Raw genomic sequence first — 57671 nt, 5'->3', positions numbered from 1 at the left:
ATAGTACAATTTCTTCAAGATAATTATTCAAAATTTCTCTTGTTACAGTAATATCCAACTCTTTGTCCTCTTTAAACCCAAAAGGAAGAAAACCGGATTTTAGGTTTTTAAACGAAATAATTCCAACTTCGATAGGTAAACCAGCCGCTTCGTTTTCAAACATAAACGCATAAGCGAGGACCTGAATGATTTTATCGTTTTTAAGATCTTGTGTCAAACCGTTCCATGACTTAAGCACAACATTCGTTTTCTCTACTTTTCCTGTCTTATAATCGATGATTCTAATTTTTCCGTTGCGTAGTTCAATTCTATCGACATTTCCTTTAATTAAGACCGGAAATGGCAAATTAGGATGAATGAGTTCACGCTCGTATGTTTTTTCTAAAGCTATAATTTTAATAGCATCTCCATTTTTGACAGACTCTAATTCCATTTTCAAGAAATTAGAAACATTACGTTTTGCCACTTCAAAAGCCAAAAGATTACGCCCTTTTTTAATTTCGCCTTCTTTATAAATTACTTTAAATTGCCTCAGAACTTCATCATCCAACAATTTAAAACAATTTTGAATATCAGTTTCCGAAATAAATTTTCCAACAAAAGGATCATACAATGCTTTTAAAGTTTCATGAATGATTGTCCCCAGTGTATTTAAAGCTATATTCTCTTCTACTTCTTCAACCTCCCGAATACGTAGAATCTTTTGAAAATAAAACTCAAACGGGTTTCGAATATAACTCGTCAAAGCTGAAGGCGAAAAGCCTGCAATTGCAATTTCCCTTAAGCGTTCCATTACAGCATCAGATTTCGGAACCAGCATTGGCTCATATGCGGTTGTCGGCAAAACAGGATTGTAAATATCAAAAGTAAGATTGTGCTTCGACTGCTTCTCAACTTCTAACTGCGTAATAAAACGACTTCGTTCACCGGCATCCAATCCATCATTTTCGGTATTATAAATGAGATAAATATTCTTGGCTCTTTGCAGTAAATGATAAAAGTGATAGGTATAAATAGCATCTTTTTCTTTAAAAGTTGGCAAACCTAATTCTCTTTTGACATCATAAGGAATAAAGGAATTTTGAGATTTTCCGGCAGGAAACTTTCCTTCGTTCATAGAAGTTACAATTACGGTATCAAAATCCAGAACACGACTTTCAAGCACTCCCATTATTTGTAATCCATGAAGTGGCTCCCCTTCAAAAGAAACCTCTGCAACGTCAATAATTTGCTTATAAATAGCATGCAAAGTATCAATATTATCAATATGCTTATGCTGTGAATAATAATTAATCAACTTATTAATTACTTTAAAAACAGCAAAAACAAAAGCTTTTGCAATTTTCTCCTCTTCATTATCATTACTGAAATTCTCTTTTATCAAAAGCAAAAGTGCCGATACATTTTCGAGCACAGCAATTGATCCATTTTCCCATTTCTGAAACAGCAAACTAAATAATTGTGATGGATTTGAATTGAGTTCTATAATTCGGTTATGAGTAATAAAAGTATAATTATTCTCTTTTATAATTCTCACTAAGCTTCTCGCATTCGCATAAGGTTCTACTAAGGGATGCGTTAAAATATCAAGCACATCTTTATAATAAAAAACATAACTGTCACCTTTTCGGGAAAGTGCATTGGTATGCATTTTGAATAATTTTGCAATCAATATTTGAGACGGATTATTCTTCCCGGAATATCCCATAGTAATATTCAAACTTCCCACAGATGAGGGTAATGAATACAAGACCGGCATTAATAAGTTTTCTTCGCCAAGCACTATAGCAACTTTATCAAGAGATGTGGTGGGATTTTCATTGATTATATTTTCAATAATACTTCCTGCTAATTTGGCCTGACCAATAGTTTTAGGAGTTCCTATAACCTGAATATTTTTTGACTGAGAAAAATCATCTACAATCCATTCAAAAATATTTGTTTTATAATGTTTCCAACTTTCTTTAAAACGTCGAACAAAAAGTCCCGCATCATGATAAGGATCATTGAGAAACGTTTGATCAACATCCCAATAAATTTTAGCCTGATCAAGTGCTAAAAGATGTTGTACGATTTTTTCTTCAGCAGCATTTAAAGCATTAAAACCTGCAAAAATAAAAGTTCTATTTGAAACAGTATTCGAAAAGTGATTTAGATTATTCACTGCTTCTCTATAAATCAAACCTTGATATCCTATTGATTTATTCAGTAAATGATGGTAGAGTGAATTATAATACAAGGGCAAAAGTTTCCAGAAATCAATATAATTTTCCAGAAGTTTGGTTTTATTTTCAACTTCAATTCCCCATTTTTTGATATCTTCTATATCATTCAAATAAGACAAAACATGAGTTGGATCTAATAAATAGCGATCAATTTCATTAAAATCCTGTAAAAGTGTTTTAGCCCAATTCGCAAACAACTCAAAGGATTGCTGATGTTGTTTTTCAGTTACAGAAAGGTAAACTTCATAAAACTCAAATAAAAGTTCTATCGAGTCTACAGAACGTATTGATGCAACATCTTGTACAAAATCTTCAATACTAACAATTTCAGGAGAAAGAATTGTATTCTTGGTTTCATTTTTTAAAGCTTCAATCAAAAAAACCTTGGCTCTTTTATTAGGCAAAACAATAGTCGTCTCAGCAAGTTTACCCGAATAATCCTGAATTACAACGGTTGCTATTTTTCCGAGAAAAGAAGTATTTATCATTTGATAAAAATAAAAAAAGCCATTCAATTAAGAATGGCTTTTTAGTTTTTATTTAGAAAGTAAATTAGATTTTACCTTGGTATTTAGAACCAATGTGTCTAATTTCTGTTCTTCTGTTTTGTGCTTTACCTGCAGCAGTTTTATTACTTGCAACTGGTTGAGAAGATCCAAATCCTTTAGCAACTAAGTTTTCTGGATTAACACCTCTTTGGATTAATGCATTCATAACAGCGTCAGCTCTTTCTTGAGAAAGTTTGTCGTTGATTTTAGCAGAACCTGTACTATCTGTGTGTCCTTCAATAGAGAATTTCGCGTTTGGATAGTTTTTAAGGATTTCTTTAATAGCATCTAATCTAGCTTGAGTTTCTTTGTCTCCAGTTTTGAAAGTAGCTTTTCCTGTGTTAAAGTAAACTGCTCTAGCTTGAACTTTAAGATCTTCTAAAGCTTCAGAAGTAACTTCAGGACAACCTCTATTGCTAGCAGGACCGTAAACTGTAGGACAATCATCATCTTTATCAGCTACACCATCTTTGTCAGCGTCTAAGAAAGGACAACCACCATTTTCTTTAGGACCAGCAACTGTAGGACATTTGTCATCTTTGTCTGGAACACCATCTCCGTCAGTATCAGGACATCCGTTGAATTGTTTTGGACCAGCAACATCTGGACAAGCATCATCTTTATCAGCAATTCCGTCTCCGTCTCTGTCTGGACAACCGTTTAATGCAGCTAAACCAAATTCAGTTGGACAAGCATCACTAGCGTCAACGATTCCGTCTCCGTCAGTATCAGGACATCCGTTGAATTGTTTTAAACCAGCAACGTCTGGACAAGCATCATCTTTATCGTAGATTCCGTCTCCGTCAGTATCTTTACCTCCGAATTTGAAAACTAGACCAGCAGTGTGTTGAAAGTGAGACACAGCATCTGGAGTTCCAGGAGTAGTAGCAGTTCCATTAGGTTCTTGTCTATCACCACTAACCGCCCATTTGTATCTTGTAGCAAGCTCAAGACCAATAGCATCAGTAAACCAGAAAGTTATTCCAGCACCTGGATTAACTGTTCCAAAACTACTATCGCCAAAGAAAGTATAACCTCCACCAACAGATAACGAAGGATCGATTACTTTAGATTTGATTAATTCCTGGAAGCTATATTTAATAGTAGCATCAATTCCATAATACATCAAATCACCAGGATTAGTTACAACGTTACCTCTTGAATCATGCCCTGGAGCAGTTGGAAGAAAAGTAACATATTTATCAATTTTGTTTACAGAACCTTGTAAACCAATAGAGAAACCACTACCTACGTATCTAGACACACCAATGTAAGATAAAGAAGGAAGAATATTCCAGTTGTCTTTTGCAGCGAATGGCTGAGAAAAGTGTTGATCAAAGAAACCACTTCCTGCACCAGAACTGGTTCTAGTGTCAACGGCATTAACTCCAAAAGAGATAGCCCATGGATTGTTACTGTCTTGTGCGTGAGAACTTAAACCCATCACCATCATCACAGCAACTAAAAGTTTGTTAAGATGTTTCATACTTAATTTTTTTTAATTACAATTTAGTTAATTACAAGCAAAAGTAACACCAAATTTTTTAAATACAAAATGAAATGTTAAAAAAAACCTACAAAAATTCCTTCAAGTGGAAATTATATAACTTTTAACATCTGTCCGACAACTATAAATGCCTCTATAGCTCTATCTAAGTGCTCTTTGGTATGTGCAGCCGACAATTGAACCCTAATTCTCGCTTTTTCTTTTGGCACGACCGGAAAGAAGAATCCGATTACATAAATACCTTGTTTTAAAAGCTCATCAGCCATTTTCTGCGACAATTTAGCATCATATAACATCACCGGAACGATTGCCGAATCTCCGTCAATTATATCAAAACCGGCTTTTTTCATTCCTTCCTTAAAATAATTCGTATTCCACTCTAATTTATCACGTAGGGAAGTGTCTTTTTCTAATAATTCGAAGACTTTTATCGAAGCCCCCACAATAGCCGGCGCCAACGAATTCGAAAACAAATATGGTCTTGAACGCTGACGTAATAATTCTATAATTTCTTTTTTGGCCGTTGTATAACCTCCCATTGCTCCACCAAGTGCTTTACCCAGGGTACCGGTTATAATATCAACTCTACCCATAACACCTTTTGCCTCAAGCGTACCTTTACCAGTTGCACCAATGAATCCGGCAGCATGACACTCATCCACCATAACCATTGCATCGTACTTATCTGCCAAATCACAAATTTTATCTAAAGGAGCAACAACACCATCCATTGAGAAGACTCCATCAGTAACAATTAATTTAAAACGAGCTCCCGCTTCATTTGCTCTAATCAATTGCTGCTCTAAATCTTCCATATTGCTATTTTCATAACGATAACGAGCTGCTTTACACAAACGTACGCCATCGATAATCGAAGCATGATTTAAACTATCTGAAATAATTGCATCATTTTCTCCCAATAAAGGCTCAAAAACACCACCATTTGCATCAAATGCTGCCGCATACAGAATTGTATCTTCCGTACCATAAAAATCAGCAATCTTTTTCTCTAAAGTTTTATGAATGTCCTGAGTTCCACAAATAAAACGCACTGATGACATTCCGAAACCATGAGTATCCATAGCGTCTTTTGCGGCCTGGACCACTTCAGGATGCGATGAAAGCCCTAAATAGTTGTTCGCACAAAAATTCAATACTTTTTCTCCGGTCGAAATAGTAATTTCAGCATCTTGTGCAGAAGTTATTATTCGTTCTTTTTTAAAAATTCCGTTTTCCTCAATAGTTTGCAACTCACTTTGCAAATGTTCTTTTATTTTACCGTACATTTTTATTTATTTAAAATGTTAAAAATTAACAACTCAACACTTTCAAAAGCCAAATTATCATTTAACACCTGATTAATTTCTTCACAAATTTACTACATCGATTTCTGTTCCTATGTACACCAAAGCTTTTTTTAACACTTTGTATCCTAAATCTTCAATAGCTTCCTGATATTCCTGGATTTGCCGTGCATATTTTGAATTTATAACACCCGTTTTATAATCCAACAGATAAGCTTCTTTATCTGGAGTTAAAACAATCCTGTCCGGTTTCAAAATCCGTCCTTCTTTCTGAACGATTGTCTGCTCATTTAAAATAACATAATTCCCATCAAAACAAATCCTTAATTCCGGATGATTTACAATTTCCTGAAGCGATTTCAAAACCATATCTATCTGATCAACCGTAATCAAACCATTTTCGATCGCTTTGGTAATTGCCAAATCAACATCTGATTTATCTTTAATAAAAGCCAAAATCTCGTGAATTATATTCCCGTATGCTATCGCTTCCTGCTGATGCGTTCCCCACATTAAGGCTTCACGCTGCGCTATTCTGATGTTTTTTGGATTTAAAACCTCTGAAACAACCGGTATTATTTTTACCAAATCAACTGATTTCGTTGGTGGCGAAAGTTTAGCTTTATTTCCAAATTCATATTCCGGTTTCTCAGGATCAAAAACACCTTGATGAACAAGATATTTAATAAAAAAAGAAGCCATATTATTTGGAAAATCACCATCTTTTCTCTCTTTTAAGGATTGCGATATAACATACAATTGCTCTTCTGCGCGTGTTAATGCAACATACAGAACATTAATATTATCCAGCAATTCTTCTTGTTTTTTCAAATTAAAAAGAGCCGAGGCACTTTCACCAAAACCCTCAACCACGCTACTATTATCAATCAAAGCTTTAGGAACACCCAAATCAGCATCTTCTGTATCGAGCCACAATTTATCTTTTGGTTTTCGATTATAATCTTCTTCCGCAAAAGGCATAATTACAACCGGAAATTCTAATCCTTTCGATTTATGGATGGTCATAATTCGAACTGCATTATTTCCTTCCGGAAAGGGAATACTAAATTTATCCCCATTTTTATCCCAATAGCTAAGAAAGTCAGCAATTCCAGCCTGATTTCTAATATCGCGTTCTAAAACAATATCCAGAAAAAATTGCACGTAAGCATTTCCTTCTGAAAAGGGAACAAATTTTGAAATGATAATTTCTACGGCTTCGTAGAGCGATTTTTTTCGAATGTTTTCAAAAGAAAGTGCCACATCGAAGGTTAAAAGCCATTTTTCAAAATCAATTTCAGCCTTTTGTGCCATTCCCTGTGCAATAAAATCATGCACCGGCATTTCGATTGCTTTGTTCGAAGCCAAAAAATGCAGAAAATTAGCTTTTGATTCTAAATCGACACTATTGTTTAAATACTTCAACAAATGCACAATCAATCGAACTTCAGTAGAACTTTGAATCATCAATGTTTCTGAAGAGAGTAGCGGAATATTTTGTTCTGTCAAATAATTTGCCACCGCAATTCCCTGACCTCTTTTTCGAGTCAGAATTACGATATCTTTATATTCAAAGCCTTCACGAACTACTTTCTGAATTGTATTTAAAGTTGCCAGAACATACAAATCTGATTTTTCTATCATTTCTTCTTCATCGGCAAAATCACTTTTTTCAATTATCGGAAGAAAAGAAATATTGACATAACCTCCTTTTTTGGAATTTGAGTTTTGAAAACTATGATTTTCATACAAATCTTTGTAATCTTCATTTGAAAATTCAGTGGAAATCAATTTAAAAAAAGCATTATTAAAATCAATTACCTCACTGTAACTCCTATAATTTGTATCAAGGTGTTTTATTACTTTATCCGGGTTATTAAACGGATTTGCCTCTTTACTCAATTCTATAAACTGTTCTGCTTTCCCGCCTCTCCAACGATAAATAGACTGTTTAGGATCACCGACTATCATCAAAGTTCCTTTATTCCCCAAATCATCCATACCGGAAAGCGAATTATCAATTAACGGAATCAGATTTTGCCATTGCATTTCTGAAGTATCCTGAAATTCATCAATAAAAAAATGACGGTATTTTTCACCCAGACGCTCATAAATAAATGGAGCCGGCTGATTCTGGATCTCGCGATGAATGATGGCGTTAAATTCAGAAATTGACAAAATGTTTTGTTCGGATTGTATTTTCGCCAGCTCATTACTAACTGTATTCAGAAGAGAAAGCGGGGTGATGTTTTTTAGAAATGCTTTATAAAAATCTCTTTTTTCAAAATTCTTATAAATCTTCTCCAAAATCAGAAGCAGGTCCGGAATTATATTTTCGATTAATGCTTTGTCTTTGGCCGTTTTATTAATCGCTATATCATCGAATTCATGAAAAGTTTTATTTCGGGGATTAAATTTTCCGTCACGAATACTTTCCAAATGGTTTGGAAAAGTCCCTCTGGAAAACGACTTTAAATCGATCCCATTTTTATCAATTAAAGAAAGCGTTTCAATAGCAAAATTTTCATTTTCGGTTTCTAACTCTTTACAAAGAGCCAACATCTTCTTTTTTATTGCTACAAACTCCTCAATAGACGTATCTTGAAAATGAGAAATCTCATTTCGATTATTTTCATTCAAAACCAACCTTCCTGTTTCCAGAATTTCTCGTGAAATATCCCAACTTTTATCATCGTCGGTTTTTTCCATCGTAAAATCAATCAGTAATTTCGTCAAAGTTTCATCCTGTCCAGCTTGTGCAATAATTGCATCAACAGCTTCTATCAATAAATTCTCTGTATCTAAAGTGACCTCAAAAGTCATGGGTAAATTTAAATCATGCGCAAAAGCACGAATTACTTTGTGTGTAAACTTATCAATTGTCGAAATATCAAAAGCAGCATAATTATGAATAAGATGCTTAATTATGTTTTGAGATTTTATTTTTATTTTAATGATCGAAAGTCCCGTATCACGAGATAAATCTTCCATTAGATCGATTGCTTTCCCGGAAGGTTCTTCTTTGGCAAATTCAGATAAACTCCCCACAATTCGGCTTTTCATTTCATGAACAGCTTTATTGGTAAAAGTTATTGCCAGAATATTTCGATAAGCATCATTTTTAGCAGAAGAAAGAATAATTTTGAGATATTCCTTCACCAAAGTATAGGTCTTGCCCGAACCTGCAGATGCATCATAGATAGAAAAAGATGGACTTTGCATAAGTTCTGTTTTATAATGCAAAAATAGAACTTCTAAAAATACTATTAATTACAAAACCTAAAAATTCCGTAATACAAAATCAGATTTAGTGTTTTGGAAATGCTCTTTTATTAAAAAACAACAAAATCCCAACTCCTGTAGAAATCGCCATATCGGCAACATTAAAAATAGCATTAAAAAAAGAAACCTCTTCTCCTCCCCAAACAGGAAACCAAGTAGGCAAAGTACCTCTCCAGATTGGGAAATAAAACATATCTACTACTAAACCATGAAACCATGTACCGTAAGGTTCCGGTGAAAAAAGGGTCGCCAGATTACCATGACTGTCATCAAAAATAACTCCGTAAAAAACAGAATCGATTATATTTCCTGCTGCACCGGCAAAAATTAACGCGATTGCAACAATCAAATAAGCAGAATGACGCTTCTTAATCGAATCAGATAACCAATATGCAATTCCGAATACAGCAAAAATTCTAAAAATTGTCAAAATTAATTTTCCGTATTGTCCCGGTATTTTTGTTCCCCAGGCCATCCCTTCATTCTCTATAAAATGAATTCTGAACCAGTCAAAAACCACAACTTCATCGCCTAAAACAAAATTTGTTTTTACATAGATTTTTGAAAGCTGATCAACAATTAAAACTAAGAATATAAGAAAATACGCTTTGGGTAATGACATTTTATTAAATTTTGATGGGGCAAAAGTAACAATTTAATCAAAAAAAACGCTCCTAATGGAGCGTTAATTCTTTTCTCACACAAACAGAAACGTATTACACTACTTTTATTTCCTTCCTGTAAGGTTTATTTTTTACCATTTAACTCTTTTGGTGCCTTTGGAGTATCACTAAAAAATTCAGAAATAGACTTAAGAATACCTTTTCCTTCTTTTCCGGCAGCTGCTTTTTTAGCTTCAGCTTTTTTTACATCAGTTTTAAACTTAATACGAATTTTTTCAAAATCCCTCATTCTGCTTTCCACATCAGAGTTTACATCTTTGAATTTCAACACTTTAGCCATTTGTGTAAGTTTTTTATGTTAAATAAATGAATTATTAATGTTTTGGTATTACAATAATACATAATTTAATTTATATTTGTTAGTAAAAATTAACACTTGTTTAGATCAAAAGCTATGATTTCATATCAATAAGCATCAAAAAGAATTAATTTTAACATTTTCTCCCAAATCCTACAAATATGAACGAAATAACATCTACTCTTAATGACTTTCTTGTCAACACCAAATCTACTGCTGCATTAATTCTAAACGGAAAAGGAAAACTGATTACATCATTACAATTAGATTATGCAGATAGTGTTGCGGCAATGAGTGCTGCAATCCTCTCAATGAGTGAAAAATTCTTAATAGATTTAGAAAAAGGATCCCTAAAACAACTCTTCTTAAAAACTTCAGAAGGAGTTGTCATTGGAAATAAAATAAGTGGCGCAAACTTTATAATAGCATTTTCAAAAGACGGGAGCAATCTTGGCTTATTGATGCGATCAACTGATGAAGTCGCTACAGAGTTGAGCAAAAATTCCCTATTAAAATAACATAAATCTATTAACCCTACAAACCCACTAAATTATGAGCAACGATTTTTTAAATGTGTTTTTGAATGAAATGAAAACCAACGTAAATGGTTTTATAGCTGTGGCTGTAACCGAAATTGAGTCAGGATTAAGTTTTGGAAATTTAACAATCGACCCTTCTTTTGATCCGGAACTTGCAGCAGCTTATAACCTGGAGGTTGTAAAAGCCAAACTAAGTGCAGTAAAGGCTTTAAATTTAAATCAGGACATCGAGGATATTTTGATCACGCTTTCGAATCAAATTCATATCATCGATATTTCTCCGAACAAAAAATTCATGATCTATCTTGCCGCAGACTCTAATAAAGCAAATTTAGGAATGACCAGAGCCGTTCTAAGAAAACACAAATTAGAACTAGAGAAAAACTTAGCTTAGTTTTTAATTTATTTTTTAATTAGAGCTACCCCAGAATGAGATAGTTCTAATTAAAAAATATTTTTTTTATGCTCCAAATCAATTACTTTTTCTTTCTTACAAAAAATTGCAACCTTAATTTAATTACACTTCTGTAATTATAATTAAATTCTCTCAAAACTCCTGCCTTCACTTATCCCCTATTGTCATCAAACATTAAACAAAAAAAAACGCCCCTAAAAGGAGCGCCTATTTAATTCAATATTTGTTTATCGTTGCAAGTTCTTAGCTTCGATACTCATTGTAGCATGAGGAACGATTTTTAGCCTTTCTTTGCCAATTAATTTACCCGTTACTTTACAAATACCATATGTTTTATTTTCAACACGGAATAATGCGTTTTTCAGATCACGTATAAACTTTTCCTGTCTGATAGCCAACTGAGAGTTTGCTTCTTTAGACATTGTTTCACTTCCTTCTTCAAATGCTTTAAAAGTTGGAGAAGTATCATCTGTTCCGTTATTCAAATCATTCATATAAGCACTTTTTATTAAATCCAGATCGGCTTGTGCTTTTTGTATTTTATTTTGAATTATTTCTTTAAACTCCGCTAAATCAGCATCAGAGTATCTTGTAATTTCATCTATCATTTTATATTTATTTTGAAATTAATATCATTGTTTTAATATCATCAAATTCAATTTCTGTGCCGTTTTCTAATGCATCCACAAAAACCAATTCATCTGTTAGTGTCTCAGACTTAATATAGTCTTTATTTTTCAGAATTGCTTCTTCTAAAATACCGCTTCTTTTTATTTGAACTTTAATTTTATCGGTAACTTCAAATCCAGAATCTTTACGGATATTTTGAATTCTGTTTACCAGTTCTCTTGCGACACCTTCGTTTTTCAATTCTTCAGAGATTGTAATATCAAGCGCAACTGTTATTCCGTTTGAATTTGCAACCAACCAGCCTTCAATATCCTGAGATGTTATTTCGACATCTTCTAGTGATAAAGTTACATTATTTCCAGCAATAACAATATCTAACGTCCCCTGCTTATCCAATTGACTAATCTGATCCGCCGAAAAAGACTGTATCTCTTTGGAAATCAAACCCATATCCTTTCCGAAACGTGGCCCTAATGCTTTAAAATTAGGTTTAATTTGTTTTACTAATATGCCAGAATCATCATCTAAAAGTATGATTTCTTTAACGTTTACTTCTGCTTTTACAAGCTCGGAAATAGCCTGAATTTCAGCTCTCTGATTTTCGTCAAGTACCGGAATCATTACCTTTTGTAACGGTTGACGCACCTTAATCATCTCTTTTTTACGAAGTGATAAAACCAAAGATGAGATGGTTTGTGCCTTCTGCATTTTGCTTTCTAACGTTTTATTAACAAAGTTTTCGACAAATTTTGGAAACTGAGCCAAGTGAACACTGGCATATTGCTCAGTTCCGGTCGAAATTGTTAAATCGCGGTATAATTTATCCATGAAAAAAGGAGCGATCGGAGCACTTAATTTACTGATCGTTAGCAAACAAGTATAAAGTGTTTGATAAGCTGCAATTTTATCGTGAGCATATTCTCCTTTCCAGAAACGACGACGACATAAACGAACGTACCAGTTACTCAAGTTTTCCTGAACGAAATCAGAAATAGCTCTTGCTGCTTTTGTTGGCTCATAATCTTCATAACATTCATCAACGAATTTTATTAAAGTATGCAATTCAGATATGATCCACTGATCAATTTCCGGTCTTTCGTTTAACGGAATTTCAGCCTCTTCATATTTAAAACCATCAATATTGGCATATAACGAAAAGAAAGAATAAGTGTTGTATAATGTACCGAAGAATTTACGGCGAACCTCAGCAATTCCTTCAAGATCAAATTTCAAGTTGTCCCAAGGATTTGCATTCATGATCATATACCAGCGTGTAGCATCAGGACCATATTCTTCAATAGTTTTAAAGGGGTCTATAGTATTCCCTTTACTCTTAGACATTTTTATTCCGTCTTTATCTAAAACCAAACCATTAGAAACTACGTTTTTATACGCCACTTTATCAAAAACCAAAGTTCCGATAGCGTGTAGTGTATAAAACCATCCACGAGTCTGATCAACACCTTCAGCGATGAAATTCGCAGGAAAATCTTTGTTCTCATCGATTTTATCTTTATTCTCAAAAGGATAATGCCATTGTGCATAAGGCATTGCACCTGAATCAAACCAAACATCAATTAAATCACTTTCGCGTTTCATTGGTTGTCCTGAAGCCGAAACCAATGTAATTTGATCAACCACATTTTTATGCAGGTCGATTAAATCATAATTTGAATCAGCCATATTTCCGATTTCAAAACCTTTGAATGGATTTTCTTTTTGAAAACCTGCTTCGATAGATTTTTCGATCGCATTGTACAATTCTTCTACAGAACCAATAAGAACTTCTTCTTTTTTATCTTCAGTTCTCCAAATTGGCAACGGAATACCCCAATATCTAGAACGAGATAAATTCCAGTCGTTGGCGTTTTTCAGCCAATTTCCAAAACGTCCCTCACCAGTAGACTTAGGCTTCCAATTGATAGTTTCGTTCAGGTCGAACATTCTATCTTTTACATCAGTTACTTTAATGAACCAGGAGTCTAGCGGATAATATAATAACGGTTCATCAGTTCTCCAGCTGTGTGGATAACTATGTACGTATTTTTCTACCTTAAAGGCCTTATTTTCTTCTTTTAATCGAATAGCAATTTCTACATCTACAGAACGTTCCGGAGCTTGTCCTTCATCGTAATATTCGTTTTTAACGTATTTACCGGCAAGTTCACCTAAATGCGAAGTGAATTTTCCTTGTAAGTCCACCAATGGAACTGCTGTTCCGCTTTCATCTAATACCAACATTGGCGGCACTTCCGGTTTTGCTTCTTTTGCTACTTTAGCATCATCAGCACCAAAAGTTGGAGCGGTGTGTACAACTCCTGTTCCATCCTCAGTAGTAACGAAATCTCCAGCAATTACCCTAAATGCATTTTCGGCATTTTGGTATGGTAATACGTAAGGTAATAATTGTTCGTAACGAATCTCTACTAAATCAATACCTTTTGCTTCTGCTAAGATTTTGTACGGAAGTTTTTTATCTCCTTCTTTTACAGTATCAAAATCAGCATCGTCTTCACTTGCAAAAAATCCTTTTCCGAATTGTTTTCCAACTAAATTCTTAGCCAAAACAACATTTACAGGGTCAAAAGTATATTGATTGAATGTTTTTACTAAAACATAATCGATTTTTGGACCAACTGTCAAAGCAGTATTCGATGGCAATGTCCAGGGAGTAGTCGTCCAGGCTAAGATGTGAATATCACCAAAACCTTGTAAAAAGCTTGGCAAAGTTTCCGGTAAAGTTTTAAACTGCGCTACAATTGTAGTATCTGTAACATCTCTGTACGCTCCAGGTTGATTTACTTCGTGAGAAGACAATCCTGTTCCTGCTTTTGGAGAATAAGGCTGAATTGTATATCCTTTGTATAACAAACCTTTATCGTAGATTTGTTTCAAAAGCCACCAAACAGACTCCATATATTTTGGTTTGTAAGTCACATACGGATCTTCCATATCTACCCAATATCCCATTTTTTCAGTCAAATCATTCCATACGTCAGTATAACGCATTACGGTTTTTTTACACGCTTCGTTATATTCTTCGATAGAAATTGTTTTACCAATATCTTCTTTTGTAATTCCTAGTTCTTTTTCGGTACCTAATTCTACAGGCAATCCGTGCGTATCCCAACCGGCTTTTCTTTTTACCTGAAAACCTTTTTGAGTTTTATATCTGCAAAAAATATCTTTAATCGCACGTGCCATCACGTGATGAATTCCCGGTAAACCATTTGCTGAAGGCGGACCTTCAAAAAACACGAAAGGTTCAGCACCTTCGCGAGTAGTTACACTCTTTTCAAATATATTTTCTTCCTTCCAAAAATCAAGTACTTCTGACGCTACTGTTGGCAAGTCAAGTCCTTTGTATTCAGTAAATTTTGTGCTCATTTTATCCTTTTCTTAATCGAGGTGCGAAAGTAAGGAATTTTGGATTATTGACCATCAATTTCTTTAAATTTCACAAACTTTTGTTGAGATAATAGATACAAAAACAAAAGAATTGATTAGTTTCCGGTACTAAACTCAAAAAATCGAGTCAATAAACCAAAAACCAATCAATTCTAATTATTCTTTTTCATTAAAGTAAAAGACTATTTAAATCCTCCGAAATAGACTTCTTTCATAAAAATTCTATTACCAAAAACAGGATTCACCTCTACTTTTTCGCGCACTTCCTGATAAAGTGTTTCACCATTAAAATCTTCAATCTCATAATTAATCTTATGCGGAATTTTTCCGGAATTTAAGGTTGCAACCGGACGATAATCCCCAAAAAGTTTTCTTTCGAAAAAACTCTTATTGCCATTATCAAATTCTGTTTTTTCAGTCGAAACTATATTATAATTTTCTTTATCAATAAAAACATGATAATCTGTTTTAGGAATTGTTCTGTTACCCGAACTTAATGTTTTCTCAAAATAATTTAAATGATAACATAATTTTCCTTCGTACATTTCATCTGGTAAAAGCTCAAAATTATTCCATAAATCAAGTCTCAAATCGGTTAGGAAATTTATTAAGTCAACGTTTTTAGACAAATTACTATAATCGTACGAATTGAGTTTCGCCCATTTAGCATTCACCCCACTTTCTCGATCATCATGACTCCACGCTTCTGCTCCGTTCACAATTTCATAATAGCTTTCCGGCATTTTCTTTCTTAGAAGATAATTGGTGTTTGTTGCCCATTTCTCTTCTGTTTGAGGTATTTTATTTCCTTCTATCGAAAGTTTAGAATACAAATGCGTTTTTTCGACTTTTTTCAAAGCCTGGCTTCCACCTAAATTATCTACCACTTTAGCCAGCAAATTTGCATTAAGTTGGTATGGTATAGAATCAAGCATATTATATCGCTGCATTTTAGATTTTTCTAAATTGGCTTCACGATTCGATTTCTCAATTTCCCATTCTGCATCTTGTAGTTGTATTTTTTCAAAAAAAGCTAATCTTTTTTCTTCTTTTTCTTCGGCAATTTTAAGTCCTAACTTTTTAAGATCAGTAAAACGATTGGTATGGCATCTTATTTTTTTCTCAACAAAATTTCCTCTATTTACCCTATCAATAATTGATGATCCTCGAGAATCCAGTTTGTCATTTTCGATAAGTAAATTAGCATAGAGCAATGCCTTTTCTTTATTTTCAAGCAGTAAATACGTTTCGGCTAAGTTATTGGTAACAATAAATCGAATATATTCGTTAGCCGGCGAAAGCGGATATTTAACCAACAAACTTTCCAGATATTGCAAATGTGGCGCCAGCAACTTCTCATCCAGACCTTTTTCAAGAGTTACTTTCTCCATCTGAGCTGTAATTTCTTTTTCAAAAGCCAGCATATGATTGTATTCTGAATGTCCTTTTGATGTTACAAATTCAAATCTTTCTTTAGATTCCTCTTTACCATATCCTAACCTATAGTTCAAATAATTTTGAATTCTGCTTACAGATTGATAAATCACTCGATCAACCCCTAAACCTTCGTCACTATAATCAGCACTTTTTTCAGCTTCTGAAATTTTTTGATTATTTAAAGCCGCAACAATTTTCACATTTTCTCTTCGAGACTCTCCCCCAATTATAAAAGATTCATTACTAAAAAAATCCTCAGAGAATAATAACTTATCAGCACATTTGGCTTCAACCTTTATTTTTACAGCAAAATTTGAAGACGCCTGAAAATTCCAACGATTATTTTTTTTATCAAAAGTACTATCAATTTGCGTGGTAGTATGCTTAGGCATCGCAATGGTTAAATAAATTCTTAATTTCCCGTTTAAAGGCTCTTTTACAAACCCATCAATATTAAAATAATTTTTCTTTAATACAGACTCTTCCTCCTGCAACTCCTTATCCATTTGATAAAAAGTGGTTTGCGTTAATACATTATCAAGAATGGGAAATGCTGGATATTTAATTACCGGAATATAGAATTTCTTTTTTTTTGAGCTTATTTTTTCTTGTGCCTGAATTGAGCCAATTACAAGCAAAGCTATTAAGAGTAATGTTTTTTTCATAGGCAAAAAAAAGCCATCAGCAATTAATCCTGATGGCTTTGTGTTTTTTATTAGTCTTATTTTTTATTGAAAATTTGAATAGACTTATCAGAAACATAAAAAATGTTTTGCGTCGCAGGATCTATTTCGTAGAGCGGTTTGTTGTTATTGAAAATAATTTTATCCACTTCAACTCCATCAACTTTACTAACTTTTACAAGAATTTTTTCTCCTGTATCCGCTTTTGCGAAAACATAAGAAAAATCTCTATTTTGCTTCATTGCTTTAAAACGAGAATTAAACTTTTCAGCAACTAATCCTAGTACCGCTGAAGCTCCAGCCATATTCTTAGCCTGATTCATTTTTGATTTATCTTCTTCTTTAACAACAGTAGATCTCAAATTACCGTTAGAGTCACGATATGTCATTGTTAACTCAGAAGCTTGTATAGCACTATGAACTGCGCCAATACCCAAACCAATGCTTCCTGCAATTGCAGCACTTTTCATCAAACGTCTTCCTGTTTCACCTGGTTGGCTATAAGTTAGATGGTACTTTACGGTTCCGTCCATATTAACTCCCATTACCTCAATTGGCCCTGAAAGCACAACTCCCCAAGGGAATAATTCGATACTGTTTAATTCTTTTTCTTTTTTGATGTTTACTTTAGCAAACGGTTCTGGCTTATCGCTAATACTTGGATCAAATTTGTATAGTTTTTCGTCATTATAAACTAAATACGAATTTGTAGCTTCGTCATAAGCTGGTAAAACCGGACGATTTTTATCAAAATTGATGTTACGTTTCCAAAGTTTAACTCCCGTTTTATAATCTACCATGTTTCCATAGGTTCCTGTAAGGTACATTACTTTTTCGCCTACTTTTCCTAAATAATAAATTGGATCTTCTTTATCGTCTGAAATTTCAATGAATTTTTTCCAAAGTTTTTCTCCGTCTTTGTTGATCAGCATCATTTCATTCTCTGCAACATATAAGAAATCCTGATCAATAGGAATCACTCTTTTCAAACCATCTCCACGAGCATCTTTTTTCCAGATTTTTTCTCCTGTTTTTAAGTCATAAAAATTAAAACCACTATTATGAACGACCATTAATTTTGTTCCCCAATCTTCTAAATAAATAACTTGTTTTGTTTTAATAGATTCTTTCCAGATACTTTTACCGTCATCTGTGCTCAAAACATTTAAATATTCTTTTTTTGACATTAATCCTGCAGTGTTAACTACAACAATATTTTTGTCGTTTTGTGTCTCATAGAATTTCGTGTACTCTTCTTCAGCTTTCCAATTTAATTTCCCTGTCTCTTTGTCAAAAGAATACAAGTTACCAAATAACAAGTAATAAACTGTATTACCATTAATCTTAGCTTTATTAGTAAGGTTCGATAATTTTAAAGAAAAACTAAACAATGATTTTGCCTTATCGACTGTTGTAGTCCATTTAAGTTCTCCTGTTGCCATATCTAGTAAGGCAATTGCCATATCTCCATCTTTTTTCAAAGTAAGAAGATATTCATTTGTTTCAGGAATAAAATCTGATTGAAATACCCAAAAAGCTTCCTTTGAAGAATTGTATACAATTTTACCTGTATCAGTATTAATAATTAAATACTTTGAGTTGATATAAGCCTCAACATAAGGACTTCCTGTAACAGTTGTTAAATCTTTTTTGTCTTTAAAAACATTTCCAAATTCCGGATCTTTTAAGATATCCTTACCGGTAATTGTTCCAAAATCTTCTTTTGTCAATGTCCAAACAATTTTTTTAGTCTCAGGATCCAAACCTTTTATAGTTCCTCCTTCTTTAAAAACAACAATTCCTGTTATCTCGTTTTGAACCATGTCCTGTACATTGTTCTCTGTGGTAATGATTTCATCATATTTCCTCTGGGAAATAGCCGAAACACTGACTAATAAAAGTAAAATAATCGAAAAAGTAATTTTCTTCATAGTAGCTTTTTTTCTTTAAAAAGATTAATATTTATAATGGTGGTTTTGTTAGTGAATTAACTTATTAAAAAAATAATTAATAAAATTTTAATAAAAATTCACTGCGCAAATATATAAAAATAGGATTCAGTTTAGGAAAATATTTCTTTCAAAACATCAAGGGATTTAGGCTTCTTAAAACCGTCTAAATGAAAGCTGTAATAATCGATCAGGATCTTTAATAAAATTTGTCTTTCAATGACATGAAAAACTTTTTGAGTATTATCAAACTTCAAATCAATCAGCTTTTTAAAGAGATTTGTTTCATGCTCAGTAAGTGCACTCAAACCATGAAAAGGAGTAAAAACGCCATCATTCATTTCGAAATAAGGCAAATCAAGATCAGAAACATCCGGATAAAAACCCAAATATTTGGTTATCTCTAAAAGTAAAATCAAATGAAAATTAGAAATTTCATCGTGATGATCCAACCAGGTTAAAGCCGTTTCTAAAAAAACAAAAAGTGATTCGTTTTTTTCTTCTTCCTGAATTGAATAATGAAGCATCTCAGACAAGAACATTACCATGGTACTTTTTATAATGTCTGTATGAATACTCTGAAACGGAACGGCAGTTTTAATTTCTTTAAAGTTTTCTAAAGTTCCTTTGTTTTTATGCACTGCTTCTATCTCGAGAATTGACAAGGGTTGAAAGTAAGCAATTTTTTGACTGGCTTTCCTGCTCGAAAAAGCATCGCGCACAAAATAAGATTTCAGACCGTTTGAAAGTGTAAAACATTTTACAATCAAACTTTTTTCCTGAAATTTTAGTGACGAAATTACTATTGCTTTGGTTTTAACTAGCAAAATTAGATTGTTAGATTAGTAGACTTGAAATTTCTTAGACCGTTAGACTTCTTAGATTATTGTACAATTATCTATTTACCTAATTATCATTACTTTTTTGACTTTAGTTTCGCTTCCGTCCTGAGCCGAAATAAAAACCATATATACACCGGAAGCTACTTTATAGCGTCCAAAAGCAGTTGTATCCCATTCTATTGTTCCACCTGTCGAAGTAGTTTCATATACCAGATTACCTTCGATATCTGTAATCTTAATATTAGCCTTATCGATTAATCCGGCAACTTTTACTGTTCCTGAATAATTTGGGCGCACAGGATTTGGATAAACATAAACATTATTCAAATCTTCATTGGCACCGGTTGCAATTCCTTTAAAAGAAACCATCCCTTTATTCGTTGCAATAAAAACCTCTCCCGTTGCACTATTAATTTTTATATCATTGATAAAATTACTCGGTAAAGGAGAATTATTAATCGTAAAATGATATTTTGTTTCCTGGCCGTTAGACGAAACCATAAACACTCCTGAATCTGCAGTCCCAATCCATTTATCATTGGCTCCATCTACCACAATTGAAGTTATAGACTGCTCGTATAATAATTCCTGAGCCAAATTATCCTCCATAATAATAATCGGATTTGCTTTTAACTGACTCTCCGTCTGAAAACCCCCTACATTCGACAAAACCCTGAGTCCTTTCGTTGTTCCAATCCAAAGTTGGTTTTTAGTATCAACAACAACAGACCGAACATCATCAATGGGCAAATTCCCGACGTCTGCACCAAAATTCATTTTTTTGAATGTATTTGTACTTTCGTTAAAACCAATTACTCCATCTCTGTTAGTAGCAATCCATTTTGTACCATTTTTATCAATCGCGATATTGGCATAACTTGTAGATTCGGCATTAATAAGAATCCCTGCGGTCGAATAACTTTGCCATTGTCCGTTTGTTTTCAAAACCTTTAAACCATTTTTTATTCTACTGTTGGTAACCCATAGATTTCCTGATTTATCAAAAGCAGTTCCGTTGATACGAACATCAATATAATTTGGGCCTTCAGTAGTCAGCGTTTCAAGTCCGCTATTTTTTTCATTATATAAAATAGTCGGTACATCCTGCTCTATTTTTAATAGTCCTGAAAAAAATGAGCTTGCATAAACTTGTTTTTCATTATTTGGATTCACTAGAATCCTGGTCATCGATTTTGCTCCAAAAACATTCTCATACGGAATATTCAGCCACCCGGATGCATTATATCTACTCACGCCATAACTATCTAAGGGATATGGATTATAGCTTGTATCGTAATCTCCATACACTGCCCAAATTGAATTTGGTGTAGCATCCAGCGAAAAGATATTATTTCGGGTGGGACCAACCGGCGTATTATTTTCAAAAATAGAAGCACTTGCTAAAGTTGACGAAAACAATCCTTTATCTTTTGTCCCAATGTACAGCAAATCCCCAATAGCTGTTGCACAGGTAAAATTTACGGTACTGTTTAAAACCTGAGTATTTGCAATTTGACGGTTTAAAATCATTTTATTATTATAAACAAACACTGTATTTGGGGTTGTAATAAATAACTGGTGATTTACAGCCCTCATATCCGCCGACGGTTGTGGAAGTTGGGAGAAACCAATAAACGTATTCGAATTATATCGATGAATATATCCTGCTGAATTTATTGCAACAAGCTCTGCATCTAAAGTTTCAACACTCGACCAATCACCGGAATTTACTAAAAGCCATTGATTAAAATCAATCAAATTGGCATTTGTACTATTTGCTTTTCTAATTCCGCTTGAAGTGGCGGCGAAGATAAATCCGTTAAAATAAGTAGTTTGCTTTACGCTAATTTCGGCACCATTATCACCAATAAAATAAGTATCACCAAATTGCGATGTCGTTAAATTGAATTGCACAATTCCGAAATCACAAGAAACATAAACCAAACCGTTATGTTCCATAAAATGATTGATCTTTTTTAGATTTGCCGGCAATTGTTTATTGATAATATCAACAACTTTCAAGATACTTCCGTCTTTTTCATTGACCACAATCATCAATCCATTTTCGTAACCAATTATCGTTTTCTTAAATCCTTCACTATGGTGCAACGCTGAAATTGTCTGACCTGAAAGTCCGTCAACGGTAGTTGTTGTTTTTATTGTATTGGTAGCTGCATTTTTAGAGAACAATGCATTTTCTGAAGCTGCAAAAACAGTTGTCGAAGCCTGTGAAATATCTTTTATTTCGTTAAAAGAAAAATAACCTTGCCATAACAATTTATTCTGAGCGAAACTAAATTGAAACAACATTAAAAACAAAATATACAGAAAGCTTCTCTTCATTATTTGACATATTCGAATAGACAAATATACTACAAACGAAAGTATTTGATTTTTGTTCTTTAGAAATAAAAAAATGCCTTCAATTTATCTTTTAAAAAGATAAAAATGAAGACATTTTAAAAATTGTATATTAAAACTTATACTACACCTTGTGCAAGCATAGCATCAGCTACTTTAACAAATCCGGCAATGTTAGCTCCTTTTACGTAGTTTACATAACCATCTTCTCCAGCACCATATTTTTTACATTGGTTATGAATTCCAACCATAATGTCTTTTAATCTCAAATCAACTTCTTCACTTGTCCAGTTTAGACGAATAGAGTTTTGTGTCATTTCTAATCCAGATGCAGCAACTCCTCCCGCATTTGCAGCTTTTCCGGGAGCAAAAAGTACTTTATTATCTAAAAATAATTTTATAGCATCTAATGTTGAAGGCATATTCGCAGCTTCAGTAACACATAAAACACCATTATCAATTAGTTTTTGAGCATCTTCTCCGTTTAACTCATTTTGAGTAGCACATGGAATAGCAATATCCACTTTTACTTCCCAAGGGCTTTTCCCTTTATGAAAAACAGCATTTGGATATTTCTTTGTATAAAGTTCAGCTCTGTTATCTCCGGTTGCTCTCATTTCAACCATATGCTCAATTTTCTCACCAGAGATCCCTTCTTCATCATAAATATAACCGTCAGGTCCTGAAATTGTAACTACTTTACCACCTAACTCATTTATCTTTAGAGCAACACCCCAAGCTACATTACCAAATCCTGAAATAGCAACTGTTTTACCTTTTATTTCATGGCCGATAGTACGAAGCATTTGATCCGTAAAATAAACAACACCATAACCTGTAGCTTCTGGTCTGATTAAGGAACCACCATAAGCAAGTCCTTTTCCGGTTAAAACTCCGGTAAATTCATTTCTGATTCTTTTATATTGACCAAATAAATAACCAATTTCTCTGGCTCCAACACCAATATCTCCTGCAGGAACATCAAGATCCGGACCAATATGACGACACAATTCAGTCATAAATGACTGGCAGAAACGCATAATTTCACCATCAGATTTTCCTTCGGGATCAAAATCAGAACCACCTTTTCCACCACCCATTGGTAATGTTGTCAGACTGTTTTTAAAAACTTGTTCGAAAGCAAGGAATTTCAAAACAGATAAATTCACTGTATGATGAAATCTGATCCCACCTTTATACGGTCCAATTGCAGAGTTCATCTGAATTCTAAATCCTCTGTTCACGATTATTTCTCCTTTGTCGTCAACCCATGGAACTCTAAAAATTATAGATCTTTCCGGTTCGGCAATTCTTAGAAGTAAATTTTTTCCATCGTATTTTTTTCGCTCTGCGATAAACGGAATTACTGTTTCTGCAAATTCTCTAACCGCCTGAAGAAATTCTGGTTCGTTTGGATTTTTAGACTCAACAAGAGCCATAAATTCATTTATTTTTTGTTCCATTTTTAAATAAATTATTCAATAAATAGTTGATAAATTTCAAGTCAATAAATATTACAAAACACGTTTTAAGAAAACGTTTTCGTAATGACGCGCAAAGATAATGCAAAACAATCATGGTTTGTTATTATTTTTCGTTTTTGAAGTAAAATTGTGTAATTTCTAACCAATACGAAAAATACGATTTTACACTGTTGAATTTGCACGAAATCATCGCACTTAAAGTTAGTTATTTAAGTGTTTTGTTACTAAATTTTTAATACAAGTATTTATATATTTTGATTAGACAAGGTTTTTTATATATTTGCCAAGATTTGAAAGCCCAAAAACATGCTCAAACCTATAATAATCACGCTATTTGCCTTCTTTGGAACCACTACAATAGCCAATGCACAATCTGATCTCGCACAAGAAGTAGGAATAATATTCGGTCCTGTAAGTTTTCAATCTGATTACGGTCAAAGAAATAATTTTGACACGAATGTTGGGAACACCGGATTTGGAATAGGAATTGTCCACTTCATAAATTTTTCTGCCAATAATAATCGGGAAAGTTTTTTTACAGAGCATTTTAAAGTGAGATCTGAACTCTCCTTCAACACAACCAAACTAGAACATTTTGGCCAATGGGTAGAAAGAGAAAAAGAAAAAAATCTCGTACAACACCTTAGAGCAATGCACGGCACTTCTACGTTAGTAAATCTTGGAGCTCAATTAGAATTTTCTCCGTTTATGAAGATTCATGATTTCGAAAACACAATTGGTAGCTTCAGTCCGTATCTAAGTTTAGGTTTTCAGGTTAGTTATTATTCTGCCAGGACTAGTTCTAGATTAGGACAATTAGGACTTCCACTAACTACATATCCTAAATATCTAACGCCCTCAGACGGTCGACAATTTGGTTTTTCTAACGAAAACGGTATTGTTTTATCGGCAACATTAGGTGCCGGAGTACATTACAAACTCACCACCATGAGCGATTTGATGTTCGAAGTCCGTTATCAGGGATATAATTCTGACTGGGTTGATGGTCTAAATCCTAATAAAGATCTTTATAAAGAAAACAAATCAAACGATTCGCAAATTTGGTTTAATGCAGGATATATTTATTACCTGGAATTTTAAAGAAATCTCAAATATAAAAAATCCCAAATTCCAAAATCATTACGATTGGAATTTGGGATTTTTTTTATTTGAGATTTACTCGTTATGCTAAAGCTTGTTCAATATCTGCGATTAAATCTTCGGCATCTTCGATACCAACACTCAATCGGACTAAATCGTCAGTAATACCAACTTCTGCTCTTTTATCTGCCGGAATAGAAGCGTGTGTCATTAAAGCCGGATGATTCGCTAATGATTCCACTCCACCTAAAGATTCTGCCAAAGTAAAAACTTTTAGTTTCTCTAAAAATGCAATAGAATCTTCTTTTTTACCTGATTTAAAAGTAAACGAAACCATTCCGCCAAAAGCTTTCATTTGCTTTTTAGCTATTTCATGAAACGGATGACTTTTTAAGCCCGGATAATAAACTGTATTTATCTTAGGGTGATTGCTTAAATATTCCACTACTTTTTCTCCGTTTTCGCAATGTCTCTGCACTCTTAACGAAAGTGTTTTGATTCCTCTTAAAACCAAAAAACTATCCATTGGCCCAAGTGTTGCGCCAGTTGCAAATTGCTGAAAATGCAATTGTTCTCCTAAAGCTTCATCCTTTACAATCAAAGCTCCTGCAATAACATCAGAATGTCCTCCTAAATATTTTGTAGCAGAGTGCATTACAATATCAGCTCCTAAGTCAAGAGGTTTTTGCAAATATGGTGTTGCAAAAGTATTGTCTACAGCAAATAAAATATTATTGGCTTTCGTAATTTTTGCTACTTCGGCAATGTCAGCCAATTTCATTAACGGATTTGTTGGTGTTTCAACCCAAATCAGTTTTGTATTTTCATTGATTAATGATTTCAATTTCCCGATATCAGTCATATCAATAAAATGAAATTTAATCCCTGAATCTTTATAAATACGGGAGAACATTCTGTAAGTTCCTCCGTATAAATCATCCATTGCTATAATTTCATCTCCCGCTTTAAAAGATCTCAAAACGCAATCCGTTGCTGCCAAGCCAGATGAAAATGCCAAGCCACGAGTACCATTTTCAATACTTGCCAAAGCATTTTCTAAAGCCGTACGAGTTGGGTTCGACGCTCTGCTATACTCATAATCCGCCAAAGGTTTTCCCGGACTTGTTTGTATAAAAGTGGATGTTTGATACACCGGAGGCATAACAGCTCCTGTACTTGGATCATGATGCTGGCCACCATGTATTACTTTAGTATTGAATTTCATATTGTTACAAATTTTAAATGCTTAAACGTGGTACAAATTTACCGTTTAATTTATTTTAATCCTGACACAACTTCTTACCTTTGTATATAATTAACACTTTTTGACATGAAACACGCTATTTTTTTAGTCTTTTTGTTTTTAGGATTCACCAGTTGCAACAAAGAGCTTTCATTTGACAATGAGACATTTGAAAAAGAGTCTGCTATTCCTTGCACAAAAGATTGTCCAAAAATTACCATTTCCGTTCCAATTGCAAAAAACATCCCTATCGTAGCTGACAGCATCAACAAAAAAGTTTTTTCAGTTATAAAAGAGATTGTTTATTTTGAAGAAGATCCTTCAAAGGCAAATGATTATGAAAGCCTGACAGCGTCTTTTATTGCTTCTTATGAAGAAATGCACAAAAAATTCCCCTCTGAAACTTTTGGTTGGGAAGGAAAAATAAATGGAACTGTTGAATTTGAATCCGATCAGATTATAAACATAAAAGTTGATCATTATACTTTTACCGGCGGCGCTCATGGTTATCAGGGTTTACGCTCTTTACTATTTCATCCTAAAACCGGAAAAACAATTTTTACCGATGAAATTTTCAAAAACGAAAATGAATTTAAGGCTTTTGCGGAAAAAGAATTCAGAGCGAAATATAAAATTCCCGAAAAATCAAATATCAACGCAACGGGTTTAATGTTTGAAAATGATAAATTTCAGTTGCCTCAGAACATTTTTTATACTAATGAAGGCTTGCTTTTATATTACAACTCTTATGAAGCCGCTTCGTATGCAGATGGTCCAAAAGAGCTTTTATTTTCCTACGATAAAATCAGTAAGTATCTGAAATATCGATAGTGTGCAAATACTATTTAAGTCGATAATGTGGCTAAAGCCATTTATCTTAATTCGAAATAATTATCTACAGCTAAAGCTGGAGGCAATTCAAAAAAACTGAGATTCCTTGTGTTAGATGCACTGCTGTGCGTCTCTACAATGTAGCCATACAAAACCTTTGTTACTTTGAACCTCTGAACCTTACTTAGCTCCTTCCTGAAAATCATATTTCATTTTTCTAAGAATCCGCAATGCTTCTTTAAACGATAAATAAATATTCCCAAAAGGTTTCAAAAGCAATTTAGCATCAATTAGTTTTTGTTTGGCATCATCAAAACCATTCAGATAACAAATCATAAAAGTCGAAGGAAGATTCTCGAGATCTTTTAATTCACGTTCTGATAAAGCAATACCTTTTTGCAATTTTTGAAGCAATGCCGTATTGGCATTATAAATATGATACAACATTTTTCTGTTGAATTCCGGAGGCTGAAAAAGCATTTCTCGATCAATCTTATAATAACCATTATCAAAAAAATGAATCGTTTGTTTTTCTAAAGGATAAAAACTTGTTTTATCATTTAATCCTAAAGGAACATATTCGGTTATCGTAAAACTATCGTCATCAAAAACAATCGTAACCACATCCTGAGCCGAATAAAAAAGTTTGATTTGTTCATTGATCAACTCAATATCCACACGGGACAAAAAGGTTTTATCCCGGGATTTATTAGGAACTCCAGCCCAGCAAATCACAAATAATTCTTTAAAAACATGGTATTTAGGCGCCATGTCTTTGTGCCTGAAATTCATAAAATCAATTACGCCATCCAGAGTATACTGAATACTATTTCGGGAACTATTTTCGATCCCGATTACAGTTTCCGTATTCTGGTAATTTTTTTCGATTTCGCCTTCAACCGGAACCGAATTACTGCCACGCCTAATAAAAACACTATTGGCCGGAGTGGTATGAATTCCTTTTTTGAAATAGGATACTTTACTTTTGGGTTTAATAGTAACCAATCCCACCACTTTGTCTTTTGGAAGATTCGGGAATGGTACATTCTCGTACTGGATTTTGGGCGGATTTTCCAGAAAAGCATTGACAAGATTCTGAATTCGGCTATCATCAAAAAAGTCATCACCCACAATTTCATTGTCATGATCTTCTACTCCCACCACGATATATGAATTATTGGTAGGGTTTGAATTGGATAAAGCGCAAATATGTTTTAGGAATTTTCCCTTTCCTTCACGGGAATGCAAATTCAACTGCCTTTTTTTATCATAAAAACTGCTCTCGTCATTATGAGCAAGTAGATTTTTTATTAAAAGGCGCTTATTGATCATTTTTTTTTAGACTTCTTAGATTGTTAGAATTTTAGACTTCTTCGACTATCGAACTTTTGAATATTTAACTTTTTAGATTAATTAGATTACATAAACTTCAAATCTAAGAAGTCTAAAAATCTAAGTTAGTGCCTTTTGACTATCGTCGATGAAGCTTGTGCAGTACTCATGACCACCAAATCAGCAATATTTACATGATAAGGTCTTGATACTACAAAATGAATGATATCTGCAATATCTTCTGCCTGCAAGGGATCGAAACCTTTGTAAACATTTGAAGCTCTTTCGACATCACCTTTAAAACGCACTTCACTAAATTCTGTTGCTACCATTCCGGGATGAATTCCTCCTACTCTGATTCCGTAAGGATTCAAATCAATTCGCATTCCTTGTGTAATCGCATCAACGGCATGTTTTGAAGCGCAGTACACATTTCCGTTTGGATAGACTTCTTTTGCAGCTGTAGATCCGATGTTGATAATATGTCCCGATTTTCTTTCGATCATTTGCGGCATTATTGCTTTCGAAACATATAAAAGACCTTTTACATTAATGTCAATCATAGCATCCCAATCCTCAACATCTCCATTCTGAATCGGATCTAAACCATGTGCATTTCCGGCATTATTGATTAGAACATCGATTACAGAGAACTCCGTTGGCAAATTATTAATACTATCAAAAGCGGCATTTTTATCTCGGACATCAAAGGACAAAGAATGTACTTCTGTAAAAGCCGAAAGTTCTTTTTCAAGTGCTGTCAATCGGTCGATACGTCTTCCGCAAAGGATAACTTTATAGTTATTTTTAGCCATTATTTGTGCGGTTGCTTTACCAATTCCGCTTGTTGCTCCAGTAATTAAAACTGTTTTTTTCATTCTTTATTTGTTTTTTAAAAGCTTTTTGCCACAGATCGAATGGATTAAAATGATTTTATAATCTGTGAGAATCTTTTTAATCTGTGGCAAAAAAAAATTTAATCTTTAATGACTCAATTATCTAAATTCAATCTCATATTGAGAGCTGTCCAGATTTCATTGTCCATTTCCCGGACAAACTTCTTATCAGGATTAATAGTAAAACCAATCTTTTCATAGCATTTGATGGCACTTATATTAAAATCAAAAACATTTAGCTCTACATTTCTTTGCGCACTATGTTCAAGAATAAATTCCAAAAGCAAAGTCACTATTTGTTTTCCAAGTCCTTTTCCTCTGCTTTCCTGATCCAAAATCAGAATCCTTCCCAGATTGGCAAAATTGTCTTTAAAACAAATTTCACAATGCCCGATAATTGAATCATCATAAACTGCTACAACAGTAAAAGCAATTCTGTTTTTATCAGAAAGCGATTTCTCTATTTGTTCTGCGGTTAAAGGAAAAGTGAATTCCGGTCCTGCAAATTGCATTAATTCACGGGCATCTTTAATACTATTAATTAATTGAGGATAATCCCTTTTATCGAATTTTTCTAATCGTATCATTTCTAAAATGTACTATTTAAGGCACATCATCTCCCATACTCTCTGTCCAGATTGCGAACCAGTCTTCTTTATCCATTTCTAATTCAACAGCTTTCATGAGCGATTGAATTCTGGCAATATTTACGGTTCCGGCAATTGGAGCTACTCCGGAAGGATGTTTTAAGATCCAGGCAAGCAAAAGCGTATCAGAACCAAAACCATATTTCTGAACCAAATCTGCCAGTAATTTTTTCAAACGACGTGTTTGTTTGGTATCTTCCCTAAAAACAGTTCCAAGCGGATTCCATGACAATGGTCGGATGCCGTGTGTTTGCATATAATCTAAACTTCCATCTGTCATTGGCTCATAATGTGTAGCTGAAAATTGTACCTGATTGTAACTCACTTCTGTTTTCTGACGAATCAGTTCGGTTTGAGAACTGGTAAAATTTGAAAGCCCGAAATCTATAATTTTTCCTTCTGCCTTCAATTTCTCTACCGCTTCAGCAATTTCATCAGCTTGCATTAACGGACTTGGTCTGTGCAATAAAAAAACATCAACAAAATCTGTTTTTAATTTTTTTAGTGATTCTTCAACAGACCAGATTATATATTCTTTAGAATAATCGTAATGTTTGATTTTGTTGTTACGGTTTTCAGCGATCATCTGAATTCCGCATTTCGTAATTAGTTGTAATTTTTCTCTTGAAATTTTGCTGGCCTGAAATGCTTTTCCAAAATCAGCTTCTGTGGTATAAGATCCGTAAATGTCTGCGTGATCAAAAGTAGTAATTTTGTTTTCGATACAAAGTTGTATCAGGTTTTCCATTTCCTTAGTTGTAAGGTTTTTATCCCAAACTCCCCAATTCATAGTGCCCGAAATTATGGGCGATAATGCTGTTTTACTCATGGTTTTATTGCGTTATTTTTGGTAATAAATATGCTTTTCTGAAGCATAATCATCAAAGTTCTTAAAAATATAAAAATAGATTCACAATTAGTCCTTAAAATTAGGTCTTTGGTCGAAGTTTTAACCATTCTTTAACATCTTACTTCTCAAAAAATATTCAATTTGCACTCTCAAAAGTAAGGCATAAAAATCAACGTTTTAAAAAGGTTTTAAAAATATTTATATGGAAGAAAATACAACGACTTTAGACATTAGAGCGATAAATGAAAAAATTGAAAGAGAAAGTGCTTTTATAGACCTTCTTACAATGGAAATGAACAAAGTTATTGTGGGCCAGAAACATATGGTCGAGCGTTTACTAATAGGACTTCTTGGACAAGGGCATATTTTGCTTGAAGGTGTTCCCGGATTAGCCAAAACGTTAGCGATAAATACCTTGTCGCAAGCAGTACAAGGTTCATTCAGCCGTATCCAGTTTACTCCTGACTTATTACCTGCCGATGTTGTTGGTACAATGATTTACAACATCAAAGCAAACGAATTCTCAATAAAAAAAGGGCCAATCTTCGCTAATTTCGTCCTTGCCGATGAGATTAACCGTGCTCCGGCCAAAGTTCAGTCAGCACTTTTGGAAGCGATGCAGGAAAAACAAGTAACAATTGGCGACACTACATTTAAGCTTGATCGTCCGTTTTTAGTACTTGCCACTCAAAACCCTGTTGAGCAAGAAGGAACCTACCAGCTTCCTGAAGCGCAAGTCGATCGTTTTATGCTTAAAACCGTAATTGACTATCCAAAAATTGACGAAGAGCGTTTTGTAATTCGTCAAAATTTAAAAGGATCTTACGAAAAAGTAAATGCCGTAGTTTCTGTTGAACAAATTTTACGCGCACAAGAAGCAGTTCGTGAAGTATACATGGACGAAAAAATCGAAAAATATATCTTAGACATCATATTTGCTACTCGTTACCCAGAGAAGTACAAACTTGCCGACTTAAAACCTCTTATTAGTTTTGGAGCATCACCACGTGGAAGTATCAATTTAGCCGTTGCGGCAAAATGTTACGCTTTTATCAAACGTCGTGGATATGTAATTCCGGAAGATGTTCGTGCTGTTGTACATGATGTTTTACGTCACAGAGTTGGAATAACGTATGAGGCTGAAGCCGAAAACATTACTTCTGTAGACATTATCAACAAAATCGTAAACGAGATTGAAGTACCTTAAAAATTTGTTTAACGTTTCAGGTTTCAGGTGGTCGTAAAGCAAACCTGAAACTTGAAACTTTTAAACTTTAAACAAATAAAATGGATACAAAAGAGCTTTTAAAAAAAGTACGAAAAATAGAAATCAAAACCAAAAGACTGAGTAATCATATCTTTTCGGGAGAATACCACTCTTCATTTAAAGGACGAGGGATGACTTTTAGTGAAGTACGTCAATACCAATACGGCGATGACATTCGTAATATCGACTGGAATGTAACTGCACGCTATAATGAAGCCCACGTAAAAGTTTTTGAAGAAGAACGCGAATTGACCATGATGTTAATGGTAGATATTTCGGGTTCAGAAGGTTTTGGTTCAAAAAGTCAATTTAAAAAAGACATCGTTACTGAAATTGCGGCAACGATGGCTTTCTCGGCTACACAAAATAATGATAAAATTGGTTTAATATTATTTTCTGATCATGTAGAATTGTATATTCCGCCAAAAAAAGGACGTTCGCACGTTTTGAGAATCATTCGCGAATTGATCGAATTCGAACCAAAAAGTCAGAAAACAGATGTCGGAGCTGCTTTAAAATTTTTATCAGGGACTCAGAAAAAGAAAGCGATTGTTTTTGTAATTTCTGATTTCATGTCTGAAAATTATGAACAAACTTTAAAAATTGCTTCTAAAAAACACGATATCACAGGTGTTAGGGTTTATGATATCCGTGAGGAAAAAATCCCAAATTTAGGAATGGTTACGATGCTTGATGCTGAAACAGGAAAAATTCAATTGGTAGATACGGGTTCAAAAACAGTTCGAATGAATTACGAAAAACACTATCATGAAAGAGTCAATTATTTCAAGGAAATCTTTAGTAAATCAGGAGCAGGAGTTGTAAACACAAGAGTTGATGAGAATTACGTAACTAAATTACTGGGGTATTTCAAATCGAGATAAATATAATTTTAGAGTGCAGTCCTGATAGCCATCGGTATAGATTTTATAAAATTCTTAATTGCATTATACAAATAAAAAAAACCGTTTAAATCTGTGCCATCTGCGTTATCCGCGTGCCATAATTAAGCATTCATTTTAGAATAAAATCTGAAATTAAAAAAATCAAATGAAATTAAAGTTTTACATCTTTTTATTTTTACTTTCCTCAGCTATTTTTGCCCAGCAAAAACAAGTCGAGACGAGCATTGATACTACAAAAAATAAAATTGGAGCCGAATTTAAGCTAACCCTTAAAACGGTTGTCAGCTCTAAATCGAAAGTTGTTTTTCCGAAACTAAAAACCATTGGTCCTTTAGAAGTAATTCAATCGTATCCAATTGATACGGTTAAAAAAAATGACACTTATGAGTTGATCAAAAAATATGGCTTAACGCAATTTGATTCCGGAAAATATACCATTCCGAGTATTAAAATCCTTATTGACAAAAAACCATTTTTAACCGATTCTATCCGTGTCGAAGTTGCGAGTGTAAAAGTGGACACTTTACAGCAAAAAATGTATGACATTAAAGATATCTCCAATGCTGAAAGCAATAATAACTGGTGGGTTTATCTTTTAATTTTAGTTGTAATTCTTGCCATTGGTGCTTTTGTATATTGGTATATTAAAAAATACCAAAAGAAAAAAATTGAAGAAGAAGTTTATAAGACTCCTATCGAAAAAGCCACCAGTTTATTGAACAATCTTGAACAAAAAGAACTGGTTCAAAAAGGCGAAATCAAAGAATACTATAGTGAACTGACTGATATTGCCCGTAACTATATTGAAGAAGCCATACATATTCCGGCAATGGAAAGCACCACTTCTGAATTGATTCAGGCAATACGATTAGCTTCTACTAAAAAGAAAATGACTTTGACACCTGAAACGGTTGAGAATTTAGAACGCGTTTTACGTCAGGCCGATTTAGTAAAATTCGCAAAATCTAAACCTTTAGAATTTGAAATTACTGAAGATCGAAATAAAATCCAGAAAGTAATTTTAACGCTTGATAATGCGATCCCGACGGAAGTTCCTGCTGAAGAAGAAGATCAATTATTGAATGAAGCACAAAAACAGAAACAGATTAAACTTCAATTATTAAAAAAACGCAACAAACGCATTGCAATTGCAGCAGGAACTGTTTTATTTTTAATAATTGCTACAACAGGATTTTTTATTGCTACAAAAGGTTTTAAAGTCGTAAGAGACAATGTTTTTGGTAATGCATCAAAAGAATTATTAGAAGGTGAATGGGTAAAAAGTGAGTACGGAAATCCAGGTATTTTAATTGAAACTCCAAAAGTTCTAAAACGAATGGACTCTCAAAAAGTCCTTCCTAAAGAAACTATGGCTTTAATCAAAGAAATGCAACTATTCGCTTACGGAAGTATGGTTGATAATTTCTTTGTAACCGTTTCTACCAGTAAGTTTAAAAACCCTACCGATATTGATTTAGCAAAAGCATTAGAAGGTTCCCTTAAAGTTATTGAATCGCAGGGCGGGCAAAATATTATTGTAAAGCAAGAAGATTTCCAAACCAATCAAGGGATTCAGGGAGTTAAAGGATACGGAACAATGACCATTTTAAACCCGGTTGACAAAACAAGTACAAAAGCGTACTATGAAATTTTATTGTTTAAACAAGATCAGGGATTACAGCAAATTTTGATTATACACGAAGAAGGCGATACTTATGCCAATGATATTACGACTAGAATTTTAAATTCTGTTGAACTTAGAAAAGCGAGCAACTAATGAATAAGATAACTTTTTTAAATCCAGAATTTTTTTGGTTGTTTCTATTAATTCCAATTGCAATCGCTTGGTTTTTCTGGAAACGCAACCAGCAATCGGCCACTTTAAAAATGAGTTCGACTCAGGGTTTCAAAAACAGCGAATCGTTGTTAACGAAATTAAAACCTTCTTTATACGTTTTCAGGGTTTTAGGCCTAAGCTCTTTAATTATTGCATTGGCAAGACCCAGAACTGTTGACATAAGCAGTCAGACTAAAACCACAAAAGGAATTGATATTGTTTTGGCAATTGACGTTTCAGGAAGTATGCTGGCAAAAGATTTAAAGCCGAACCGTATGGAAGCCTTGAAGAAAGTAGCATCAGATTTTGTTGGAGAAAGACCTAATGACAGAGTTGGATTAGTTTTATACGCTTCTGAAGCGTATACTAAAACCCCAGTTACAAGTGACAAAGCAATTATTCTTGAAGCAATCAAAGGAATCAAATACGATACGGTTTTGCAAGACGGAACCGGAATTGGGATGGGATTGGCAACAGCAGTAAACCGTCTTAAAGACAGCAAAGCAAAAAGCAGGGTTATTATTTTGATGACAGATGGTGTGAATAACGCTGGTTTTATTGAACCGGAAACAGCATCAGATATCGCAAAACAATACGGAATCAAAGTATATACCATAGGAATTGGTACGAACGGAATGGCCGAATCCCCATACGCTTATGCCCCAAATGGAGGGTTTTTATATAAAATGCAAAAAGTGGAAATTGACGAGCAATTAATGAAAAGCATAGCCCGTAAAACCGATGGAACTTATTTCAGAGCCACCAGTAATGATAGGTTAGCCGAAATATACAATGCAATTAATAAATTAGAAACTACTGAAATCCAGGAATTAAAGTTCTATGATTATGACGAAAAATACAGAAGTTTTGTTTTATTGGCGGCCTTTTTATTATTGTTAGAAGTTGGTTTAAGAAATACCGTTTACAGAAGCTTTATTTAATTTTTTCAAAATTAAATAATTCCAAATCTCTTAAATTCCAAGTTGGAATTTGGAATCTAAAAATTTGGAAACTGAATTTAGAACAAAGGCAGAAAATTAGAATTTGAAAGATTGGAATTTAAATAACCACAAGGTTTGGAATTTGGAATTTCAATATTGGAATTTAAAAAATTTATGGAATTAGACGAAAAAAAATATTTATATCTTTTATTATTGCTCCCAATTGTGGTGTGCGTTTTTCTTTTCAATATGTATTGGAAAAGAAAAAAACAACGCGAATTTGGTGATCTCGAAATGGTAAAAAGGCTGAGTCCTGAGCGATCTGTTTTTAAACCTGTCTTAAAATTGAGCGTAATCCTTTTGGCACTTGCCTGCTTGATTATTGGATTAGTAAATCCAAAGATTGGGACAAAAATGGAAACTGTAAAGCGTGAAGGAATTGACATTGTTTTTGCCGTTGACGTTTCGAAAAGTATGCTTGCAGAAGATGTTGCGCCAAGTCGTTTAGAAAAAAGCAAACAATTGGTTTCACAAATCATCAACAATCTAGGAAGCGACAGAATCGGAATTGTAGCGTATGCCGGAAGTGCTTTCCCTGTTTTACCTATTACATCTGATTATAGCGTTGCCAAAATGTTTTTGCAAAGTATGACTCCGGACATGGTATCCTCACAAGGAACATCACTTGACGAAGCAATCCGGTTATCATCAACTTATTTTGATGAAAAAAGCAAAACCAGCAAGTTACTGATTTTGATTTCTGACGGAGAAGACCATTCTGAAGGAGCATCTGCAGCAGCCGAAGAAGCCAACAAAATGGGAATGAAAATCATTACGATTGGGGTTGGAACCGAAAAAGGAGGTACAATTCCTTTGAAAGAAAATGGCGTAGTAAAAAGTTACCAAAAAGATCAAAACGGACAAACTGTTATTACAAAACTAAATCAGGAAGGATTAAAAACCATTGCAAAAGCAACAAAAGGGGGTTATGTGTATGGCGGAAGTACCAAGGAAGTTTTAGAATATATTAAAAATGCTTTAAACAATATTCAGAAAACAGAATTTGAAGCGACACAAATGGCCGATTTTCAATCGCAATTTCAGTGGTTCATTGGCTTTGCCTTCTTATTATTGTTTGTTGATATTTTCCTTTTAGAGAGAAAAACAAATTGGATAAAAGAGTTGAATTTATTTAACGAAAAGAAATAATAAAGTTAGCCACGAATTCACACAAAAAAGATCTTTTTAATGACTCTGTTTTGTTAAATTCAACAACATTCGTGACAAATAAAAAACATAAAAAACCAGAATGAAAAATTTACTTCTTTATATTTTACTAACGTTCTCTTTGGCAGTTTCAGCTCAGGAGAAAGACAAAACATTGCCTGATGCCAATGAAGAATATAAGCAGAATAAATTTGTTGATGCTGAAGCCAATTACAGAATTTCAGAATCAAAATTTCCAAAACGTGCTACTGCTCCTTATAATTTAGGAAATACGATTTACAAACAAAATCAGGTTTCTGAAGCAAAGTTCGCCTATGCGAAAGCAATAAAGAATGCTAAAACCAGGCCTGAAAAACATAAAGCTTTCCACAATTTAGGAAATGTTTTGATGAAAGAGAAAAATTATACGCAAGCCGTTGAAGCTTATAAAGAAGCCTTACGCAATGATCCAACTGATGATGAAACGCGTTACAATTATGCCTTGGCAAAACAAAAGCTAAAAGAAAATCCTCCTAAAAACGATAAAAATAAAGACAAGAATAAGGATAAAGACAAAGACAAGGATAAAAACAAAGATAAAGATAAGGACAAGGACAAAAATAAAGACAAGGATAAGGACAAAGACAAGAAAGACGACAAAGGCGATAAAGACAAGGATAAAAAAGATGGTAAAAATGATCCGAAGAAAGATGATAAGTCTGACAATAAAGGAGAACCTAAACCACAGCCTGGCGGAATTTCTAAAGATCGGGTTCAGAATTTATTAGATGCCGTAAACAATGAGGAAAAGAAAATCCAGGACAAAGTAAATGCTCAAAAAGTAAAAGGAAATCCTAGAAAAACAGAGAAAGACTGGTAAAATTTGGTTTATTTGCGTAATCGTTAATTTGTTTAATTGTAAAAGCGATTATACAAATTAACGATTACACAGTTAACGTAAAAAACACTGAAAAATAATTAATGAAAAGATATTTAATTTTATTACTATTCACTTTTCAAGGGCTAATGGCTCAAGTTCAATTTGAAGCCAAAGTAAGCAAGAACACGCTTGGAGTAAACGAAAGGTTACGTATTGACTTCATCATGAATGTTGATGGCGATAACTTTGACCAACCTTCATTTGACGGATTTAGAATTGTTGGCGGACCTAGTCAGCAAGTGAGTCAATCCTGGGTAAACGGCAGAAGTTCTTTTCAAAAAGCCTATTCTTATATTTTACAACCCAATCAAAAAGGTACCGTTTATATCAAACAAGCTGCTATAGAATATAACGGCCAGATTTATAAAACACAACCTATAAAAATCGTAGTAACCAATGCTGTTGCACAGGAAAGAGATCCTTATGATAACAGCAGACCACAAGGTGTACCAAATGAAACGCTGAGTCTTGTCGCGGAAATTTCAAAAACAAATCCGTATTTAAATGAGCCCATTACAGCGGTTTATAAATTATACTTTAACAACATTAATGTTACCGGTTTTAAAGAATTGGCCAAACCCAAGTATAATGATTTCTGGAACCAGAATATTGATATCAAACAATTGTCTACTGAAGAAGGAACTTTTCAGGGACAAAGATGTTATTTCGTTATCCTGAAAAAGACTATTTTATATCCTCAAAAATCAGGAAGACTTACTATTGAACCTCTTTCACTGGACATTGGTGTACAATTGCCTTCAAATCGTCGCGATATGTATGGCCAGATGATCTTAACAGATGACAACAGGGTTGTATCTGCCGGTGCAAAAACTATTAACGTAAAACCACTTCCGGAAGCAAGTAAACCAGAAGGTTTTGGTGGTGCTGTAGGTAAATTTAATTTTACCGTTACACCTTCTAAAACGACACTTAAAAGTGGAGAAAGCCTTGATTTGATTGTGAGTGCTTCAGGAAATGGAAACATGAAATTGTTCACGTTACCAAAACCGGTTGTACCAAATGCTTTAGAAATGTACGATCCTGTTCATGACGAACAAGTTACAACATCACTTTCCGGAATGTCAGGAAAAATTACTGATAAGTATTCTATTGTGCCACAATACAAAGGAAAGTATGCGATAAAACCAATGCAGTTTTCTTATTTTGACCTGAATACAGGTTCTTATAAAACGATCACCTCACCAGAGATTATGGTAGATGTATTAGAAGGACCAACGCTGGCAGAAGCAAACCCAACGGCATCTAAAAACGTTATTACCACCACAGATCAATTCAAGTCTATAAAATCAAAAACAACCTTAGTTTCAATAGCTAAAAACGATTTTTACGGTTCGAATTTGTATTATCTATTATTATTCGCGCCTTTCGTCATCTTGCCAATTATTGTTTTGGCTAAGAAACGTAAAGAAGCAATTGATGGTGACGTAACTGGAAACCGAATTAGAATGAACAACAAATTAGCGAAGAAATATTTATCTGAAGCAAAAAAACAACTTAAAAATAAAGAGCTGTTTTATATTGCTTTAGAAAAAGCGATGCACAATTTCTTAAAAGCTAAATTGCATATCGAAACTTCAGAAATGAGCAAAGACAATATTCGTGAATTATTATTGTCCAGAAATGCAAACCCGGAATCCGTTCAGGATTTCATTAATTTGACAGAAAATTGCGAATTTGCCCGTTATGCTCCGGCATCAAGCGCTTCGATTCAGCAGGATTTTGATAAGGCTGTCCTGATTATTTCGGAATTAGAAAAGCAAATTGTTTAGTTTAAAATCAAACCGGACGAATTTTAAAAACCCATCCGGTTTAACAAAAATAAAATGAAAAATATAGTATATCTTTTTTTATTAATCACACAGGTTTTCTTTGCTCAAAGCAGCTTTGAAAAAGCAAATGCGTTGTACCATAAAGGACAATATCAGCAAGCTGTCGATGTTTATGAAAGTATTATCAAAAAAGACAAACAACATTCGGCAGAGTTATATTTTAACTTAGGCAACTCGTACTACAAACTCAACCAAGTAGCACCTTCGATTTATAATTATGAAAAGGCTTTGGTTCTTAAACCTCACGATCCTGAGACTTTAAACAACCTGAAATTTGCCAAAAAACTGACTATCGACGAAATCAAAGAAATCCCAAAAGTAGGTTTTGCAAAACTGATTCAGAATTTTACCGGGATTTTTGATTATAACATCTGGGCAAAAATCTCTATTGGGATTGCATTTGCCTTTTTGTTGAGTTTTATTGGCTACTATTTCTCGCAACTTACACTTTCAAAAAGAATATACTTTGTTGGGATGTTTGTTCTCTTAGTCGCTTTATTACTGAGTGTTTTTGCAGGAATGTCAGAAAAAAATCATTTCAATAATGATCGTCCGGCAATTGTTTTTGCTGAATTAAGCGAAGTTCGCAGCGAACCACAAAAAGCAGGTACTGCTCTTTTGTTATTACACGAAGGCGCAAAAGTCTACGTTATGGAAACCGTAGGTCAATGGAAGAGAATTGAACTAACAGACGGAACCGAAGGCTGGATTGATGGTTCGACTATTAAGGAAGTAAAATAAAATTTCTTTTCACCATATAAGTGATGTAAGTTTATTTAAAGGCTAGTGTTTACTTTGTGGTAAAATTAGAAAATATAAGTAATGCCACTTCGTTGCTATTAGAAATTTTGCGAACTTAAAATCAGCGCAAACCATGCCTAATTTCTTTGCGTCCTTTGCGGTAAAAAACATCCTGCTTTATATTTTCTTATATCAATGATATAGTAAAAAAAATCAAAACTCATAAACTTTCTCAGGCGTCACGCAAAAATCCAACTTCACATCAGATTCAAAAACATCCTCAATTTTATCTTCGGCTTCAAAAAAAGAAAGTCCAATTTTGATGGTTTCCGGCTTGCATTCTGATAGAAATTTATCGTAGAACCCTTTTCCATACCCTACCCGATTTCCGAAAAGATCAAAGGTCAAAAGTGGTACAAAAACGACCTCAATAGTTGCTGAGGGAACGGGTAAACCATTTACAGGTTCCGGAATATTGTATTCGTTTTTTTTAATTTTGGTATTATCAGTCAATAAAAAATGTGTCATTCCTCGGGATTCAAAATTACTTTTCGAAACCACGATTTCTTTATCTTTTCCGGAAAGCAAATGCAAAACATATTCAGTATTCACCTCTTTTTGTTCTTCAATAGGCAGAAAAACATGATAATAGGCTTTATCCCAAATGGGCAATTGAATTAGATTATTGGCTATAGCCAAACTCTTTTCTTCAAGATCATCAAGAGAAAGTTCTTTTCGAAGATTTTTATAGTGTATTCGTAATTCTTTTTTATTCGTCGGCATTTTCAGGGCTATTTTTAGACATATGATAAATCGCATCGCCTTCGTAAACTATCGGAGAATGATTGGCGTTAATGACAAATCCGTCATGCGGCGCTTTTACTTTTTGTTCAAATTTACCAAACGGATCGGTAATAATTGCCAAAATAGTTCCTTTGGTTACAAATTTGCCAATCAAATTATAATCGTGTAACAAACCGGAACATTTAGCTCGCAGCCAAACCGAATTTTTGATATAAATTGATGGATCATGAGCTTTTTCAACCACTTGTTTCGGATCCAGCATATTCAGATAATGCAGCAAACGTTTTACTCCCATCACGCCTTCATTAGCAATCACATTATTAATGTCTAATGATTTTCCACCTTCAAAAAGCAACATTTTGATATTGGCTTTCTCACAAGTATTCCTGAACGAACCATTAATGTTTTTAGAATACAAAGTAAACGGAGCATTAAAAACATCTGCTAAAACTTTCAATTCGGGATTATTTTCGGTAATTCTAATTTGCGGTGCATTAAACCGGCTTGCTCCTCCGGCATGAAAATCGACGGCATAATCTATAATCGGCAAAACTTCTGCCACAATATGATAGGCAAAACGGCTGGCCAGAGAACCTTTTTTACTTCCCGGAAAAACGCGGTTTAAATCTCTTCCATCCGGAAACTCACGTGATTTATTGACAAAACCATACATATTAATGATCGGAATACAAATAATAGTGCCTTTTGCAGGACGATTGATCTTTTTGCTGATGATCTGACGAACGACTTCGACCCCATTAATTTCGTCTCCATGAATTCCCGCAGAGAATAAAACTACCGGACCTTCAATCTTTGACCGACGCACAATAACCGGAATATTAAGCTTTGTAGTCGTGTGTAACCTCGCAATTTCAACGTTTATCGTTTTGTTTTCTCCCGGCAAAATCGATTCGCCAAAAATAACCAAGGGTGTACTATTTTTCATGTAGAATTATAAAATCTAAATATAGAAATTATTCTTTTGATTTCGTAAATTTGAAACTAAATCAGTGTTAAGCTTTTTTCAGGGAATCAAAATGATTTAAAAAAAAGGCTTTTCAGGTACTTCAGAAATAAAAAAGAATGCAAAAACCGTCCTTAGATCTTCAAATTCAAACCCTGCCGGACAATCCCGGTGTATATCAATATTATGATAAAGAGGGAAAGATCTTATATGTTGGAAAAGCCAAAAATTTAAAAAAAAGGGTTTCTTCCTATTTCAATAAAATTCATGATACTGCCAAAACTAATGTTTTGGTAAAAAAAATTGTGACTATAAAACACATTGTCGTTCCTACTGAAACCGATGCGCTTTTGTTAGAAAACAATTTAATCAAAACCCTGCAGCCCCGTTATAATGTATTGCTTCGCGATGACAAAAGTTACCCGTGGATCTGTATTAAAAGAGAACCTTTTTCGAGAATATTTTCGACCAGAAGAATGGTCAAAGACGGCTCTGAATATTTTGGCCCTTATACCAGTTTCAAAACTGTACATACTATTCTGGATTTAATCAAAGAATTGTATCCTTTGCGAACCTGTAATTATGATTTAAGCAAATCAAATATCGATTCCGGCAAATTCAAAGTTTGTTTAGAATATCATATTGGTAATTGTAAAGGTCCTTGCGAAGGTCTTGAACCGCTGGAAGAATACCAGAGACAAGTTGATGCGATCCGCGAAATACTGAAAGGGAACTTTAAAGAAAGCATGAAAGACTTCAAGCGATTGATGAATCAATATGCACAGGATTTACGTTTTGAAGAAGCACAGAAAATCAAAGAAAAAATAGAAGTTCTCGAGAATTACCAATCACGATCAACGATTGTAAACCCTAAAATCACCAATATCGATGTCTTTTCGATTGTCTCTGATGAAAGTGCAGCTTATGTTAACTTTCTTCAAATTTCGCACGGATCAATCATTCGTTCCCATACTTTAGAGATGAAGAAAAAACTGGACGAAACTGACGAAGAATTATTAGAACTGGCAATCATCGAACTTCGCGAACGTTTTCAGTTATTGTCAAAAGAAGTTATTGTTCCGTTTGAAATTGATTTAGGGGAAAACATCAAAACAACCGTTCCGCAACTTGGTGATAAAAAACAGATTTTAGATTTATCCATTCGAAACGCCAAATTTTACAGAATCGAACAACTCAAACAATTGCAAATTGTAGATCCGGATCGTCATACGAATCGTATCATGGCACAAATGCAAAAAGATTTGCGTTTACCTGTTGAACCACGACATATAGAATGTTTTGATAACTCGAACATTCAGGGAACCAATCCCGTTGCCGCCTGCGTCGTTTTTAAAGACGGAAAAGCCAGCAAAAGAGATTATCGCCATTTTAATGTAAAAACCGTTGAAGGTCCTGACGATTTCGCATCGATGACCGAAATTGTCTATCGCCGTTACAAGAGATTATTAGACGAGAACGAACCTTTGCCACAACTCATTATTATTGATGGTGGAAAAGGGCAATTGTCGGCTGCACTAAAAAGTATAGATGCATTAGAATTAAGAGGGAAAATTGCCATTATCGGAATTGCAAAACGTCTTGAAGAATTATTTTATCCCGGAGATTCCATTCCGTTATACCTGGATAAAAAATCCGAAACCCTGAAAGTAATCCAGCAATTGCGAAACGAAGCACATCGATTCGGAATCACCTTTCATCGCGACAAACGTAGCAAAGCAGCGCTTAATTCCTCTGTAGAAAGTATTCCGGGTATAGGCGAAAAAACCATGCTAACGTTAATACAACATTTCAAAAGTGTTAAAAGATTAAAATTAGCAACCGAAAAAGAAATATCTGATGTCATTGGAGTATCAAAAGCCAAAAAAATTGTCGACTTTTACAGAACCAACTAGTTATTTTTTATGCGCCCAATCCAGCTGTCCATTTCAAATACTCGGTCAAAACGATTTTTTTCTACTCTAAAAAAAGGAGCTTCTAAAGTCGCTCTTTTTTTACAGGAAAAAATATCGCTTTGTCTCTCGCAGTTTTCCATTACCATCTGGGGCGTACAGTTGGTTCTTTTCACACTTTTATTTTTCAATTCACAATATTCTTTTTCACAAGAGAACAATGAAAAAGCAAAACAAGACGAAGCCAGAAGACCTAAAATTGGATTGGTTTTAAGTGGTGGCGGTGCAAAAGGATTTGCGCATATCGGAGTTTTGAAAGTTTTGGAAGAAGCCGGAATCAAAATCGATTATATTGGCGGAACCAGTATGGGATCTATAATTGGCGGACTTTACGCTTCCGGTTATAATGCTTCTCAGATTGACTCTATTTTCAAAAAAACCAATTTTGATGAACTTATTAATGATTACATACCGCGTTCCTCAAAAAACTTTTACGGCAAAAAGAATGATGAACTATATGCAATCGTTTTACCTTTCAGCAATTTCAAAGTCGGGATTCCGGAGGCACTTTCTAAAGGAATGTACAATTATAATTTATTAAGCAGTCTGACCAGAAATGTTCGACATGTACGCGACTTCAACAAACTCCCAACTCCCTTCTTGTGTATTGGTACCAATATCGAAACGGGCGAAGAAGTTTTATTAAACAAAGGAAATTTAGTACAGGCGATGATGGCGAGTGCCGCATTTCCTTCCCTCTTTACTCCGGTAGAAATCGACGGCAACTTATTGGTAGACGGTGGTGTAGTGAATAATTACCCTATAAAAGAAGTTCGAAATCTTGGTGCTGATATCATTATTGGTGTTGATGTTCAGGATGATTTAATGAACCGAAAAAACCTTAAAAATGCTACCCGAATTCTGGTTCAGATTACCAATTTGCAATCCATTGATAAAATGAAAAGCAAGATCAAGGACACTGATGTTTATATTAAACCGGACATTCGTGACTATGGCGTTATTTCATTCGACAAAGGCGAAGAAATCATCAGAAAAGGTGAAGAAGCTGCTTTTGCCGTTTACGAAAAAATCAAAACACTCTCCAATGAAAATAATTTTTATAAAAAACCAAAACTAAAAATCGCAACTGACACTCTGGAGATAAACAAAATAAACAGCGACAAATTAGAAAATTTTACCAGAGAGTACATACGCGGAAAACTTCGTTTTAAACCCGGAAGCACCATTACATATAATGATCTTAAAACCGGAATCAATAATCTAAATGCTACCCAGAACTTTAGTACCATCTCCTATTGTCTGCAACCAGATGGTAAAGAAGATGATCTCGATCTTGTATTAAAAGAAAATCCAACACAAACTTACCTGAAACTAGGTTTGCATTATGACGGACTCTATAAAAGCGGAATTTTATTGAATCTTACCCATAAAAAAACATTCCTGAAAAATGATATCACTTCAATTGATATCGTTTTGGGAGACAATTTCAGATATGATTTTAACTATTATGTAGAGAATGGTTTTAACATTAGTTTCGGTTTTAAATCGCGATTGAATCAATTTAACCGAAATGTAACCACTAGTATCAGCAATGTATTTAAAGAAAACTCAACTGCAGACTTAATAAACGTTGATTTTATGGACGTTACCAATCAGGCTTATTTTCAGACCATCTTTGTTCAAAAGTTCCTAATGGGCGGCGGACTTGAATACAAATACCTGAAAATAAACTCTCCAACACTTTCTAATACGGATAAGATTATTGAAAAAAGCAACTATTTTAGTGTTTTTGGCTATCTCAAATACGATTCATTCGACAATAGAAGTTATCCTCATTCCGGATTGTATTTTTCAACAGATATCCAAACCTTTTTAGCATCATCTGATTACACCAAACAATTTAAGCCGTTCTCAATTGCAAAGGCTGAGATTGCTTTCGCAAAAACACTATTCAGAAAAGCAACTATTAAAGTTGGAGCTGATGCCGGATTTAATATTGGTAGCGATAGTGTTCCGTTTTTCGATTTTATACTGGGAGGTTACGGTTACAACAAGATCAATAATTTCAATTATTTCTATGGATACGACTTTCTAAGCATTGCCGGAAATAGTTTTATAAAAACAGCCATTACTCTGGATTATGAGATTTTCAAAAAGAATCACATCAACCTTTCAGCCAATTATGCCAACTTAGGCGATGACATATTTACCAGTGTCGATTGGGTATCAATGCCTAAATATTCCGGATATGCAGTGGGTTACGGATTAGAAACCATAATTGGCCCAATCGAAGTCAAACAATCCTGGTCTCCGGAAATGTCAAGAAGCTACACCTGGTTTAGTATCGGATTTGTATTTTAATATAAACCAGTACTAAAACATCACTACAATAGAGAATATAAGTATTTTATAGTAAAAAATATAGTTCGTGATTTTTTTACGTTAATAATTGATATAATATATAATTTAAATCAATAAAAATTACGACATTTGTTATAATGAAAACAAAATGGACAGGTTTATTAGAGTATCTTCAATTCCTTATCAAGAGAAATCCTGAGTAAAACTACCGAATTGAGATGATTGGTCAATAACAATATTGAGCTGATTATCTGTTCACACAATTCAAATTTTTCGAATTATCTAATTTACAAATTATCTAATTGAAAAGCCATGCCATTATATCACAAACTCGGAGACTTTCCTCAAAAAAGACACACCCAATTCGAAAAACCTAACGGAGGTTTCTATTACGAACAATTATTTGGCACCGAAGGTTTTCACGGACATTCGTCATTATCTTATCATGTTCACAGACCCACACAGGTCAAAGAAATTTTAAACTCGTATTCCGTTGAACCAAAAATTGCAATTGGAAAAAACATAAAATCATTGCTTTTTAAAGGTTTCGAATTAAAACCTGAAAATGATTTTTTAGACAGCCGCAAAGCCATGTTAGTCAACAAAGACTGTATCATAGGATTGGCCGCCCCAAAAGAATCACTTAAAAATTATTTCTACAAAAATGCCGATGCCGATGAAATGCTTTTCATCCATAAAGGAAAAGGAAAATTAAGAACCATGCTCGGAAATATTCCTTTTGAATATGGTGATTATCTTATTATCCCAAGAGGTATTATTTACCAGATAGAATTCGAGACTTCAGAAAACCGACTTTTCTATGTCGAATCTCATTCTCCTTTTTATACTCCAAAACGTTATAAAAACCAGTCTGGTCAACATTTAGAGCATTCGCCCTTTTGCGAACGTGATTTTATTTTACCAAACGAATTGGAAACGCATGACGAAAAAGGTGATTTCCTAATTAAAATAAAAAAAGAAGGCATGATTCACGAAGTGGTTTACGCCACTCATCCTTTTGACGTTGTGGGTTGGGACGGATATAATTTTCCATACGGATTTTCAATTCATAATTTCGAACCCATAACAGGACGTGTGCACCAACCGCCACCGGTACACCAAACTTTTGAAACGGCTACTTTTGTCGTTTGTTCCTTCTGCCCGAGACTTTACGATTACCACCCGAAAGCAATTCCAGCGCCATACAATCACAGCAATATAGATTCAGACGAAGTACTTTATTATGTTGATGGCGATTTTATGAGCCGTAATAATATCGAGCAAGGTCATATTACTTTGCACCCAAAAGGAATTCCTCACGGTCCTGCACCCGGCGCGATGGAACGCAGTATTGGTCATAAAGAAACCCACGAATTAGCCGTTATGGTTGACACTTTCCGTCCGCTTATGGTTACTGAAGAAGCCATGGGTCTTGATGATGGACAGTATTATAAATCCTGGACAGAGTAACTAGCAAATCGATCTAACCGCAAAGTCCGCAAAGAATTTTTCGCAAAGTTCGCAAAGTTTCTAAGTAAGTTTTATCAAACCAAGTTCGTAAAGCTTTGCGCTCTTTTATGATTTTACAAAATCTAACTCAAAAAAATCTTTGCGCTCTTTGTGGTAAAAAAAACTTAAACATAACATTTCGGCAAATCAAATAAACGATTGACCGATTAAACAAATAAACACAATGAGTAAAGAAGTTAAATCAGTAGAATACGGATTAGAAAAAATCTTTGAAGGAGCACAAGATTTCCTTCCATTATTAGGAACAGATTATGTAGAATTCTATGTAGGAAATGCAAAACAATCTGCACATTATTATAAAACCGCTTTCGGATATCAGTCACTGGCTTACGCCGGATTAGAAACCGGAGTAAGAGACAAAGCCTCTTATGTTTTGAAACAAGACAAAATCAGAATTGTTTTGACAACGCCTTTAAACGAAAATTCTCCAATAAACGATCATTTAAAAAAACATGGTGACGGTGTAAAAGTGGCAGCACTTTGGGTGGAAGATGCCAGAAGCGCCTATGAAGAAACCATGAAACGTGGTGCCCGTTCGTTTATGGAACCAACGATTGAATCAGATGAATTTGGAGAAGTAGTTCGTTCCGGAATTTATACGTACGGAGAAACAGTTCATATTTTTGTAGAACGAAAAAACTACAATGGCGTTTTCTTGCCAGGATATAAAGAATGGAAATCAGACTACAACCCTGAACCGACCGGATTAAAATATATTGACCACATGGTTGGAAATGTAGGCTGGAACGAAATGAATATCTGGGTAAAATTCTACGAAGATGTTATGGGATTTGTGAATTTCTTATCTTTCGATGACAAACAAATCAATACTGAATATTCGGCATTGATGAGTAAAGTAATGTCAAACGGAAACGGAAGAATCAAATTCCCAATCAATGAACCGGCAGAAGGAAAGAAAAAATCTCAAATTGAAGAATATTTAGATTTCTACGGCGGACCCGGAATTCAGCATATTGCTATTGCAACAGATGATATTATTAAAACCGTTTCGGATTTAAAATCAAGAGGTGTTGAATTTTTATCTGCTCCTCCCCACACTTATTATCAGGCAATTCCTGAAAGATTGGGCGAACATATGGGCATGATGAAAGAAGATATTAACGAAATTGAAAGACTTGCCATCATGGTCGATGCCGATGAAGATGGATACTTATTACAAATATTTACCAAACCAGTTCAGGACAGACCAACGCTTTTTTTCGAAATTATTCAAAGAATGGGTGCAAAAGGATTCGGCGCAGGGAACTTTAAAGCGCTATTTGAGTCAATTGAGAGAGAGCAAGAATTGAGAGGAACCTTATAAAAACGCAATATTTTTGCATTAAACGGAATAATTCTCTGTAAAGTGATGATTTTTATGCAAATGTTATGTTAAACTTGCCTTTTGCTATTTCTTTTTTGAACTTTCTGCATATCTTTGCACTCGCAAATCAAGAAGGGGTGGTTTCCTTCTGAATTGATATAAATTTCATAATTTATAGTTTTTTGGTTAGTTAATAGCATAAAAACTCAGTCATTTCTTGACTGAGTTTTTTTGTTTTGGTACATTTGGAATAGAATTTGCATTTATTTATCTTTATATTGAAATGTAAAAATTGTACTATGAAAAAGTTAATCCTCACTATATTAATTCTCACGACACTTAGTTTCGATTCCGCAAAAGAAGATGCTTTCGATACAGGAGAATACTTTAAATTTCGAATTCATTATGGAATTATAAACGCCGGTTACGCCACGCTCGAAATAAAAGATGCCACAATCAACAATAAGAAAGTATTTCATGCTGTGGGCAAAGGCTACACAACCGGAATGTCTAAACTTTTCTTTAAGGTAGAAGATTTATACGAAAGTTACTTCGACAAGCAAACCGGAAACCCTTATCGTTATGTCCGAAAAATCGACGAAGGCGGCTATACGAAAGATCAGGAAGGTTTTTTTAACCAAAACGAAAACAGGATTTTAGTTAAAGATTACAAGCGTAAAACCGAAAAGACGATTGTGCTGACAGACAATGTTCAGGATATTATTTCTTCTTTCTATTACTTGCGAAATCATCCGACCATAGATAAACTTAAACCGGGAGAAGCCATTACAATTGACATGTTTTTTGATGAAGAAATCACAAAATTTAAGTTAAAGTATGTAGGCCGTCAAGATATTACAACTAAATTTGGAACCGTTTCTACCATGATGTTTAAACCTCTGGTACAAACAGGACGCGTTTTTAAAGAAAAAGAAAGCGTAACCCTTTGGATCACAGACGACGACAATAAAGTTCCGGTTAGAATAAAGGCAGATTTGGCAGTAGGATCACTTAAAGCCGATCTTGACGAATATAAAGGATTAAAAAATCCATTTAAAGTAAAAAAATAATGAATACCACAGATAATTCTGAATCAATCCTAAAAGAAATTGACCTTAAATTTCAAGCTATAAATCAAAAAACCGAGGTTCAATTAGAAGGATTACTCTGGTCAAAACCAATCACTTATTGGGATTACATTCAGACTGACGCTCTTTTAAGCTTACAAACACAACGCACGACGTTACCTGACGAGATGGTTTTTATCATGTACCATCAGGTAAATGAGTTAATTTTTAAAATGATTTTGTGGGAAATTGACCAAATTGCCGACACACAAAACATTCAGGTTGATTTTTTCAGTGAGAGATTATCCAGAATCACGCGTTATTTTGATATGCTTACCAACTCGTTCAGCATCATGGAAAATGGAATGGATGTCGATCAGTATATGAAATTCAGAAACACACTGACACCGGCAAGCGGATTTCAGAGTGCACAATACAGGTTAATCGAATTTGCTTCAACAGATGTGATCAATTTAACGGATCGCAGATACAAAGACAATTTTGATGAAAATACAGATTTAGAAACCAGCTTTGAACATTTGTATTGGCAGGCCGCAGGAAAAGATTATCACACAGGAGAGAAATCCTACCTACTTCAGGAATTCGAAAAAAAATATAAAGGTCAATTTCTAAGACAAATATCGACATTTAAAGCAAAAAATATTTGGCAAAAATTCACACAACTCCCTCTCGAAGACCAGCAAAACCAAGAATTAATTCAGGCCATGCGCCATTACGATAAAACCGTGAATATCACCTGGGTTATGCAGCATTTAAACACTGCAAGAAAATACATCTTAGAAAGCGGAAAAGGGAATGGTGAAGCCACAGGAGGTAGTGACTGGCAAAAATATATGCACCCAAAATACCAAAGACGCATCTTTTTTCCTAAATTGTGGACCGAAGAAGAATTGTCCAATTGGGGAAATGAAACAACCACTTAATTTCCTAAAAAATTTTAAAAGTTTGAAAAAAGCATTTGTACTTATAATCTTAGCATTTTCGATATTTTCATGTAACAAAACAGCTGAAAAAGTTGAAATTAAAGTTACTAAACCAAAAACGAAAAAAGTAGAATTTGGCTTTAATTATGCTGATTTTAATGTTCTGCAAGACACCATAAAAAAAGGAGATTCTTTTGGATCGATCATTCAACGTCAAAATATTGGAGATAAAAAAGTTTATGATATTGTTGAACAGATAAAAGATTCCTTTAATGTAAGAACCATTCGTTACCACAAACCTTATACTCTTCTTCGATCAAAAAACAAAACGAATACATTACAAGTTTTCATTTACCAGCCGGATGCATTGACTTATTATGTAGTCGATTTTCGGGACAGTATTACAAAAGCTTATAAAAAATAAAACCTGTTACACTAAAACGAAAAATCATTGGCGGTGTTTTAAAAAGCTCCTTATCCGAAACTTTAGGAAACGAAAGTGTAGAAGCAGCACTGGCTAACAGAATTACAAAAGTATTTTCATGGTCTATTGACTTCTTCAAGCTTAAAAAAGGAGACCGTTACGGATTAATTTTTACAGAACGCTTTATAAATGGCAAAACCTATGACGGAGTTGAAGATCTTGAAGCTGCCTTTTTCGAATATAAAGGAAAAATCATATATGCTTTCCCGTTTGAAAAAGATACACTTTCAGGAAAAGTAGAATATTATGATGACGAAGGAAAAACGTTGAAAAACTTTTTCTTAAAAACGCCAATCAAATTTAGCCGAATTACATCCCGATTTACGGCAAATAGATTTCATCCTGTACAGCATACCTGGAAAGCCCACAAAGGAACTGACTATGCTGCTCCCACCGGAACACCAATTTCAACCACAGCATCCGGAATTGTAGAAGCTACAGGATATACGGCAGGAAACGGAAACTTTGTAAAAGTAAAACACAACGGCACCTATTCTACTCAATATTTGCACATGTCGCGAATTTTAGTAAAACGAGGGCAAAGAGTTACACAAGGACAAACTATTGGCTTAGTAGGAAGCACAGGATTAGCAACAGGACCTCACGTTTGCTATCGTTTCTGGAAAAACGGAGTTCAGGTAGATGCACTTCGCCTTAACTTACCTACAGGAGAATCCTTGACAGGAAGCGACAAAGCGCGTTTCATGAAACAAATTGAGCCATTGAAAAGAGAGCTGGACAGCATTGGTAATTTATAAACAACAATCTAACAGATTAGAAATTTCATAATAACTTATACTCATAAATGATTGAAAATGCTATTGCTTTCCGAAATTTCCCAACATTGCTTCAAGCCAAAGAACTGGAAACTTTATTAAACAAAAACAATATTAAAACTGTTTTAGGAAACAATATCGCTCCTGTTGATATCACTTTTTCAGGAAGTACGGTACAAAATCAATACGAAATACAGATTGATTCATCAGATTTTGAAAAAGCAGAAGCTATTCTTGAAAAAGAGACAGAAATCATGCTTGAAGAAATAGATAAAGATTACTACTTATTAAGTTTTACAAATGAAGAATTATACGAAATTCTTTTAAATTCTGATGAGTGGAATATTTTTGATTATAAATTAGCACAAAAACTTTTAGCTGATCGAGGTAAAACAATTGACACCGAAATGCTGACAACTTTAAAAAAACAGCGTTTAAAAATTTTATCCAAACCAGAAGAAAATCAAAAATCCTGGATAATTGCTGGATATATATTTGCTTTTTTAGGCGGGGGAATTGGAATTATTATCGAGTATTCTCTTTGGAAATCTAAAAAAACACTTCCAAATGGTCAAAGAATTTTCTCTTACAGCGATAAAGACCGACAAAGTGGTAAAAGAATATTTATTATTAGTATTATAGTATTTCCGTTGGCTTTTCTTTTCAAATTGCTATCTACTGAATTCAGATTGACTACCTCAAATTTTTAATAAAACGATTTGAAACCATGAAAAATGCACGTCTCAAAGCCATTTATAATGAAACATTTTCAGGTTTAAAACTATTTTACAGAGACACAAATCTTTCTGATCATTTAATTTCAAATTATAAAATCGGACAAATCATACAGGAAAAAGGCTTTACCGACATGAGCTCTTTAGGTGGCGGACTTTCTGGCAATTTAAGATTTTTAATTGCAAGTGCTCATGCAAAAGACCTATCCAAATTCAATCCTGATTCCGTAAAAAATGGTCACTTTCTTTTAGATTCTATTGCCTATTTTAAAGTATTGGATATTCAGAAAATCGATAATAAGACACAAATTTTTCTTTTAAACATACCGGACAACTCCTTAACACTTCTTAAAAATTCGACTTCAAACCTTGAAGAAGAAATCACAGAAAAAGCCAGAAAAAAATTCACTGACAAAAGAAATACACCACTAATTCCCGAATTACAAACTGAAAACTGGAAAGAGAGAACAAAATCGCCCCTTGGAATGCATGAAAATGGCGAAATGTTTTTTGATGATTCTAAAATCAAAAACGAATCCCCAAAAAGAATAGACATCAATATTGCCGAGAGAAAAATCGAGATCAATAAAAAACCATGGTGGCAGATTTGGTGAAAAAATTTCACTTAAAAAACTCGCAATCAAATCATATCCCTCAATGAAACGATTTTTACTACTCCTTTCTTCAACAATATTAACAGGATGCTCTAATCCAAATACTTTCATTTTAAATGATTCAGAAGAAAACAAATATTTCGTATTAGAATCAGTCAACCACGCATTTCAAGAAGACCAAATTGGCAAATTTCCTTTTATTGTAATAAACGGGATTCCTTTTAAATACGATAAAGAGCAAGACACGATTATATTGCCTCTTGAAAAATCTGACATTATCAGTTTAGACTTTTTAAACAAAAACAGTAGTCGTATCATATACAACGAAAAAGAAAATGATGGTGCGATTATAATAACGGCAAGAATTCAAAACTAACCGTCCTATAAATCGTTTTCGTAACTATTTGTTATATAATTGTGAAGCCTAAAGCTATTAAAACTAATTTCAGTATTTTTGTTCTTTATAACCACATTCTCAATTAAACAAAAAAAAATGGCTTTAAACACAACAAACCCAACCGGGACTGAAGCGTGGAAAAATCTGCAAAACCACTATAATGCAATTCACGAAACTACTATACAAGAATTATTTCAACAAGATAGCGCTCGTATTGAAAAATTCAACGTGCAATGGAATGACTTTTTAGTTGACTATTCTAAAAATAACATAAGTCAGGAAACCATCTCTCTTTTACTAGAATTAGCAAATTCTATCGGATTAAAAGATGCTATTTCGCAATATTTTGGTGGTGAAATTATCAATCAAACTGAAAACCGTGCTGTTTTACATACCGCACTACGCGCTCCGGAATCAACTGTTATCAAAGTTGACGGAGAAAATGTAATTCCGGAAGTTTATGAAGTAAAAAATAAAATCAAAAAATTTACGGGTGAAGTAATTTCCGGGCAAAGAAAAGGTTTTACCGGAAAAGCGTTTACTGACATTGTCAATATTGGTATTGGAGGTTCTGATCTTGGTCCGGTAATGGCGGTTGAAGCTTTACAATTTTACAAAAATCATTTAAACGTTCATTTTGTTTCCAATGTTGATGGCGATCACGTAAATGAAATAATTAAAAAATTAAATCCGGAAACAACCCTTTTTGTAATTGTTTCTAAAACTTTTACCACTCAGGAAACTTTAACCAACTCTGAAACTATCAAAGAGTGGTTTTTAAAATCAGCTTCACAAGAAGATATCGCCAAACAATTCGTTGCCGTTTCTACCAACATTCAAAAAGTTACGGAATTTGGAATTAATCCGGACAATGTTTTCCCAATGTGGGATTGGGTTGGAGGAAGATTCTCTTTATGGAGTGCTGTTGGTTTAAGCATTAGCTTAGCCGTTGGTTTTGATAATTATAATGAACTATTAAAAGGCGCATATGAAACTGACGAACATTTTAAATCAACTGAATTTGACCAGAATATCCCTGTAATTCTAGGTTTACTAAGTGTTTGGTACAACAATTTCTTTGGTGCCGAAAGCGAAGCTTTGATTCCTTATACTCAATATTTACAAAAACTGGCTCCTTACTTGCAACAGGCAACCATGGAAAGCAACGGAAAAAGTGTTGGTCGCGACGGAAAACCTGTAAACTACCAAACCGGAACTATTATCTGGGGAGAACCAGGAACAAACTCACAACATGCGTTTTTTCAATTGATTCATCAGGGAACAAAATTAATTCCAACTGATTTTATCGGATTCGTAAAACCATTATACGGAAACGAAGATCATCACGATAAGTTAATGTCGAACTTTTTTGCACAAACAGAAGCTTTAATGAATGGAAAAACAGCAACACAGGTTCAGGCTGAATTTGACAAGCAAGGTCTTCCTGCAGAAAAAGCATCTTATTTATTACCTTTTAAAGTTTTTACAGGGAACAAACCAACAAATACTATTTTAATTCAAAAATTAACACCTAAAACTTTAGGTTCCTTAATCGCTTTATATGAGCACAAAATTTTTGTTCAGGGTGTTATCTGGAACATTTTTAGTTTCGATCAATGGGGAGTAGAATTAGGAAAGCAGTTAGCCAATTCGATTTTAGATGAAATTAACACTAAGATTGTTCAAAATCATGACAGTTCAACTTCATTTTTACTAAATCACTTCCTGAAGAACAAATAGAAATTTGTTAAAATAATTTTGCAACAAACTGAAACGCCTAGATTTAACTAAAATTAAGGCGTTTTTTCGTATAAATATACCCCAAAATATACTTAAAGTACTGATTATTGCAAGTTTAGCATTACAAGACAATGCAAATCATTATCATTTTAACAAAATACACCCTCAAAAATTCAAAAAATCATTATTTTGTTTAATAAAAAAAGAAAAAATCATTTTAATGCGCAAGACATTAGATAAAACTTATTTTTCTTAACATTTTGATAACACTATCTGATTTAATTGTTATAATTTTGCCAAAAACAATAAACTAATAACAAATGAAGACAATGAAAAATTGGTTACTCACTGGACTATTGTTCATGATAGTGTCAACCGCATTTTCTCAAGGAAAAATTTCAGGTATGATTACCGACGGTACAGGTTCATTACCAGGAGCAAACGTAGTAATCAAAGGATCTACAACTGCTACTTCTACAGATTTTGATGGTAAATTTACTCTCAACACAACAACAAGTACAGGAGAAATCGTTATTTCTTTTTTAGGTTACCAAAACCAAACTGTAAGATTTTCAGTTTCAAAAGGCGGAACTACTAACTTAGGAACAATCGTTTTAGAATCTAATTCAAACGAATTGACCGAGATTGTTGTAAAAAGTAGTATAGTCGATATTGCAAAAGACAGAAAAACTCCTGTTGCAGTTTCTACCATTAAAGCTGCTGAAATTCAGGAAAAATTAGGAACTCAGGAATTTCCGGAGATCTTAAGAAACACTCCTTCTGTTTATGTAACTAAATCAGGCGGTGGTTTTGGAGATTCAAGAATCAACATTCGTGGTTTTACCCAAAACAACATTGCCGTTATGATCAACGGTATGCCGGTAAACGACATGGAAAACGGTTCTGTTTACTGGAGTAACTGGGCTGGATTAGCAGATGTTACTTCTGCTATGCAGGTTCAAAGAGGTCTAGGAGCTTCTAAACTTGCAACTCCTTCAGTTGGTGGAACTATTAACATTGTGACTAAAGCTTCTGACAGAAAAGAAGGCGGATCTTTCTCTTCTGGTTTCGGAAACGGCAGAAACTTCAAAATTCAGGGTTCTTACAATACCGGAAAATTAGACAATGGTCTTTCTGCTTCGGTTTTGTTATCACAAACAATGGGAGACGGGTATGTTGACGGAACTAAGTTTGAAGGTTCTAACTACTACGTTGCTTTAGGATATGCAAACAAAAGCGGTAAACATGATTTTCAACTTACTGTAACAGGTGCGCCACAATGGCACAACCAAAGATCTACTGCTTCTACAATTGCTACTTACCAACAATATGGTAATAATGGTGATCCAAATATCAGATACAATGCTGATACAGGATATTTGAATGGGGAAGAATACAACATCAGAAAAAATTACTACCACAAACCTGTTGCTTCGTTGAACTGGGATTATAAAATCAACGAAACTACAAAACTTTCTTCTGTTCTTTACGCCTCAATGGGCCGTGGTGCAGGAGCTAGTGCAACTGGAGGTATTAAAGGAAAAGGATACAACGATGTTTTAGCTTTTAGAACACCGGGCGGTCTAGTAGATTATGATAAAATCGTAGCTTACAACTCAGGCCAACCAGTAACTATTGCTGGTTTAGCAGGAGCTCAACAAAGACAAAAAATTAATGGCGTTTACCAAAACAGTGCTTACTTCAGCGGATCAAATGCTGATTATAACGCTGCTACATCTACATCTACTTCAGGTATTACACAAACTTCATCTATCAACTCTCATGACTGGTTTGGAGCATTAATCAACCTAAACAAAAA

Annotated in this window: 43 protein-coding genes and 1 pseudogene (2 of these 44 only partly in view); 24 read left to right on the top strand and 20 right to left on the bottom strand. The window is 34.0% G+C overall.

Annotated features, from left to right (window positions below; all coding sequences use genetic code 11):
- The 6 genes from ACQY44_RS14505 to ACQY44_RS14480 all read right to left on the bottom strand — a co-directional run.
- On the bottom strand, window positions 1–2713 hold the 5' portion of the coding sequence (locus ACQY44_RS14505) for a PD-(D/E)XK nuclease family protein (RefSeq protein WP_428231038.1). It extends 53 nt beyond the left edge of the window; 2713 of the gene's 2766 nt are visible here — the first part of the coding sequence; it begins with the start codon at window positions 2711–2713; its stop codon lies beyond the left edge, outside the window.
- Between the two features lie 64 nt (window positions 2714–2777).
- The gene (locus tag ACQY44_RS14500; RefSeq protein ID WP_428231037.1) at window positions 2778–4259 is read right to left on the bottom strand and encodes an OmpA family protein; all 1482 of its coding nucleotides are present in this window, start codon (window positions 4257–4259) and stop codon (window positions 2778–2780) included.
- 113 nt (window positions 4260–4372) lie between these two features.
- Window positions 4373–5566, bottom strand: a complete 1194-nt coding sequence (kbl, locus tag ACQY44_RS14495; protein WP_428231036.1) for a glycine C-acetyltransferase — start codon at window positions 5564–5566, stop codon at window positions 4373–4375.
- 81 nt (window positions 5567–5647) lie between these two features.
- The gene (locus ACQY44_RS14490; RefSeq protein ID WP_428231035.1) at window positions 5648–8806 is read right to left on the bottom strand and encodes a UvrD-helicase domain-containing protein; all 3159 of its coding nucleotides are present in this window, start codon (window positions 8804–8806) and stop codon (window positions 5648–5650) included.
- Between the two features lie 85 nt (window positions 8807–8891).
- Window positions 8892–9488 (bottom strand): lipoprotein signal peptidase, encoded by a 597-nt coding sequence (locus tag ACQY44_RS14485; protein ID WP_428231034.1) that lies wholly within the window; start codon window positions 9486–9488, stop codon window positions 8892–8894.
- A 125-nt stretch (window positions 9489–9613) separates the two neighbouring features.
- Window positions 9614–9820, bottom strand: coding sequence for a hypothetical protein (locus ACQY44_RS14480; protein WP_428231201.1), 207 nt, complete (start codon window positions 9818–9820; stop codon window positions 9614–9616).
- A gap of 188 nt (window positions 9821–10008) precedes the next feature.
- Here ACQY44_RS14480 and ACQY44_RS14475 point away from each other — a divergent pair, with 188 nt between their 5' ends.
- Both ACQY44_RS14475 and ACQY44_RS14470 read left to right on the top strand, forming a co-directional pair.
- Entirely contained in the window at window positions 10009–10365 is a 357-nt protein-coding gene (locus ACQY44_RS14475; RefSeq protein ID WP_428231033.1) for a roadblock/LC7 domain-containing protein, read from the top strand.
- A 34-nt stretch (window positions 10366–10399) separates the two neighbouring features.
- Window positions 10400–10780 (top strand): hypothetical protein, encoded by a 381-nt coding sequence (locus ACQY44_RS14470; RefSeq protein WP_428231032.1) that lies wholly within the window; start codon window positions 10400–10402, stop codon window positions 10778–10780.
- Between the two features lie 248 nt (window positions 10781–11028).
- Here the strand turns inward: ACQY44_RS14470 and ACQY44_RS14465 are convergent, their stop codons facing one another.
- The 7 genes from ACQY44_RS14465 to gdhA all read right to left on the bottom strand — a co-directional run bounded on the left by ACQY44_RS14465 (window position 11029) and on the right by gdhA (window position 23574).
- A complete protein-coding gene (locus tag ACQY44_RS14465) occupies window positions 11029–11409 on the bottom strand; it encodes a TraR/DksA family transcriptional regulator (RefSeq protein WP_007807070.1) in 381 nt (126 codons plus the stop codon).
- A 7-nt stretch (window positions 11410–11416) separates the two neighbouring features.
- The gene (gene ileS / locus ACQY44_RS14460; protein ID WP_428231031.1) at window positions 11417–14818 is read right to left on the bottom strand and encodes an isoleucine--tRNA ligase; all 3402 of its coding nucleotides are present in this window, start codon (window positions 14816–14818) and stop codon (window positions 11417–11419) included.
- A gap of 203 nt (window positions 14819–15021) precedes the next feature.
- The gene (locus tag ACQY44_RS14455; protein WP_428231030.1) at window positions 15022–16941 is read right to left on the bottom strand and encodes a hypothetical protein; all 1920 of its coding nucleotides are present in this window, start codon (window positions 16939–16941) and stop codon (window positions 15022–15024) included.
- Between the two features lie 56 nt (window positions 16942–16997).
- Entirely contained in the window at window positions 16998–18890 is a 1893-nt protein-coding gene (locus ACQY44_RS14450; RefSeq protein ID WP_428231029.1) for a PQQ-binding-like beta-propeller repeat protein, read from the bottom strand.
- Window positions 18891–19021: 131 nt separating this feature from the next.
- Window positions 19022–19735, bottom strand: a complete 714-nt coding sequence (recO, locus tag ACQY44_RS14445; protein ID WP_428231028.1) for a DNA repair protein RecO — start codon at window positions 19733–19735, stop codon at window positions 19022–19024.
- 75 nt (window positions 19736–19810) lie between these two features.
- Window positions 19811–22093: a T9SS type A sorting domain-containing protein gene (locus ACQY44_RS14440; protein WP_428231027.1), complete on the bottom strand. Its 2283-nt coding sequence runs from the start codon at window positions 22091–22093 to the stop codon at window positions 19811–19813.
- Between the two features lie 137 nt (window positions 22094–22230).
- Entirely contained in the window at window positions 22231–23574 is a 1344-nt protein-coding gene (gdhA, locus tag ACQY44_RS14435; protein ID WP_428231026.1) for an NADP-specific glutamate dehydrogenase, read from the bottom strand.
- Window positions 23575–23901: 327 nt separating this feature from the next.
- Here gdhA and ACQY44_RS14430 point away from each other — a divergent pair, with 327 nt between their 5' ends.
- Window positions 23902–24696: a THC0290_0291 family protein gene (locus ACQY44_RS14430; protein WP_428231025.1), complete on the top strand. Its 795-nt coding sequence runs from the start codon at window positions 23902–23904 to the stop codon at window positions 24694–24696.
- A gap of 82 nt (window positions 24697–24778) precedes the next feature.
- On the opposite strand, the gene ACQY44_RS14425 is transcribed toward ACQY44_RS14430, so the two are convergent.
- The gene (locus ACQY44_RS14425; protein ID WP_428231024.1) at window positions 24779–25921 is read right to left on the bottom strand and encodes a cystathionine gamma-synthase; all 1143 of its coding nucleotides are present in this window, start codon (window positions 25919–25921) and stop codon (window positions 24779–24781) included.
- Window positions 25922–26026: 105 nt separating this feature from the next.
- Here ACQY44_RS14425 and ACQY44_RS14420 point away from each other — a divergent pair, with 105 nt between their 5' ends.
- A complete protein-coding gene (locus tag ACQY44_RS14420) occupies window positions 26027–26770 on the top strand; it encodes a PdaC/SigV domain-containing protein (RefSeq protein ID WP_428231023.1) in 744 nt (247 codons plus the stop codon).
- Window positions 26771–26950: 180 nt separating this feature from the next.
- On the opposite strand, the gene ACQY44_RS14415 is transcribed toward ACQY44_RS14420, so the two are convergent.
- From ACQY44_RS14415 to ACQY44_RS14400, 4 genes are all read right to left on the bottom strand, one after another.
- Window positions 26951–28102, bottom strand: a complete 1152-nt coding sequence (locus tag ACQY44_RS14415) for an ATP-binding protein (protein ID WP_428231022.1) — start codon at window positions 28100–28102, stop codon at window positions 26951–26953.
- Between the two features lie 125 nt (window positions 28103–28227).
- Entirely contained in the window at window positions 28228–28980 is a 753-nt protein-coding gene (locus tag ACQY44_RS14410) for an SDR family NAD(P)-dependent oxidoreductase (protein ID WP_428231021.1), read from the bottom strand.
- Between the two features lie 113 nt (window positions 28981–29093).
- Complete coding sequence (locus ACQY44_RS14405) at window positions 29094–29585, bottom strand: GNAT family N-acetyltransferase (RefSeq protein ID WP_428231020.1); 492 nt, start codon at window positions 29583–29585, stop codon at window positions 29094–29096.
- Window positions 29586–29601: 16 nt separating this feature from the next.
- The gene (locus tag ACQY44_RS14400; protein ID WP_428231019.1) at window positions 29602–30474 is read right to left on the bottom strand and encodes an aldo/keto reductase; all 873 of its coding nucleotides are present in this window, start codon (window positions 30472–30474) and stop codon (window positions 29602–29604) included.
- A gap of 223 nt (window positions 30475–30697) precedes the next feature.
- Here ACQY44_RS14400 and ACQY44_RS14395 point away from each other — a divergent pair, with 223 nt between their 5' ends.
- The 8 genes from ACQY44_RS14395 to ACQY44_RS14360 all read left to right on the top strand — a co-directional run bounded on the left by ACQY44_RS14395 (window position 30698) and on the right by ACQY44_RS14360 (window position 40182).
- Entirely contained in the window at window positions 30698–31702 is a 1005-nt protein-coding gene (locus ACQY44_RS14395; RefSeq protein ID WP_072964260.1) for an AAA family ATPase, read from the top strand.
- Between the two features lie 80 nt (window positions 31703–31782).
- Window positions 31783–32646 (top strand): DUF58 domain-containing protein, encoded by an 864-nt coding sequence (locus ACQY44_RS14390; protein WP_428231018.1) that lies wholly within the window; start codon window positions 31783–31785, stop codon window positions 32644–32646.
- Between the two features lie 166 nt (window positions 32647–32812).
- Window positions 32813–34444 carry a hypothetical protein gene (locus tag ACQY44_RS14385; RefSeq protein WP_428231017.1) on the top strand — a complete coding sequence of 544 codons (1632 nt, stop codon included), beginning with the start codon at window positions 32813–32815 and terminating at the stop codon, window positions 34442–34444.
- On the top strand, window positions 34444–35445 hold the full coding sequence (locus tag ACQY44_RS14380) for a vWA domain-containing protein (RefSeq protein WP_428231016.1): 1002 nt from the start codon (window positions 34444–34446) through the stop codon (window positions 35443–35445). The genes ACQY44_RS14385 and ACQY44_RS14380 overlap by 1 nt, the downstream gene beginning before the upstream one ends.
- A gap of 174 nt (window positions 35446–35619) precedes the next feature.
- A complete protein-coding gene (locus ACQY44_RS14375; protein ID WP_428231015.1) occupies window positions 35620–36654 on the top strand; it encodes a vWA domain-containing protein in 1035 nt (344 codons plus the stop codon).
- A 100-nt stretch (window positions 36655–36754) separates the two neighbouring features.
- A complete protein-coding gene (locus ACQY44_RS14370) occupies window positions 36755–37531 on the top strand; it encodes a tetratricopeptide repeat protein (protein WP_428231014.1) in 777 nt (258 codons plus the stop codon).
- 101 nt (window positions 37532–37632) lie between these two features.
- A complete protein-coding gene (locus ACQY44_RS14365) occupies window positions 37633–39381 on the top strand; it encodes a BatD family protein (protein ID WP_428231013.1) in 1749 nt (582 codons plus the stop codon).
- 54 nt (window positions 39382–39435) lie between these two features.
- A complete protein-coding gene (locus ACQY44_RS14360) occupies window positions 39436–40182 on the top strand; it encodes a tetratricopeptide repeat protein (RefSeq protein WP_428231012.1) in 747 nt (248 codons plus the stop codon).
- Window positions 40183–40395: 213 nt separating this feature from the next.
- Here ACQY44_RS14360 and ACQY44_RS14355 read toward each other — a convergent pair whose 3' ends face one another.
- Window positions 40396–40965 (bottom strand): 5-formyltetrahydrofolate cyclo-ligase, encoded by a 570-nt coding sequence (locus ACQY44_RS14355; protein ID WP_428231011.1) that lies wholly within the window; start codon window positions 40963–40965, stop codon window positions 40396–40398.
- Window positions 40952–41932 carry a succinylglutamate desuccinylase/aspartoacylase family protein gene (locus ACQY44_RS14350; protein ID WP_428231010.1) on the bottom strand — a complete coding sequence of 327 codons (981 nt, stop codon included), beginning with the start codon at window positions 41930–41932 and terminating at the stop codon, window positions 40952–40954. The genes ACQY44_RS14355 and ACQY44_RS14350 overlap by 14 nt, the downstream gene beginning before the upstream one ends.
- Window positions 41933–42069: 137 nt before the next feature.
- Between ACQY44_RS14350 and uvrC the strand changes: the two genes are divergently transcribed.
- The 12 genes and pseudogenes from uvrC to ACQY44_RS14290 form a co-directional block, all read left to right on the top strand.
- Complete coding sequence (gene uvrC, locus ACQY44_RS14345; protein WP_428231009.1) at window positions 42070–43863, top strand: excinuclease ABC subunit UvrC; 1794 nt, start codon at window positions 42070–42072, stop codon at window positions 43861–43863.
- Between the two features lie 9 nt (window positions 43864–43872).
- A complete protein-coding gene (locus tag ACQY44_RS14340; protein ID WP_428231008.1) occupies window positions 43873–46242 on the top strand; it encodes a patatin-like phospholipase family protein in 2370 nt (789 codons plus the stop codon).
- A gap of 312 nt (window positions 46243–46554) precedes the next feature.
- The gene (locus ACQY44_RS14335; RefSeq protein WP_428231007.1) at window positions 46555–47712 is read left to right on the top strand and encodes a homogentisate 1,2-dioxygenase; all 1158 of its coding nucleotides are present in this window, start codon (window positions 46555–46557) and stop codon (window positions 47710–47712) included.
- A 223-nt stretch (window positions 47713–47935) separates the two neighbouring features.
- Complete coding sequence (gene hppD / locus ACQY44_RS14330) at window positions 47936–49096, top strand: 4-hydroxyphenylpyruvate dioxygenase (RefSeq protein ID WP_428231006.1); 1161 nt, start codon at window positions 47936–47938, stop codon at window positions 49094–49096.
- 299 nt (window positions 49097–49395) lie between these two features.
- Window positions 49396–50166: a DUF3108 domain-containing protein gene (locus ACQY44_RS14325; RefSeq protein ID WP_428231005.1), complete on the top strand. Its 771-nt coding sequence runs from the start codon at window positions 49396–49398 to the stop codon at window positions 50164–50166.
- Window positions 50166–51107 (top strand): tryptophan 2,3-dioxygenase family protein, encoded by a 942-nt coding sequence (locus ACQY44_RS14320; protein ID WP_428231004.1) that lies wholly within the window; start codon window positions 50166–50168, stop codon window positions 51105–51107. The genes ACQY44_RS14325 and ACQY44_RS14320 overlap by 1 nt, the downstream gene beginning before the upstream one ends.
- A 22-nt stretch (window positions 51108–51129) precedes the next feature.
- A pseudogene (locus ACQY44_RS14315) lies at window positions 51130–52349 on the top strand (peptidoglycan DD-metalloendopeptidase family protein).
- A gap of 47 nt (window positions 52350–52396) precedes the next feature.
- A complete protein-coding gene (locus ACQY44_RS14310) occupies window positions 52397–53077 on the top strand; it encodes a hypothetical protein (RefSeq protein ID WP_428231003.1) in 681 nt (226 codons plus the stop codon).
- 17 nt (window positions 53078–53094) lie between these two features.
- Window positions 53095–53715 (top strand): hypothetical protein, encoded by a 621-nt coding sequence (locus ACQY44_RS14305; RefSeq protein WP_428231002.1) that lies wholly within the window; start codon window positions 53095–53097, stop codon window positions 53713–53715.
- A gap of 43 nt (window positions 53716–53758) precedes the next feature.
- The gene (locus ACQY44_RS14300) at window positions 53759–54091 is read left to right on the top strand and encodes a hypothetical protein (RefSeq protein ID WP_428231001.1); all 333 of its coding nucleotides are present in this window, start codon (window positions 53759–53761) and stop codon (window positions 54089–54091) included.
- 117 nt (window positions 54092–54208) lie between these two features.
- Window positions 54209–55852: a glucose-6-phosphate isomerase gene (gene pgi, locus ACQY44_RS14295; RefSeq protein ID WP_428231000.1), complete on the top strand. Its 1644-nt coding sequence runs from the start codon at window positions 54209–54211 to the stop codon at window positions 55850–55852.
- 320 nt (window positions 55853–56172) lie between these two features.
- Window positions 56173–57671 carry the 5' portion of a TonB-dependent receptor gene (locus ACQY44_RS14290; protein ID WP_428230999.1) on the top strand. Its footprint extends 1333 nt past the window's final position, so 1499 of the gene's 2832 nt are visible here — the first part of the coding sequence; the start codon lies at window positions 56173–56175; its stop codon lies beyond the right edge, outside the window.

This window comes from Flavobacterium sp. (genome assembly GCF_965277525.1).
Lineage (GTDB): Bacteria > Bacteroidota > Bacteroidia > Flavobacteriales > Flavobacteriaceae > Flavobacterium.
The sequence above is the reverse complement of the archived record's forward strand: the minus strand, read 5'-3'. Positions and strand labels throughout refer to the sequence as shown.

Coding starts and splice junctions, on each gene's coding strand:
- ACQY44_RS14500 (WP_428231037.1), bottom strand. CDS start 4,259: ATGAAACATCTTAACAAACTTTTAGTTGCTGTGATGATGGTGATGGGT.
- kbl (WP_428231036.1), bottom strand. CDS start 5,566: ATGTACGGTAAAATAAAAGAACATTTGCAAAGTGAGTTGCAAACTATT.
- ACQY44_RS14490 (WP_428231035.1), bottom strand. CDS start 8,806: ATGCAAAGTCCATCTTTTTCTATCTATGATGCATCTGCAGGTTCGGGC.
- ACQY44_RS14485 (WP_428231034.1), bottom strand. CDS start 9,488: ATGTCATTACCCAAAGCGTATTTTCTTATATTCTTAGTTTTAATTGTT.
- ACQY44_RS14475 (WP_428231033.1), top strand. CDS start 10,009: ATGAACGAAATAACATCTACTCTTAATGACTTTCTTGTCAACACCAAA.
- ACQY44_RS14470 (WP_428231032.1), top strand. CDS start 10,400: ATGAGCAACGATTTTTTAAATGTGTTTTTGAATGAAATGAAAACCAAC.
- ACQY44_RS14465 (WP_007807070.1), bottom strand. CDS start 11,409: ATGATAGATGAAATTACAAGATACTCTGATGCTGATTTAGCGGAGTTT.
- ileS (WP_428231031.1), bottom strand. CDS start 14,818: ATGAGCACAAAATTTACTGAATACAAAGGACTTGACTTGCCAACAGTA.
- ACQY44_RS14455 (WP_428231030.1), bottom strand. CDS start 16,941: ATGAAAAAAACATTACTCTTAATAGCTTTGCTTGTAATTGGCTCAATT.
- ACQY44_RS14450 (WP_428231029.1), bottom strand. CDS start 18,890: ATGAAGAAAATTACTTTTTCGATTATTTTACTTTTATTAGTCAGTGTT.
- ACQY44_RS14440 (WP_428231027.1), bottom strand. CDS start 22,093: ATGAAGAGAAGCTTTCTGTATATTTTGTTTTTAATGTTGTTTCAATTT.
- gdhA (WP_428231026.1), bottom strand. CDS start 23,574: ATGGAACAAAAAATAAATGAATTTATGGCTCTTGTTGAGTCTAAAAAT.
- ACQY44_RS14430 (WP_428231025.1), top strand. CDS start 23,902: ATGCTCAAACCTATAATAATCACGCTATTTGCCTTCTTTGGAACCACT.
- ACQY44_RS14425 (WP_428231024.1), bottom strand. CDS start 25,921: ATGAAATTCAATACTAAAGTAATACATGGTGGCCAGCATCATGATCCA.
- ACQY44_RS14420 (WP_428231023.1), top strand. CDS start 26,027: ATGAAACACGCTATTTTTTTAGTCTTTTTGTTTTTAGGATTCACCAGT.
- ACQY44_RS14415 (WP_428231022.1), bottom strand. CDS start 28,102: ATGATCAATAAGCGCCTTTTAATAAAAAATCTACTTGCTCATAATGAC.
- ACQY44_RS14410 (WP_428231021.1), bottom strand. CDS start 28,980: ATGAAAAAAACAGTTTTAATTACTGGAGCAACAAGCGGAATTGGTAAA.
- ACQY44_RS14405 (WP_428231020.1), bottom strand. CDS start 29,585: ATGATACGATTAGAAAAATTCGATAAAAGGGATTATCCTCAATTAATT.
- ACQY44_RS14400 (WP_428231019.1), bottom strand. CDS start 30,474: ATGAGTAAAACAGCATTATCGCCCATAATTTCGGGCACTATGAATTGG.
- ACQY44_RS14395 (WP_072964260.1), top strand. CDS start 30,698: ATGGAAGAAAATACAACGACTTTAGACATTAGAGCGATAAATGAAAAA.
- ACQY44_RS14390 (WP_428231018.1), top strand. CDS start 31,783: ATGGATACAAAAGAGCTTTTAAAAAAAGTACGAAAAATAGAAATCAAA.
- ACQY44_RS14385 (WP_428231017.1), top strand. CDS start 32,813: ATGAAATTAAAGTTTTACATCTTTTTATTTTTACTTTCCTCAGCTATT.
- ACQY44_RS14380 (WP_428231016.1), top strand. CDS start 34,444: ATGAATAAGATAACTTTTTTAAATCCAGAATTTTTTTGGTTGTTTCTA.
- ACQY44_RS14375 (WP_428231015.1), top strand. CDS start 35,620: ATGGAATTAGACGAAAAAAAATATTTATATCTTTTATTATTGCTCCCA.
- ACQY44_RS14370 (WP_428231014.1), top strand. CDS start 36,755: ATGAAAAATTTACTTCTTTATATTTTACTAACGTTCTCTTTGGCAGTT.
- ACQY44_RS14365 (WP_428231013.1), top strand. CDS start 37,633: ATGAAAAGATATTTAATTTTATTACTATTCACTTTTCAAGGGCTAATG.
- ACQY44_RS14360 (WP_428231012.1), top strand. CDS start 39,436: ATGAAAAATATAGTATATCTTTTTTTATTAATCACACAGGTTTTCTTT.
- ACQY44_RS14355 (WP_428231011.1), bottom strand. CDS start 40,965: ATGCCGACGAATAAAAAAGAATTACGAATACACTATAAAAATCTTCGA.
- ACQY44_RS14350 (WP_428231010.1), bottom strand. CDS start 41,932: ATGAAAAATAGTACACCCTTGGTTATTTTTGGCGAATCGATTTTGCCG.
- uvrC (WP_428231009.1), top strand. CDS start 42,070: ATGCAAAAACCGTCCTTAGATCTTCAAATTCAAACCCTGCCGGACAAT.
- ACQY44_RS14340 (WP_428231008.1), top strand. CDS start 43,873: ATGCGCCCAATCCAGCTGTCCATTTCAAATACTCGGTCAAAACGATTT.
- ACQY44_RS14335 (WP_428231007.1), top strand. CDS start 46,555: ATGCCATTATATCACAAACTCGGAGACTTTCCTCAAAAAAGACACACC.
- hppD (WP_428231006.1), top strand. CDS start 47,936: ATGAGTAAAGAAGTTAAATCAGTAGAATACGGATTAGAAAAAATCTTT.
- ACQY44_RS14325 (WP_428231005.1), top strand. CDS start 49,396: ATGAAAAAGTTAATCCTCACTATATTAATTCTCACGACACTTAGTTTC.
- ACQY44_RS14320 (WP_428231004.1), top strand. CDS start 50,166: ATGAATACCACAGATAATTCTGAATCAATCCTAAAAGAAATTGACCTT.
- ACQY44_RS14310 (WP_428231003.1), top strand. CDS start 52,397: ATGATTGAAAATGCTATTGCTTTCCGAAATTTCCCAACATTGCTTCAA.
- ACQY44_RS14305 (WP_428231002.1), top strand. CDS start 53,095: ATGAAAAATGCACGTCTCAAAGCCATTTATAATGAAACATTTTCAGGT.
- ACQY44_RS14300 (WP_428231001.1), top strand. CDS start 53,759: ATGAAACGATTTTTACTACTCCTTTCTTCAACAATATTAACAGGATGC.
- pgi (WP_428231000.1), top strand. CDS start 54,209: ATGGCTTTAAACACAACAAACCCAACCGGGACTGAAGCGTGGAAAAAT.